The sequence below is a fragment of the Nocardioides exalbidus genome (genome assembly GCF_900105585.1).
Classification (GTDB): domain Bacteria; phylum Actinomycetota; class Actinomycetes; order Propionibacteriales; family Nocardioidaceae; genus Nocardioides; species Nocardioides exalbidus.
The window spans coordinates 4,293,164-4,349,272 of the sequence record NZ_FNRT01000002.1 but is presented as its reverse complement, the minus strand read 5'-3'; the positions used below and the strand labels follow the sequence as shown (position 1 = coordinate 4,349,272).

The following is a 56,109-nucleotide window of genomic DNA, read 5'->3' as shown; positions in this document are numbered from 1 at the left end:
TGCTCATGCGGTTCGCGCAGTTCGGCGGGATGGGCCGCTCGCGCAACAACAACGCCCTGCCGGCCGTGCTCGTCGCGCTCCTCGTCAGCCTGGTGGTGTACGCCGTCAGCTTCCTGCTGCTGCGCCTGCTCTCGCGCTACCGCGAGCTGAGCGCCGACCGCGCCGGGGCGTACCTCACGATGAAGCCGGCCGCGCTCGCCTCCGCCCTGCAGAAGATCAGCGGCGAGGCGGCCGCCACGCCGACCCGCGACCTCCGCTCCGCGAGCGCCCTGTGCATCGTCCCCGCCCTGCGCGGTGGCGGCCTGAGCGGCCTGATGGCCACCCACCCGCCCCTGCAGCAGCGGCTCGAGCAGCTCGCCCGCATCCAGGCCGAGCTGAGCCGGCCGACAGGCTGAGCCGGGACTGCGACGGGACTCTGATGGGACTCTGGGAGACGGTGCGGGCGCGCGCGAAGCCGAAGCGCAACGACCTCGACGCGCTCTTCCTCGTGCCCAGCGCGGCCGTCACGCTCCAGACCGCGCTCGGCTTCGAGCCCACCGGCACCGGCTCCGTGTGCTACCGCTCGGCCGCGGGGGCCGCCTTCGCCCAGACCCAGCAGGACGTCGTCGCGCTCATCGGGGAGGCCGACGGGGCGCCGCCGGTCACCGTGACCCGCGACGACTTCGGGTTCACCTGGCTCGTCGTCGACGGTGACCCCGCTGACACGTCCGGCCTGTGCACCGACCTCCACGCCGTCAACACGACGCTGGAGCTCAACGGGTTCGACAGCGGGCTGCTCTGCTCGATGGTGCCGTTCGCCAACGCGGCCGGGCAGAGGTTCGGCCTCACCTACCTCTACAAGCAGGGGACGTTCTACCCGTTCGCGCCCACCGGCGATCAGGTCCGTGACACCCTGTTGGAGTTGTCGGTTCGCGACGTTCTCGGACAGGAGCTCCCCATGGAACCCGATCTCCAACGCTGGCTCGCGGTCTGGAAGGCACCGGGCCTGTGAGCAGCGAGGGATCCGCCGGTGGTGGAGCGCGTCGTCGCGACCGCGCCATCGCGGCGTACGACGTCCTCGACGGCCCGCCGCGCCGCGAGCTCGACTCGCTCGTGCAGCTCGCCGCGCAGGTCGCCGGGGTCCCGTTCGCCGCGGTCAACCTGCTGAGCTCGCACTCCCAGCACCAGGTGGCCACCACGGGCTTCGAGGCCAGCGAGTCGCCGGTCGACCACTCGATGTGCCGCCTGGTCGTCGAGAGCGGACAGCCGATCATGCTCGAGAACGCCGGCGACGACGTGCGCTTCTCCGACAACCCGTGGACGACGGGTGAGATGGCCGACGTGAAGTACTACGGCTCCCACCCGCTGACGACGCCGGAGGGGGTCACGATCGGCACGCTCTGCGTCTTCGACGACGTGTCCCACGAGGTGACGCCGGAGGCGGCGCGCGGGCTCGCGCAGCTGGCGGACCGCGTGGTCGACGTGCTCGAGCTCGAGCTGGCGTCGCGGCGGCTCGGCGAGGTCAACGACCGGCTCAGCACCTCCAACGACCGGCTGGCGCACTTCGCCGGACAGGTGAGCCACGACCTGAAGAACCCGCTCACGTCCGTGTCGCTGTCCCTGGAGTCGCTCGAGCTCGAGGTCACCGACGATTTCCAGGTCGACACCGTCGCCCGGGCCCGCCGTGGCGTGGACCGGATGAACGGGCTGATCAACAACCTGCTCGAGTTCGCCCAGCAGGGCCAGGCGCCCGGCGACGACGTGGTCGACCTGGACGTCGAGCTCGCCGCCGCGCTCGACGACCTGGCCGGCCGGGTCTCGCGCGACCGGGTGACGGTCGGGTCCCTGCCCCTCGCCCAGGGCGACGCCTCGCAGCTGCGCTCGGTGCTGATGAACCTGATCGACAACGCCGCCAAGTTCACCGTCGACGGCGAGGACCCCGAGATCGAGGTCGACGCGCGCGTGGGCGACAACCTCAACCGGATCGAGGTCCGCGACCGCGGCCGCGGCATCCCGCCGGAGAAGCAGGAGCGCGTGTTCGCCCCGCTCGCCCGCCTCGACAAGACCGTGGAGGGCTCGGGGATCGGCCTGGCGACCTGCCGCCGGATCGTCGAGGCGCACGGCGGCTCGATGGGCGTCGAGGCGCGCGACGGCGGCGGGACGACGTTCTGGTTCGTGCTGCCGGCCGTCGACGAGCCCTGAGCCCTCGCCTGCGGTGCAGCAGGACGATCGACCTAGGGCAGCCTCGCCTGCTTCATCTGGCGCGACGCGTAGACGTTGCCGATCACGGTGCCGCCCAGCCAGGCGGTGAGCCGCTCGGCCTCGCGATCGAGCGCCTCGCGCCCGGCCGCGCCGACGTCCTCGAGGAGGGACAGCCGGACGACGCCGGCGTCGTCCTGCACCCAGCAGCCGACGACCCGGCCGTCCCACCAGGCGGTGGTGCCGGCGTTGCCGTTGGTGTCGAAGAGGTACGGCACGTGGGCGGGGTCGAGGTAGAAGTCGCGCTGCTTCCAGCCCATGACCGTCGGGTCGAGGGTCGGCAGGAGCGCAGCCCACGGCTCGAGCGGCCCGACGTCGGTGTCGTCGGGCAGCACCCAGCCGGTGTCCCCGCTGTCCAGCGCGACCTCGACCGCCCCGACGTCGGCCAGCGCGCGGGTCACGGCCGTCTTGGTCGAGCCGAGCCACCACTGCACGTCGACGGCCGTGCCGGGTCCGAAGGTGCCGAGCCAGCGGCGGACGAGCTCGGCGTAGCCGGCGGCCTCGTCGAGGGGCTCCGGGACCTGGGCCAGCCAGTCCTCGGCCCGCGTCCAGGTCGGCTTGTTCAACCTCCAGTGACCGGAGTTGTGGGCGCGCAGGGTGGCGCCCTCGAGCCCGAGGTGGGTGAGCACCCACGGCGCCACGGACACGGGGCGGTCCCACTTCTTGTCGGTGTCGCCCCCGATCATCCCGGCGAGCTCGGGGACCTCGGCGCGCAGCTGGGCGGTGGTCGCCGGGCCGCCCGCCAGCCGGGCGAGCACGGCGGCCCGCGCGGCGTCGAGCCAGGCCTCGCCGTCGTCGGCGATCCCGGCCCCGGCGATGGCCTTCGCGATCCGCTTGCGCTCGGCTGTCGCGACCCGCGCCGACGCGCTGCCCCAGGCGGCGGGGAGCAGGTCGAGGGGGAAGACGAAGAGGGTCCGTCGCATCGCGAGCTGTCGGACGAGGGAGCGTGACTCGTAGAGCTCGGCATCGATGTCGTCGGCCGTGACCCCCTCGGTGCGTGCCGCGACCGCGAGGTGCACCGAGGCGTACTCCGTCGAGTGCAGCACGGTCAGCGCGCGGGTGACCGCCTCGGCCGAGCCCAGCCGGTGACCCGGCGCCAGCGCGTGGCGTACGCCGATGCGGTGCCGGCGCTCGGCGTCACTGATGCTGCGCACGGCGTGACCCTCAGTCGCGATGGGACTTGCCGGGCAGGTCGAGCATCCGCTGGAGCGCCACCAGCGCGTCGGCCTCGGTCTCGGGGTCGACGGTGATCTGGTTGACGACCTCGCCGGCGACGAGGTTCTCCAGCGCCCAGACCAGGTGGGGCAGGTCGATGCGGTTCATCGTCGAGCAGTAGCAGACGTTGCGGTCGAGGAAGACGATCGTCTTGTCGGGGTGGGCGTCCGCGAGGCGCTTGACGAGGTTGAGCTCGGTGCCGACGGCCCAGACGGAGCCCGGCTCGGCAGCCTCAATCGTCTTGATGATGAACTCCGTCGAGCCGACCAGGTCGGCCTTGAGCACGACCTCGTGCTTGCACTCGGGGTGGACGAGCACGTGGATGCCGGGGTGCTTGCTGCGCAGCTCGTCGACGACGTCCTCGGAGAACCGGCCGTGGACCGAGCAGTGGCCCTTCCACAGGATCATCCGTGCCTTCTGGAGCTCCTCGGCGCTGAGGCCGCCGCCGGGCTGCAGCGGGTCCCACACGACGCACTCGTCGAGGGCGATGCCCATCTCGAGGACGGCCGTGTTGCGGCCGAGGTGCTGGTCGGGGAGGAAGAGGATCTTGGCGTCGCCCCCGGGCTTCTGCGAGAAGGCCCAGTCGAGGGCGACGTCGGCGTTGGAAGAGGTGCAGACCACACCGCCGTTGCGGCCGCAGAAGGCCTTGATGTCGGCGGAGGAGTTCATGTAGGTCACCGGGACGACCGAGTCCTGGATGCCGGCGTCGGCCATCGCGTCCCAGGCGTCCTCCACCTGGCGCAGCCGGGCCATGTCGGCCATCGAGCAACCCGCCGCCAGGTCGGGCAGCACGACCTTCTGGTCGGGCGAGGTGAGGATGTCGGCCGACTCGGCCATGAAGTGGACGCCGCAGAAGACGATGAACTCGGCGTCGGGCCGCGCGGCCGCGTCACGCGCGAGCTTGAACGAGTCACCGGTGACGTCGGCGAACTGGATCACCTCGTCGCGCTGGTAGTGGTGGCCGAGCACGAAGACCCGCTCGCCGAGCGCCTCCTTGGCGGCGCGCGCACGCGCCACGAGGTCGGGGTCGGACGCCGCCGGGAGGTCGCCGGGGCACTCGACGCCACGCTCGGCATCGAGGTCGCGGCCCTTGCCGAGGGGGAGGAGCGGCAGGTCGATGGTGCTCACGGTTCCCATCCTAGGAGGCGGCCTCGACGGCGAGCACGCCGTGGGAGGGTGACGGACATGCCCCGACGTGGAGAAGTCCTGGCCCTGGTGCAGGCGGGCGGTCAGGGATCGCGGATGGACGTGCTGACCCGCGAGCGGGCCAAGCCCGCCCTGCCCTACGGCGGTGTGCACCGGCTCGTCGACTTCGCGCTCTCCGCCCTCGTGCACGCCGACCTCGCCGACGTGTGGGTGTCGCTGGAGTACCAGGTGACGTCCCTCGACGACTACCTGTCGGGCGGCAGGCCGTGGAGCCTCGACCGCAACCGGGGTGGCTTCCGGCGGATCGTGCCGCAGACCGGCACCGGTCCGGCGACCGAGAGTGGCTTCGCCTTCGGCAACGGTGACCTGCTGCTGCGGATGTCGGCGGACATCGAGGCGTTCGGCGCCCCGACGCTCGTGGTCTGCAGCGCCGACCACGTCTTCAACACCGACCTCGCGCCGGTCATCGACGAGCACGTCGCCGCGGGCCGGACGGCGACGCTGCTGACGAGCGAGGTCACCAGGAAGGACGCGTCGGACAACGTGGTGGTCCTGGCCGACGGGCGCGGCACGGTCACCGGGGTCGAGCACAAGCCGTCACGCCCGTCGTCCGGCACGGTTGCCACCGAGATCTTCGTCTACGACACCGCGGCGCTGCTCGCCACCCTTCGCGACCTCCGCCGCGAGCTCGCCGGCAGCGACGACGGCGACAGCGGCATCGGCGACTTCGGCGAGCACCTCCTCCCGAGGCTGGTCGAGGGCGGGCAGGTCGCCGCGGTCCCGCTCACCGGCTACTGGCGCGACGTCGGCCAGCCGGGGCTCTACCTGCAGTCGCACCGCGACCTGCTCGCCGGCAGGGTCGACGTGTTCGACCACCCCGGTCGTCCCGTGATCTCGCACTGGCCCGACCGCCCCGCCGCACGCGTGCGCGCGTCCGGCGAGTGCCGCGACGCGGTGCTCTCACCGGGCGCGGACGTCGGGGGTCTCGTCGTCGGGAGCGTCCTCGGCCCCGGCGTCGTGGTGGAGAAGGGTGCCGAGGTCCACGACAGCGTCGTCATGGAGGACTGCGTGATCCGGGCGGGCGCGGTGGTGCGGACCGCGGTGCTCGACGAGGGGTGCGAGGTCGCACCGCGGGCGCGGGTGGGCGCGGAGTCCTCGCGACGGCTCGCGCACGACGACGACGTGACGCTGGTCGGCCGCGGGTCGCGGGTCGCCGGCGACGTGGCTCCCGGCGCGAGGCTGGAGCCCGGCAGCTCCTAGTCGCTGGTCAGAGGAGCGAGCCGTGGTGCAGGTAGGGCGCCGGTGGCTTCATATGCCGCACGCACAGGTAGCCGTTGGAGTAGATCGCCATCCGGGCCGCCAGGGAGACGTCGAGCGCCCACTGGTTGGCCGCGGTGATGTGCGGCACCGAGACCTGCGCACCCGGTGCCGACGAGGCCAGGGCCTCCCACATCAATGCGGCGGCCGTACGCCGGCTGGTGGCCGCGAGGAGTGCCGGCGCCCCATCGGCGTCGACGTAGGCGTAGCCCGAGCCGGTGGAGTGGTCGACCACCGCGAGGCGGAACTGGGCGAGCAGCAGCTCGTGGTCGCTGAGGTGGGCGGCGCCGCGGGTGCGGCGGTCGATCGAGTCGAGCAGGTCGACGTCGGCCGCGCTGCCCTCGCGCACCCGCTCGACGACGGGGAGCGCGGACCGGTCGACGACCCCGGTGACCGTCATCTGCGGGTGGAGGTCGAAGCCGGCCAGGCGGTACCGGCGTACGGCGCCGGGGTCGGCGCTGGCGGCGAACATCCCCCGCAGGCACCCGCGGCCGTGGTGCATCGCGGCCGCCATCAGCTGGGCGCCGATGCCCTGGCCCTGGTGGCCGGGCCGCACCGCGAACGAGGCCAGCACCCACATCAGCTCCCGCACGCGCGACACCGCGCCGCCGACGACCTCGCCGTCGACCTCGGCCACCCAGCAGCCGCCGGGGTCGGTCCGGAGCGCCGCGCGGGCACGGGTGATCCAGGCACCGTTGCGGTCAGCGGGTCGGCGTACGGGATCGGGCCAGGCGCGCTGGTAGGTGCGGGTGTCGACCTCGTAGTAGCTGGTCGCGGTGATCTCGGCGAAGGCCTCGAGGTCGTCCTCGCGCATCGGCCTGATGAGCGGGGGCGCGCTCACGAGACGTGCGCGGCGTAGCGGCGGAGCAGGTCGTCCCAGTGGGTGTACTTCTCGCGGAGCGCCTCGGTCTCCGCGTTCCAGCCGCTGTGCACCAGGCGCACGAGGGTGCTCCCGTCGCCGGTGTCGGTGAAACGCACGTCGAGGACGGTCGCCTCGTCCTCGGGGTGGCCGAGCCAGAACTCCTGCGTGTAGTGGCCGATGGGGTCCCACGACATCACCCGGCCCCAGACGTACTCCTCGTCGCCGTGCACCATCGCGACCGGACCGTTGGGGTCGATCGAGATCCCGGTGAAGGTCGCGGAGTCGGGGGTCAGGATCGGGTCCCACCACTCGCCCATCTGGGCGGTGAACCCGACGAACGCCGCCCTCGGGCTCCCCGGGACGACGATCTCGGCGACGACGGGATCAGTGCTCATGCGACCAGCATGCCGGACGGGGCCACTGCAAGGATGCAGCCATGCGCGTGCTGATCGCCCCGGACAAGTTCGCCGGCACCCTGACCGCGGTGCAGGCCGCCGAGGCGATCGCGACGGGGTGGCGGCGCCAGGCGCCCGACGACGAGCTCGACCTCGCACCGATGGCGGACGGCGGACCCGGCTTCGTCGACGTGCTGCACGCCGCGCTCGGCGGCTCGCTCGACGCGGTGACCGTCCGGGGGCCGCACGGCACGCCGGTGCCGGCGGTCGTGCTGCGGGTGGGGGAGACGGCCTACGTCGAGAGCGCGCAGGCCGCCGGTCTCCACCTGGTGTCCGGGTCGCCGGAGACCGCGTCGTCCTTCGGGGTCGGCGAGCTCGTGTCGGCTGCCGTGGACGGAGGGGCGCACACCGTCGTCGTCGGCCTGGGCGGGTCGGGTACGACGGATGGCGGCGCCGGCCTGCTCGCCGCCCTCGGGGCGACCTCCGACGGCGTGCTCGACGGAGGTGCCGCGGGTCTCGCGTCGGTCACGTCCGTGGACCTCGCCGCCGCTCGCTCGCGCCTGTCCGGCGTGGACCTCGTCGCGGCGAGCGACGTCGACAACCCGCTCACCGGCCTGTTCGGCGCCGCCAAGACCTTCGGCCCGCAGAAGGGCCTCGCCGAGGACCGCATCGCCGAGGTCGACGGCTGGCTCGAGTCCTTCGCGACCGCCACCGACCGGCGTACGTCGCTGGAGAAGGGCGCCGGAGCCGCCGGCGGGATCGGCTACGCGCTGCTCGTCCTCGGCGCCGCCCGGGAGCCGGGGATCGGCCTGGTGACGGACGCCGTGTCCCTCGCCGAGCGGGCGCGCGCCGCCGACCTGGTGGTCACCGGGGAGGGCGCCTTCGACTTCTCCAGCCGGGCCGGGAAGGTCCCCTACGGTGTCGCAGGCGTCGCCTCCGAGGCCCTCCGGCCCTGCATCGCCCTCGCCGGCCAGGTCCTCGTCGGCTCCCGGGAGATGCGCGCGCTCGGCATCGAGTCGGCGTACTCCCTCGTCGAGCTCGTCGGCGAGGAACGCGCCCTCGGCGCTCCCGGCGACGCCCTCGCCGACCTCGCCCAGCGCGTCGCCCGCACCTGGTCGCGGTGAGCACGCCCGCCGTCCTGGGCCGGCCGCGCGGACGACCCGCGGGAATAACCCGGCGTGTGCGACCATTGAAGCCGGCAGTACCCCGAGACTCCTGGAGTGATGAGATGACCGAGCAGGTCGAGACCACTGAGCGCCGCACCGACCAGATCAACCTCTCCGCTGTCGCCGCCGGCAAGGTGAAGAGCCTCCTCGAGCAGGAGGGTCGCGACGATCTGGCCCTGCGCATCTCCGTGCAGCCGGGTGGCTGCTCCGGCCTGCGCTACCAGCTCTTCTTCGACGAGCGCACGCTCGACGGCGACGTCACCACCGACTTCGACGGCGTGACCGTGGTCGTCGACCGGATGAGCGTCCCCTACCTCAACGGTGCCGAGATCGACTTCGTCGACACCATCGAGAAGCAGGGCTTCACGATCGACAACCCCAACGCCACCGGTTCGTGCGCATGCGGTGATTCGTTCCACTGATCTGACCCAGACGTAGACGAAGGGCCCCAGCCATCGGCTGGGGCCCTTCGTCGTGCGTCAGTCGAGGTGCAGGTGCAGGGCGTTGGCGATCCGGGCGGCGGCATCGGAGATCCGGATCTCGCGCTTGCCGACCTCGGCCGGGTAGTCGTCGTACCGCAGGCTCGGGGGAGTGGCGACGGCGGCGCGCGCGGCCCGCTCGAGAGGACCCTCGAGCCCGAGGTTGCGTCCCGTCTCGCGCCCGTCGGCGGCCATCTCGGCAGGGGTGCCCAGCTCGTCGAAGACGAGGTACGAGGGGCGGCTGGAGGTCGTCATGGGCACGACGGTATTGGCTACCGCGGGGTATCCCGAGGCTTACCTGAGGGTAGTGTTTCGCCGCGTGTCCCTCCTCGTAGCCGGGTCCATCGCGACCGACCACCTGATGTCCTTCCCGGGCAAGTTCTCCGACAGCCTCGTCGTCGACCAGCTCGACAAGCTCTCGGTCTCCTTCCTCGTCGAGGACCTGGAGGTGCGCCGCGGTGGCTGCGCCGCCAACATCTGCTTCGGGCTCGGCAACCTGGGCCTGCGCCCGGTGCTCGTCGGCGCCGTCGGTGAGGACTTCGCGGAGTACCGCTCCTGGCTCGAGCGCCACAACGTCGACTGCGAATCGGTGCACGTGTCCGAGACGCGCCACACCGCGCGCTTCGTGTGCACCAACGACTCCGCGCACGCGCAGATCGCGAGCTTCTACGCCGGTGCGATGAGCGAGTCGCGCGAGATCGAGCTCAAGCCGATCGTCGACCGCGCCGGTGACCCGGACTACGTGCTCGTCGGCCCGGACGACCCGCAGGGCATGCTGCGCCACACCGAGGAGTGCCGCCAGCGCGGCTACAAGTTCCTCGCCGACCCCTCGCAGCAGCTCGCCTTCGGCGGCGGCGACCTGATCCGCCCGCTGATCGACGGCGCGGAGATCCTGTTCTCCAACGAGTACGAGGCCAGCCTCATCACGCAGAAGACCGGGTGGAGCCGCGACGAGGTGCTCTCGCGCGTCGGCACCTGGGTCGTCACGCTCGGCCCCGACGGCGTCCGCATCGACCGCGCCGGCGAGGAGTCGATCGTCGTCCGCGCCGTTCCGGAGATCGAGAAGGTCGAGCCCACCGGCGTCGGCGACGCGTTCCGCGCCGGCTTCCTCGCCGCCCTGACCTGGGGCCTGGGCCACGAGCGCGCCGCGCAGCTCGGCTGCCTGCTCGCGGTCTACGTCGTCGAGCAGGTCGGCACGCAGGAGTACGAGATCTCGCGCGCCGCGTTCCTCGCCCGCTGCGAGGCCACCTACGGCGCCGACGCCGTCGCCGACTTCGAGCCGCACCTCAAGACGATCCGTCCCTGACCGAGGGCTCGCCGGCGACGTCAGCCGAGTCGTCGCACCACGTAGCGCGGGGCGCCGTCGTCGGCGCTGTCCGCACCGGCGTACTCCTGCTGCTTCATCCGGCACCACGCAGGTACGTCGACCGCTGCCGCGGGGTCGTGCGCCACGACCGCCAGCAGGTCACCCACCGCGACCTCGGTGAGGTGCCGGGCCAGCTCGATGACGGGCATCGGGCACGGCAGGTCGCGGCAGTCCAGCTCGAGCGCGACCTTCACATCCCCACCCGCGCCCGGATCTCGGCCACGACGCCCGGCAGCGCGTCGCAGAACGCGTCGACGTCCGCGCGGGTCGTGTCGCGCTGGAGCGAGAGCCGGACGTTGCCGTGGGTCAGCACGCCCATCGCCTCGAGCACGGGGCTCGGCGTGAGGGTCGAGGCGGTGCAGGCGGAGCCGCTCGCGATGCCGAGGCCGCGCCGGTCGAGCTCGGTCACCAGCGCCTCGCCGTCGACGTAGAGGCAGGAGAACGTCACGAGGTGGGGGAGCCGGTGCACGGGGTCGCCGACGACCTCCACGTCGGGCACCTCCGCCGCCACCCGCTGTCGTACGACGTCCACGAGCGCGTGCTGGCGCGCGTTGACCTCGTCGCGCTCGGCCACCACCGCCTGGAGCGAGGCGGCCGCCGCGAGGACCGCGGGGACGTTCTCGAACCCGGTCGAGCGCTCGTCGACGCGGTCGTCGCCGGGGAAGGGGTTGCGCCACCGCGCACGCTTGCGCACGAGCAGGACGCCCACACCGGCCGGCCCGCCCCACTTGTGGGCCGATCCGGCCGCCGCGGCCCAGCCCGGGGGAAGGGGGAGACGGCCCATCGAGGCGCAGGCGTCGGTGAAGAGCGGGACGTCGTCGGGCAGCCCGACGTCACCGACGTCCTGGACGGTGCCGACCTCGTGGTTGGCGCTCTGGAGGGCGACGGCGGCGACGTCGGGGGCCGACGCGCCCTCGACCAGGTCGCCGACCCGGACGCGCCCGTCACCCGTGACGGAGACCTCGGCGGCGCGGGCACCCCACGCCACGGCGTGGCGCACGGCGGAGTGCTCGACGGCCGAGTGGACGACGACGTCGCCCCGGCGCGAGCCGCGCACCAGCCCGAGGAGCCCGAGGTGGACCGCGTGGGTGCCGCTCGGGGTGAAGGTGACCTCGTCCGGCCGCACGCCGAGCGCCTCGGCCGTGGCCTCGCGGGCGTTGTCGAGCAACAGCCGCGCCTCGCGTCCGCCGCGGTGCAGCCGGCGCGGGTCGGCGTACCCCCGGTCGAGGGCCGCGAGCAACACGTCACGGGCGGCGGGGTGCAGGGGCGTCGAGGACGCGCTGTCGAGGTCGCCGCGTCGCTCCGCCGGACCTGTCACAGGGGCAACTTATGCCACACACAGCCCGCGCCACGGCGGGCGGGGGAGGCTCGACGGGCCAGAACGGCCGACACCCGACCCTGCCCCGCACGACGCGGCTGGTTGGGGATAGTCTCTGTATGTCGAAAAGGACCTAGAGAGAGGCTCGTCCGTGGGTCTGCAAGTCCCCAACGTTTCAGGTGTGCGCGTCAGGCGCACCCTGAAGGTCGCGCTGCTGGGCGTGACGATGCTGGTGCTGGCCGGCTGCTCCGAGGCCGACCGGCACGAGATCCGCAACTGGGCGATGCCCGACCGCGCGAGCGCCCAGGGTCCCTACACCTACGAGCTGTGGAAGTGGGCCTGGGTCGCGGCCCTCATCACCGGTGTCATCGTCTGGGGCCTGATCTTCTACGCCGTGGTGAAGTTCCGCCGTCGCAGCGACGACGAGGTCCCGCGCCAGACGCGCTACAACCTCCCGCTCGAGGTCTTCTACACGATCGCGCCGGTCCTGATGTGCGTCGTGTTCTTCTTCCACACCGTGCGCGTCCAGGACGAGGTCCTCAAGATCGTCCCCGACCCCGACATGACCGTCGAGGTCATGGGCCAGCAGTGGTCGTGGACCTTCAACTACGGCGTCGGCGAGCAGGACACGTCGGCCACCGGCGAGCCGCCCCGCAACGGCGAGCCGGGCGACTTCGCCTACGACGGCTACGTCTACACGGGCGGCACCGGGCGCAACATCCCGACGCTGGTCCTCCCGGTCGACCAGACCATCCAGTTCAACCTCCACTCGCCCGACGTGATCCACGACTTCGGCGTCCCGGCCTTCCTCGTGAAGATGGACGTCATCCCCGGACGGGTCAACAAGCTCCAGGTGACCCCGACCGTCGAGGGTCTCTACAAGGGCAAGTGCTACGAGCTCTGCGGTGTCTCCCACTCGCGGATGCTCTTCAACGTCGAGGTCGTCAGCCAGGCCGAGTACGACGCCTACCTCGCCGACCTCGCCGAGGCGGGCAACACCGCCGAGGCCCCGGTCCTCGGGGGCAGCTACGTCAATGACCAGGCCGGTCTCGACACCGGCTCGGAAGGACAGAACGAGTGACTGCCACCGCCTCCCCCCAGGCTTCGGTGCAGCCGGAGCGCAAGCCGCTGGGCGAGCAGGTCGTCCGGATGCTCACGACGACCGACCACAAGCTCATCGGCAAGATGTACCTCACCGTCTCCTTCGGCTGGTTCCTCGCCGCGGGCCTGATGGCGATGCTGATCCGCGCGGAGCTGGCCTACCCCGGCATGCAGGTCGTCAACGACCAGCTCTACAACCAGCTCTTCACGATGCACGGCACGATCATGCTGCTGCTCTTCGCGACGCCGCTGTTCTTCGGCTTCGCCAACGTGATCATGCCGCTGCAGATCGGTGCCCCCGACGTCGCGTTCCCGCGGCTCAACATGTTCAGCTTCTGGCTGTTCCTCTTCGGCGGCCTGATCGCCGCCTCCGGCTTCCTGACGCCGCAGGGCGCGGCCGACTTCGGCTGGTTCGCCTACACGCCGCTGTCCGACGCGGTCCGCAGCCCCGGTGTCGGTGGCGACCTCTGGATCATGGGCCTCTGGATGGCCGGTCTCGGCTCGATCCTCGGTGGCGTCAACTTCATCACCACCATCATCTGCATGCGCGCGCCCGGCATGACGATGTTCCGGATGCCGATCTTCGTCTGGAACACGCTCATCACCTCGATGCTCGTGATCATGGTGTTCCCGATCCTCGCCGGTGCGCTGCTCTCGCTGGAGGCCGACCGCATCCTCGGGGCGCACGTGTTCGACCCGTCGCACGGCGGCCCGGTGCTGTGGCAGCACCTGTTCTGGTTCTTCGGCCACCCCGAGGTCTACATCATCGCCCTGCCGTTCTTCGGCATCATCTCCGAGATCCTCCCGGTCTTCAGCCGCAAGCCGATCTTCGGCTACGTCGGCCTGGTCGCGGCGACCCTCGGCATCGCGATGCTGTCCGTCGCCGTGTGGGCCCACCACATGTTCGTCACCGGCGCGGTCGACCTGCCGTTCTTCTCCGGCATGACGTTCCTCATCGCCGTGCCGACAGGCGTGAAGTTCTTCAACTGGATCGGCACGATGTGGGGCGGGAGCCTGTCCTTCGACACCCCGATGCTGTGGTCGGTCGGCTTCTTGACGACCTTCCTCTTCGGTGGCCTCACCGGTGTCATCCTGGCCAGCCCGCCGCTCGACTTCCACGTGTCCGACTCCTACTTCGTGGTCGCGCACTTCCACTACGTCGTGTTCGGCACCGTGGTCTTCGCGATGTTCGCCGGCTTCTACTTCTGGTGGCCGAAGATGACGGGCCGGATGCTCGACGAGCGCCTCGGCAAGGTCCACTTCTGGATCCTGTTCGTCGGCTTCCACACCACCTTCCTCGTGCAGCACTGGCTCGGCGTCGAGGGCATGCCCCGCCGCTACGCCGACTACCTGCCCGACGACGGGTTCACCACGCTCAACCAGATCTCGACCGTGGGGTCGTTCCTGCTCGGCGCCTCGATGCTGCCGTTCCTCTACAACGTCTACGTCTCCGCCAAGGGGCCGAAGGTGGAGGTCGACGACCCGTGGGGCTGGGGCCGCTCGCTCGAGTGGGCCACCAGCAGCCCGCCGCCGCGCCACAACTTCCACACCCTGCCTCGCATCCGCTCGGAGTCGCCGGCCTTCGACCTGCACCACCCCGAGATCGCGCTCATGGAGCTCGAGGACCACGACGCGGAGCGCGAGGGTGAGGTCGCCGACGCGCCCGATGTCGAGGGTCGCGAGGAGATGCTGCGCGAGCGGGCCGGGGAGTCCGCCGAGCCGACCACCGAGACCGACTCCGACGAGGGGGACAAGCGATGAAGGCCGAGGCCTGGATCTTCGGGGTGACCGCGCTGTTCGTGGCGGTCGTGACGCCGGCCTACTGGTTCCTCGCCGAGGACTGGACCGGCACGTCGGCCCTGGTCATGACGGCCCTGCTCTTCGGCATGGTCACCATGTACCTCGGCTTCCACGCCTCGAAGATGGACCCCCGTCCCGAGGACCGCAAGGACGGCGAGATCGCCGAGGGTGCCGGCGAGCTGGGCTTCTTCCCGCCCTACTCGTGGTGGCCGCTGTGGTGCGCCCTGGCGCTCGGCGTGATCGTCTACGGCGTCGCGCTGGCCGCCTGGTGGCTCGTCATCATCGGCTTCACGGTCGGTGCGGTCATGTCCTGCGGTTTCGTCTTCGAGTACTACCGCGGAGAGCACGCGCACTGACACACCCACGACGGCGCGCACGCGCCGACTTCGGATGGACCCGCCCGCGACGTACGCTGGGCGGGTTCTTCCGTTCTGCTGCACGTCTCACTGGGGGTCTCGCCGCATGCGCACTCGCGCGCTCCGTCCCACGCGCTCCGCACCGCGCCGTCGTACGGCGTCCGCGCTGGCGCTCGTCGCCCTCGCCGCGAGCCTGGCGGCGTGCACCAGCGGCGGCGGCAGCACCGACGGCCCGGACGGCCCCGGGAGCCGTCCGGGAGCCGAGGCCGCCTCCGACGCGCCCAAGCCGGAGCCCGTACGCCTCACCACCAGCTTCGCCGACCCGACCGCGGTCCCGATCGACGCGCCGGTCACCGTGACGGCGGCCGGCGGCACCCTGGACGGCGTCGAGATGACCTCCGCGTCGGGTGACGTCGCCGGGGAGGTGAGCGGGTCGGAGTGGACCGCGAGCTCGCTCCTCGAGCCCGGCACCGACTACACGATCACCGCGTCCGCGACCCGGTCCGACGGCCGCGCCGTCGAGCGCACGCGCACGTTCCACACCGTCGACCTGACGCTCGCCCAGCAGACCTTCCCCTCGATCGCGCCGCTCGACGGTGAGACGGTCGGCGTCGGCATGCCGGTCATCGTGACCTTCGACGTGCCGGTCACCGACCGGGCGCTGTTCGAGCAGCACATGCACGTCACCAGCACGCCGGCGCAGAAGGGCTCGTGGTACTGGCTCAACGACCGCGAGGCGCACTACCGGCCGGCCAGCTACTGGAAGGCCGGCACCGACGTCGCCGTCGACATCGACGTGAACAGCCTGCCCGCGGGCAACGGCGTGTTCGGCCAGGAGTCGCGCACGATCGACTTCCACGTCGGCGACGCCCACGTCTACAAGGTCAACGCCCAGACCCACCAGATGCAGGTCCTGTCCAACGGGAAGCTCCTGCGGACCATCCCGATCACCACCGGCAAGCCGGGCTTCACCACGCGCTCGGGGACCAAGGTGATCATCGAGAAGTTCGCCGAGAAGCGGATGAACTCCGAGACCGTCGGCATCGCCCGCGACAATCCCGAGGCCTACGACATCGACGACGTGCAGTGGGCCATGCGGGTGACCTACTCCGGGGAGTTCCTCCACGCCGCGCCGTGGTCGGTCTCCTCGCAGGGCTACGCCAACGTCTCCCACGGGTGCACCGGCATGTCCACCGCCGACGCCGGCTGGCTCTACGCCATGAGCCGTCGCGGCGACGTCGTGGAGTACACCGGCACCGATCGGCAGATGACCCTCACCAACGGCTACGGCGACTGGAACCTCTCGCCGAAGGACTGGAGGAAGGGCTCGGCCCTCTCCTGACCCCTGGCGCTCATTCCCGGCCGATGTGTCCGGCCAGCGGGCGCGGTGCCGAGCGAGGGCCGGGTGCCGGCTTCCCACGGAGCGCAGGGCGTTCGACGAGTAGCCACGATGCGAGGGCCAGCATCCATGCGGCGGGCGTGGCAAGAGCGGTGACGAGCAATGGCGACGTGTCGGTGCCCAGGAACTGCACGATCGACTGCTGGACTGGCCAGGCGTAGATGTACAGCCCGTATGATGCGTCACCCCAGCTGACCAGCCGCTGGCCGAACAATGGCAATGCAAAGGCGGCCCAGAATGCCAAATAGACCGCAGCGACCGTCCACACGGCGACGTGCACGGTGAGCAGGCCGGTCAACCCGCTGGCCAGACACGCAAGGACAGCGAGGGCGGCACCTGGGTGAGAGAGGCCGATACGGTCACGCCATGACCAGGCGCACGCACCGACTGCAAACGCTGCCACGGCGTTCCAGCCCCCGAAGAGCGGTGCTTCGGGCGCGACGAGGCACGCCCACACGATGGCCGTTGCGGCCACAGCGGTGACGATGCGTCGGCTCGAGAGTGCCTGTGTCATTCCCATGACCAGTAGGAGGCCGTAAGCGATCACTTCATATCTCAGTGTCCAGAGTGGACCGTTGACGTTGTAGGCGCGGGGGAGGTCGACGAACACGCCAGGCAACACGGCTCCGAAAGGCGTCATGAGCACGGTCCAGCACGGGTAGCTCCAGGTTTGCATCGACGAGAAATACTGCCTGAACGGTAGGTCCGTGACGAGCGGCCCGAGCACCAGCGCACATGTCACGGACACCACCACGAGGGCAGGCAGGATCCTTAGAGAACGCTTCCTCAAGAAGGCGACGGGCCGGGGATCCAGCTCCCAACTGCGTCGGATGAGGAGGCCACTGATCGCGAAGAAGATCAGGACCGCCGCGCTGCCCAAGGTCGTCCCCAGTTGATGGAACGGTTCCGCCACTCCGACGATGGTGAACGAGTGCGACACCAGCACGGCCCACGCCATGAACAGACGGATGACGTCAAAGTTGTTCGCGCCGTCGTCTAGGCGATCGCCCAGATTCACGCCCCTCATGCTGAGCCGATTGGTCCAGGGAGGACACTGTGCGCCACCTTGACCCCGTGCCATGGGTCTCAGGCTAATGCGACGCCGCACCGGGCATGCTGGAATCCAGACAAGTCTTCGGGAACGAACGACGACGGCCCGCCGGGATCATCCCGGCGGGCCCTCGTGCGTGGTGCGTGTGGATCAGTGGTCGCGCAGCGGCACGTCGTCCGCGTCGCGCAACCGGTGGTCGTCGAACTGGTGACCGTCGACCGGGTGGTCGAGGCCCGCCTGGAGCTCGGCCTCGTGCTCGGCGTGGTGGTGCGCCTCCTCGAGCTCGGCCGCGGTGGGCTTCTGCACGTTGTGCTTGAACATCCACGACGACAGGGCGCCCCGGACCCGCTCGGACCGCGAGTTCGGCGAGGCCACGCCGGCCGCGTCGGTCGCGGCGCCGGCCTCGACGATCTGGTCCCGGTCACGCGCGGTGAGCGTGTAGGCGGCCGTCTCGCTGATCGGGAGGTGACGCTCGGAGTACTGGCCCTCGGGCGACCGGGTGATGATGCCCGTCTCGTAGCCGTGGAGCAGCTTCTCGTTGTCGTGGCGCTGCAGGGAGATGCACCAGCGTCGCGTGATCCAGAACGCCACCAGCGGGCCGATGAAGAGGGCTCCGCGCATGAAGTAGGTGATCTGGTTGATGCTGGCGTGCAGCTTGATCGCGATGATGTCGTTGCCGCCCGCGGCCCAGGCGAGGCCGTAGAAGGTCATCAGGGCGACCATCACCGCCGTGCGCGTCGGCGCGTTGCGCGGCCGCTGGAGCAGGTGGTGGTCACGCTTGTCCTTCGTGATCCAGCCCTCGAGGAACGGCAGCAGGATCAGGATCGTCAGCATCATCGGCGGGACGATCAGGATCGGGATGAGCACGTTCCAGGAGATGGTGTATCCGAAGATCACGGTCTCCATGTGGCTGGGCATGATGCGCAGCAGGCCGTCCGGCCAGCCCATGTACCAGTCGGGCTGGGAGCCCGCCGTCACCTTGGTCGGGTCGTAGGGGCCGAACTTCCACACCGGGTTGATCGACATCAGGCCGCCCATGAGGGCGATCACACCGAAGACCATGAAGAAGAAGCCGCCGGCCTTCGCGGCGTACACGGGCAGCATCGGGAAGCCGACGACGTTCTGCTCGGTGCGGCCGGGGCCGGGCCACTGCGTGTGCTTGTGGTAGACGAGCAGCAGCATGTGGGCGGCGATCAGCGCGAGCAGGATGCCCGGGATCAGCAGCACGTGGATGATGTAGAGGCGCGGGATGATCGACTCGCCGGGGAACTCGCCGCCGAACAGCAGGAACGACATGTAGGTGCCGACCACGGGCGTGGCCTTCAGGAACCCGTCGGCGGCGCGGACGCCGGTGCCCGAGAGCAGGTCGTCGGGGAGCGAGTAGCCGGTGAAGCCCTCGAGCGTGCCGAGGAGCAGCAGGATGCAGCCGATGACCCAGTTGATCTCACGCGGCTTGCGGTAGGCACCCGTGAAGGCGACGCGCAGCAGGTGCACCATCATCGAGGCGATGAAGATCATCGCGGCCCAGTGGTGCATCTGACGCATGAGCAGGCCGCCGCGCACGTCGAAGGAGATGTGCAGGGTCGAGGCCATCGACTCCGACATCCCGACGCCGCGCAGCTGGTCGTAGGTGCCCTCGTAGGTGATGTGACCCATCGACGGGTTGAACCACAGGGTGAGGAACACGCCCGTGAGGAGCAGCACGACGAAGCTCCAGAGCGCGATCTCGCCGAGCATGAACGACCAGTGGTCGGGGAAGACCTTGCGCAGGTTCTTCTTCATGGCCGTGGCCAGGCCGAGGCGGTCGTCGGCCCAGGTGGCCAGCGAGCCGGCCGGTCCGGGCTTCGATGCGGTCGCGGCGTTCGTGCGGTTGCTCGTCGCGACCTTGCTGGTGTCGACGCTCACTGCTTCTCACGCTCCCAGTAGCTAGCCCCGATGGGCTCGGTGAAGTCGCTCTGTGCGACCAGGTAACCCTCATCGTCCACCGCCAGGGGCAGCTGCGGAAGGGGGCGGGCAGCCGGACCGAAGACGACCTTGGCGTGGTCGGCGAGGTCGAAGGTCGACTGGTGGCACGGGCAGAGCACGTGGTGCGTGGTGCGCTCGTAGAGGGAGATCGGGCAACCCACGTGGGTGCAGATCTTGGAGTAGCAGATGATCCCGTCGACGGTCCACTTCTCCCGGCCCTTGGCGGGGATGATGTCGTCGGGGTCCATCCGGACGATGATGATCGCGCCCTTCGCCTTGTCGACCTGCTCCTGGGCGCCGTGCAGCTCCTCGTAGCCGTTCTCCTCGGTGGGGAACATGGCCTCGGGGGCGGCGTTGATCAGGTCGCCCATCTCGATCTCGCTGGCGAGGATCGGGGTGCCCACGACGTCGCGCACGAGGCGCATGCCGGGCTCCCAGATGGTGTGGGCGAGCTTGTCGATGTCGAGCTCGTCGCCGGGGGCGAGGTCGCGGAGCAGCACGACGGCCGGCAGGCCGAGCACGCCGACCGCGCCGAGCATGGTGTTGCGCACCAGCGGGCGACGACCGATGCCGGCCTCGTCGAGGCCCGCGTTGAGCGCGGCGACGGTGGCCTCGCGGTCCTCGGCGGGAGAGGCGGCCGGGTGGCGCATCTCCACCATCTCCGCGTCGGCCATGAGCTTGCGCGCGAGGTGGATGATGCCGATGCCGATGAGCAGCAGCGACAGGCCCAGGGTCACGCCGAGCGCCATCGTCGAGGCGCCCATGCCGAGGAAGGTGTCCCAGTTGTCGCCGACGGACAGCGAGAAGTAGGCCACGACGAAGAGCACGGCGAACGCCATCGCGGCGATGAACATGCCGGCGATCTGGCGCTCGGCGCGCCGCTCGGCCCTCGGGTCGACGTCGGTGGGGCGCCAGTGGTGCTCGGGCAGGCCCGGGTCCGCGATCGGCTCGGTGGCCGACGCCGGGAGGCGCTCGCCGTGCGGCTCGAGCGAGTTGTTGTCGTTGCTCACGCGTCCACCTTGCTCTTCTTGGTGCGGGTCGTGTGCGAGGCGATCCAGACCGCGGCGCCGACGAGGCCGCCGATGCCCAGGAGCCACGCGAACATGCCCTCGGAGACCGGGCCGAGGCCACCCAGCGTGAAGCCGGCGTACTCGGGGGTGTCCTGGATGCTGTCGAGGTACGCGATCACGTCGCGCTTCTCGTCGGGGGCGAGGTTGCCGTTGCTGAAGTTCGGCATGTTCTGCGGGCCGGTCAGCAGCGCCTCGAAGATGTACTTGCCCTCGACGCCGTGAAGGGTCGGGGCGTAGCCGCCACGCGGCATGGCGCCACCGGCGCCGTTGAAGTTGTGGCACGCCGTGCAGTTGGTCAGGAAGATCTGGCCACCGCGGGTGATGGCCTCCTCGCGCTCGGTCTCGGACAGGCCCTCGATCGAGTAGTCGGACTCGTTCGGGATGGCCGGGCCGGGGCCGAGGGAGGCGACGTAGGCCGCCAGCGCGGCGACCTCGTCGTCGTTGAAGGAGGCGGGCTTGCGGGGCGCCTGGGCGCCGGGGCTCGCCATCGGCATGCGGCCGGTGCCGACCTGGAAGTCGACCGCTGCGGCGCCGACGCCGACGAGCGAGGGACCGATCTGGTAGCCGTCGCGGACGGTCGGGATGCCCTCACCGTTCTGGCCGTGGCAGAAGGCGCAGCTGGCGAGGAAGAGCTGCTTGCCCTCGGCGATCTGGTCGGTGGCACTGGCCTGGTTCTGGGCCTGGGCCGGCGCGAAGGCGGTGTAGAGGGAGCCGGAGATCAGCAGTCCCAGCAGCAGCACGACGAGTCCCGCAAGCGGTCCCCGACGGTGCCGGGAGAGGCGACCAGCGGTTCGGTTGAGCAAACGCACGATGAGTCCTTGCCGGTGGGGGATCGGTGCTTACTGGATGACGTAGATCGTGAAGAACAGGCCGATCCACACCACGTCGACGAAGTGCCAGTAGTAGGACACGACGATGGCGGTGACGGCCTGCTCGTGGGTGAAGCGACGGGCCAGGTAGGTGCGGCCCAGGACGAACAGGAAGGCGATGAGTCCGCCGGTCACGTGGATGCCGTGGAAGCCGGTGGTCAGGTAGAACATCGAGCCGTAGGCCGAGCTCGGGATGGTGACGCCGTGGTGGATCAGCTCGGCGTACTCCAGGGCCTGGCCACCGATGAAGATCGCACCCATCAGGTAGGTCAGGATGAACCATTCCCGCAGGCCCCACTTGGTGAAGTTGAGCAGGCCCCCGGTGCGACCGACCTGGCCGCGCTCGGCGGCGAAGACGCCCCACTGGCAGGCGAACGACGACGCGACCAGGATCGCGGTGTTGGCCGTCGAGAACGGGACGTTGAGGTGCGCGGTCTCCTGCGCCCACAGCTCCGGGCTCACCGCGCGGATCGTGAAGTAGGCCGCGAACAGCGCGGCGAAGAACATCAGCTCGCTCGAGAGCCAGATGATGGTTCCCACGCTGACCATGCTCGGTCGGTCGTGGTGCCCGTGCAGCCGGGATGCCGGAATCGCAGTAGTCGCTGTCGCCACGGACGCCATTATTGCCCTTCCCGGAGGTGGAGGGCACCCCGACCCCCTGTGTAGCACCGTCATAAAGTTCACAGGGTGCTCATCCCCCTCTCCGGCTCCTCTCAGGTCGGCCTCGAGACCCTTCCGCGATTCACGCTCGGACGGGTGTTCACCGACTGGGGGATCGACCCGATCCCGTTCGTCGTCACGGTGTGGGCAGTGGGGTTGTACGTCCTCGGCGTGGTGGTGCTGCGCCGCCGCGGGGACCGCTGGCCGGTGGGGCGCACCCTCGCCTTCGTCGGGCTCGGGATGGGGTCGTTCTTCCTCGCGACCAGCTCGGGGATCGGCCGCTACGACACGACGCTGCTGAGCGTCCACATGGTCCAGCACATGATCTTGTCGATGATCGTGCCGCTGGCCCTCGCGCTGGGGGCGCCGGTGACGCTGGCGCTGCGCACGCTCCCCGCGACGCCGCGCCGCTGGCTGCTCGCGGTGCTGCACTCCCGCGTGGCCAAGGTGCTGGCCTTCCCGCCCCTCACCTTCGCGCTCTACGTCGCCTCGCCGTGGGCGCTCTACTTCAGCTCCTGGTACGACGCCAGCCTGGCGTCGTCGTTCGTGCACCAGATGATGCACGTGCACCTCGTGCTGGTCGGCACGCTCTTCTTCTGGCCGCTGATGGGCGTCGACCCCGTCCCGGGCCGCGTGTCCCACCCGTTCCGCGTGCTCCTCACCCTGATGACGCTGCCCTTCCACGCCTTCCTCGGGGTGACGATCATGGGGCAGACCACGCTGATCGGCGGCGAGCACTACCTCGCGCTGCGCGAGGGCCCGATGGGTGCGTGGCTGCCTCCGGTGCTGGAGGACCAGCACCTCGCCGGCGGCATCCTGTGGGCCAGCGGCGACCTGATCGGCGTGCTCTTCTTCGGGGTGCTCTTCACCCAGTGGGTGCGCTCGTCGATGAAGGAGGCGGCGCGCGAGGACAGGCGGCTCGACCTCGTCGAGCGGCGTGAGGCCCGCCAGGAGGGATAGGGCCGGCGACCTCGTCGTTCGGGCCTGCAGGCGGTCCTCTGGCACCTACGATCGTCGCGTGGGGGACGTCCGGATGCGCCAGTGGCTGCTGCTGGCGGTGATGTGGAGCCTCGCCCTGCTGAGCGTGGCGGCGACGGTCTTCGAGCTCACGCACTTCGGCATCGGCTACGACGCCCGGGCCTACTGGCTCGCCTGGCGCCGCGACGACCTCTACGGCCTCGAGCCGGGCGACCGGGACGCCTTCCTCTACAGCCCGGCGTTCGCCCAGCTGGCGTGGGTCCCCGCCCGGCTCCCGTTCACCGCCTTCGCGGCCGGGGTCTCGGTGTGCGCCGCCGTCACCTTCGCGTGGCTGCTGCGTCCGCTGCGTCCCGACGTCGCGCTGGCCTGCTGGCTGATGACGCTGCTCGAGGTCGTCGCGGGCAACGTCTACTGGCTGCTCGCCCTCGCCGCCGTGCTGGGGCTCCGGCATCCTGCGGCGTGGACCGTCGCGGCGCTCACGAAGATCACCCCGTGCCTGGGGCCCGTGTGGTTCCTGGTCCGTCGGGAGTGGCGCGCGCTGGGCGTCAGCCTCGCCGCGACCGGCCTCGTCGCGCTGGCGTCGTACGCCGTCGCGCCGGGGGAGTGGGCGGCCTGGGCCTCGTTCCTGCGCGACAGCAGCGGCGCCGGCTCGGAGGCGTTGCGCGGGTCCGTCTTCCCGCCCCTGGTCTACCGGCTCCCGGTCGCGCTCGCGGTCGTGGTCTGGGGCGCCCTCACGGGCCGGGCGTGGACGATCCCGGTGGCGATGGTGCTGGCGACGCCGGTGATCGGCATCGCCTCGTTCACGATGCTGTGCGCGATCCCGCGGTTGCGCCGGGTGCCGTCGGAGAGTCCGTCGCGCCCTCGGCCGACCGCCGACGCGCTGCCGTGAGCCGCGGGACGGCTGCCAGCAGGGTGAGGGAGCCGTTCCAGATGAACGGCGTCGCGACGACCATCGCGACGGGCAGCACCCACACGCGGTCGGTGCGCGCGGCCCACACGACGAGGGCCAGCGCGACGGGGATCCGGTAGAGCGGGCCAGGGATGAACTCGTAGCCGATGGCTCCGTCGGTCAGCCGCGCCTGGTCGAGGAGGAACGTGAACCACTGGTGCCACAGCCCGGGCGCGACGACGTAGGACACCGCGGCGACGGCGAGGGTCGTGACGGTCGCCTTCACGACCGCGGACCACTCGCCGCGGACGGCGAACCAGACCGGGCCCAGCGCGGGCGTGACCTTGGTGAGGGCGACGAAGGCCCACAGGTGGGGGTGCCTCATCCCGAGCACGGCGACGATCGCCATCGGGATGAAGATGTTGCCCGAGACGATCTCCTGCGACGCGGCGAGCCAGAGCGGCACCGCCAGGATCGCGGGCATCGGACGCAGCAACCAGGCCAGCCCGACGGCGTTGATCGCGATGAAGACCGCCAGGAAGACCGGCCACGTCGTCTGGGCCAGCGGCCACACGACCTGGGCGAACGCCGGGCTGTAGAGGAAGTGGCCGGGGTCGCCGACCGAGCCGTCGTACATCGGGCCGCGCCACGCGTCCCAGTAGGCCCAGGCGTCCCAGCCCGGCCCGCCGTTGACGAGGTGGGCCCACGTCTCGATGAGCCCGACGGCCGCGAGGAGCAGGCAGAGCGCGAACGCGGGCAGGCGCCGCCGCAGGTCGACCTCGACCTGCGCACCCCTGCTCGCCGCTGCGCTCGTCCGCACCGTCGGAGCCTAGGCGAACCGGGACGGCCCTGTCCGTGGATACAGTGTGCTCGTGAGCGACACCGTGAAGCCGTTGAAGGTCCTCGTCTACAGCGACGACGTGAACACCCGACAGCAGGTCATCCTCGCGCTGGGACGCCACCCGCACCCCGACCTGCCCGAGGTGGAGTACGTCGAGGTGGCGACCGAGCCCGTCGTCCTGCAGAACATGGACCGCGGCGACATCGCCCTCGCGATCCTCGACGGCGAGGCCGTCCCGGCCGGCGGCATGGGCATCGCCAAGCAGCTCAAGGACGAGATCTACGACTGCCCGCCCGTCGTCGTGCTCACCGGCCGCCCGCAGGACGCCTGGCTCGCGACCTGGTCGCGCGCCGAGGCCGCGGTCCCGCACCCGATCGACCCCATCCAGCTCGCGGAGGCCGTCATCGGCCTGCTGCGCCCCTCGGTGCCGGCCACCCGCTGACACCCGCGTGACCGCGGACCCGTCCGAGGCGGGACACCCGCCCCCGCAGGTGAGCATCCGCGACCGCCTGCCCCGCGACCTCGCCTGGATGCTGGCGCCGGTCGTGGTCTTCGGCACCTGTCTCTTCGTCGTCGAGCACGGCTGGGGCTTCGACTCCGCCGCCTACTGGGGCGCGTGGCGCGACGGGCTGTACGACGTCGCCCCGGCGACGCCGGGTGCGTACCTCTACAGCCCGGCCTTCGCCCAGGCGATCTGGCCGTTCACCCACCTGCCGCGGCCGCTCTTCGTGGGCGGCGTCTCGGTGGTCACCACCCTCACGCTGTTCTGGCTGCTCCGGCCGCTGGGCTGGAAGTGGTGGGTCCCGCTGATGGTGTGCTGCTCCTTCGAGATCGCCACGGGCAACATCAACTGGATCTTCGCCCTCGTGGTCGCCTTCGGGTTGCGCCACCCGTGGCTGTGGGCCGTGCCCGCCCTGACCAAGGTGACGCCGTGCGTCGGCCCGATCTGGTTCCTCGTGCGCGGGGAGTGGCGCGCGCTGGCGATCTCGGTCGGTGCCACCCTCGGCGTGGTGGCGGTCTCGGCGATCGCCGCCCCCGAGCTCTGGCGCCAGTGGGTGGAGTTCCTCCTCGACAACGCCGACAGGGGTGGCACCGTGCTCGGCGGCAGCCTGCTGCCGTCGCCCGCCGTGCGGATCCCCCTGGCCGTCCTGCTGGTGGCTGTCGGGGCCCGCCTCGACAAGCACTGGGTGCTGCCCGTGGGGATGATCCTCGGGTCGCCCGTCTTCGGCATCGGTTCCCTCGCGGTGCTCGCCGGGCTCGTGCGCCTCGGCTCGTCCGAGGACGCGTCCGGCCGGGGCCGGCGTACCGACTCCTGAGCGGCGGTGGGGCGCGGCGCGGCCACGCCACTAACCTGTGGCCCATGTCCCAGACCTGGCCCGACGTCCTCTCCACGCTGGTCGCCGGTCGCGACCTGACCACGGAGCAGGCGCGATGGGCCACGGACGAGGTCTTCGCCGGCGCGGCGACCCCCGTCCAGCTCGCCGGGTTCGTCGTGGCGCTGCGGGCCAAGGGCGAGACCGTGGACGAGGTGACGGGCTTCGCCGACGCCATGCTCGCCGCCGCCAACCCGATCTCGGTGCCCGGCCGCCTGCTCGACGTCGTCGGCACCGGGGGTGACCGGTCGATGTCGGTCAACATCTCGACGATGGCGGCCATCGTCGCCGCCGGCGCCGGCGCCCGGGTGGTCAAGCACGGGAACCGCTCGGCGTCGTCCCAGTCGGGCTCGGCCGACGTGCTCGAGGCCCTCGGCATCCGGCTCGACCTGCCGCCCGCCCGGGTCGCCGAGGTCGCCGAGGAGGCCGGGATCACCTTCTGCTTCTCCGCCGCCTTCCACCCGGCGATGCGACACGCAGCGGTGACCCGCAGGGAGCTGGGGATCGCGACGACGTTCAACATCCTCGGACCGTTGACCAACCCGGCGCGGCCGCAGGCCCAGGCCATCGGCTGCGCCGATGCGCGGATGGCGCCGGTGGTGGCCGGGGTCCTCTCCCACCGGGGCGTGGACGCCTGGGTGTTCCGCGGCGACGACGGCCTCGACGAGCTGACCACCACGACCACGTCGACGCTCTGGCGCGTCCACGGCGGCGAGGTCACCACCACGACCGTCGACCCGGCCGTCCTCGGCATCGCCCGCGCGACCACCGAGGACCTGCGGGGCGGCGACGCCGAGCACAACGCCGACGTCGTGCGCCGGATGCTGGCGGGCGAGCCCGGCCCGGTGCGCGACGCGGTCGTCCTCAACGCGGGAGCCGCGCTGGCGGTCTACGCCGACCCGGACGCGGAGGTCGCGGACTCCCTCGCGGCAGGCGTCGAGAAGGCGTCCGCGGCGATCGACTCCGGCGCGGCCGCCGCCGCGCTCCAGCGGTGGGTCGACGCCTCGGCGGCGACTCCTCAGGACCGGGGCGGCGTCAGCAGCTCGTAGTCGTCGTCGGCCTCGACGACGTCCCAGCCGAGCACGTCGGTGAGGGCGTAGCCCAGTCGCGAGTCCGGGTCGACCATCGCGTAGTCGACGTCGAGGTCGTCGATCTGCTCCACGAAGTCCGGCGCGAGGCTGGCGATCCCGATGTTGCGCTCGAGCTCCTCGACGGTGAAGACGTCGACGTAGCCGTGCATGACCAGCTGGAGCTGGGGGTGGCGCCAGAGCGCGTAGTGGCCGAGCTCCCAGTCGTTCAGCACCTTGGTGCCGTCGGGCATCGCGTCGAGCCGCGTGTCCACCCACGACGCGACCGGGCGGTCGTCGGACTTCGCCGACGCGGCGAGACCGAGCGCGACGAGGGCGATCGCGCCCATGCCGAGCACGGCACCGAGCTCGCGCCGGCCGATGCGTTCGACGGGCGGCACGATGCGCTGGAGGGACAGTGCGACGAGGGGGGTCAGCATCACGCCGGCGACGATCGTCGTCCGGACGGAGAACAGGCCCCAGGCGATCGCCAGTCCCATCACCATCACCGTCGGCCAGTCGACCGGGCCGCTGCGCAGCGCCGTCACCACGACGATGACGATCATGAGGAGGAGCACGAGCGCGTTGGGTGAGGTGAAGTCAGGCGGGCCCCACTCGGTCAGCTCGCTGTTGCGGTCGCTGACCCCGACGACGGTCGAGTAGGCGTGCACCCCCAACGGGGTCAGCACCGGCACCAGGGCGGAGAGGACCGGGATCGCGGCCAAGCGGCCGAGGACGCGGAGGTCGTGCTCGCGCGTGAGCGCCATCCCGACGATGGTCGCGAGGGCGATCGAGATGCCGACGAGCCACATCCCGTGGATCGGCACCCACGCCCACGCGACCAGCACCAGCCACCAGCGCGGCTTCGCGTCGCGAGCGGTGGCGAGCCAGGTCACGGTGACCAGCAGGATCAGCAGGTAGCTCACGACCTGGGGCCGGGCGGACAGGCCGGGCGCGGCCGCGCAGGTGCCGATGACCGCCGCGAGCGAGGCGGGCAGCGGGGCCACGTCGCGCCGGCAGGCGACGTACATCGCCAGGGGGAGCGCGATCACGAAGGCTCCGGCCAGCCAGATGACCCCGCCGATGCCGACGTGGTCGTCGGTCCACGACATGACGATCTGGGAGAGCCACTGGCTCGGGTACCACTGGGCGGAGTCGAACACGCTGAGGTGGCCGGGGTGGGCGAGGGACCAGCCGGAGCGGAACTCCTCGCCGAGGCGCAGGTGGAGGTAGGTGTCGCTGCCGACCACCGGGAAGTCCTGGATCCGGACGAGCAGGACCAGGGCGGCGGCGAGGGCCAGCAGGGGGACCACGCGCCGGATGAACACCGTGATCACGGTGCGACCTCCAGCACCCACGAGGAGCCTTCGCGGCGGAAGCCGAGGCGGTCGTAGTAGGCACCGACCATGCCGGGCGGCGTCACCACACGGCGCACGCCACGGGCGGCGAGGAGGCCGCTGCGCCGCCACACGAACTCACCGGGGGAGAAGTCGCGGTAGCGCGGGGTGACGTAGTCGAGCTGGACGTTGGCCGTCTCGCCCTCCTCGCGCAGCAGCACGACGCCGACGGTCTCGTCGCCCTTCTGCACCAGGAACGCGTCCTGCGTCGAGCTCGGGTCGTGCACGAAGCCCGGGTTGAAGCGCAGGATGTCCTCGCCGTGGACGCGCAGCACGTGGCGGAGGTACTCGTCGGTGGGCCCCACCTCTAGCACCTCGAACGCGGTCTCGTCGTGGCGCTCGCGCAGCATCTTGACGATGAACCACGCGTTGATCCCGACGAGGACGAGGTTCATCCCGACCATCGGCCAGACGTCGAGGAGCCAGTTGAAGACGATCAGGACCACGCACGCGATCGCGTTGAGCACCCGCAGCCGCAGGAGGCTCGCCTGGAGGAGGGAGTACACCAGGAGCGCACTCCCTCCCCAGCCGAGGACGTCGAGCCAGTGGTCGGAGAGCCAGGTCACGGGCGAACGCTAGTCGATCGGGTGCCCGTCACAGGCTGGGCACACCAGCCGTCGCGTCACCCAGGGTGTTGCCCGCCTGGTCCTTGATCTTTGAGGTGGTGAAGACGATCTGGTAGCTGCCGCGCTTGAGCCGGCCCTTGGGGTCGATGAGGACCTCGCGGCCCTTCTTGGCGACCTTGACCTTCGCCTTGACCTTGATCTTGAACTTGCCCTTGGCGTTGGCCCGCATCAGCGTCACGGTCTTCTTCGACGCACCCTTGACCGGCTCGCTGAACCGGACCTTCAGGGTGGACTTCGCCGTGAGCTTCTTCGGGGTCACCTTGAGCACCCGCGGCGCGTCGGCGTCGATCCAGAAGGTCCGGGCGGGGCTGACCCCGAGCACCTTGCCGCTGCTGTCGAGCGCCGTCACCTGCCAGGTGTAGGTGCCGGTCTGGATCTCCGACGGAGCGAACGCCGTGCCGACCGTGTTGACGGTCTGGTTGTTCGTGCCGGCGCGGATGGACAGCTGGTAGCCCGACGCGCCCTGGACGTCGGTCCACTCGAAGTACGACCCGTTGAAGGCCTGGTTGGCACCGTTGCCGGGCGTGAGCAGCTCGGGCGCGCTGCCGAGCGAGACGAACGCGCCGGCGGTCCACGGGCCTTGGTTGCCGCGCGAGTCGATCCGGCGCACGCGCCAGACGTACGGCGTGGAGGAGGCCGCCAGCGGCTCGCCCGGCGTGAACGCGGGGTTCGCCACGGAGGCCGAGATCACGCGGTTCGGCGGGGAGAAGGCGGTGTCGCCGTTCTTGTAGACCTCGACCTCGTAACCCCGGGCGTACGCCTGGGGCGCCCAGGTCAGCGGCACGGTGCCAGGCACCGCCACGCCGCCCACAGGCGACTTGAGGCTGATCGCAGGGCTGGACTTGACCAGCTGGGCCACGTCGGACCACGTCAGGGCGTTGTCCTGGAGGTCGATCGCCTGGACACGCCAGTAGAGACGACCCTCCGGGTAGAGCCGGTCGCCCGAGGTGTAGGTCGCCTGGTCGACGGTCGCCTGGTCGATGAGGGGCTCGGCGAAGCTGGGCTCGTTGTCGACCTGGATGCGGTACTGCTTGGCCGACTGCTGGCCCGTCTCTCCGTACGTCGGCGTGGCTGCGTTGGTGTCGATGTAGTCCTGCCAGCTGAACGTGATGTCGGAGCCGGCAGGGTCAGAGGAGGTGAGCCCAGCGACGCCCGGCGATGCCTTGAGGAAGTTGTGTGCGCCCGGCAGCGGGGGGTTGCGCTTGACGGGGCTCGGCCCGCAGGTGCGATCGGCCTTGCACGGGATGACGTACCAGAAGTAGGGCAAGCCGGCCTCGCTCTCGGCGAGCGCGGACCTCTCGTCACCGGACTGGAGGGCGAAGAAGTGGTTTCTGGTCTGGTACTGCTCGACGTTCGGCAGCGGCGAGAACGTGAAGTTCTCGTCCAGGCCGATGACGACCTTGTAGTAGGCGATGCCAGGCTGCCGGTTCCAGGTGAAGACCGGGGTGGCCGAGAGGGCGCCACAGTTCACGCTGCCGCAGCCGAGTGTCGTCGACGCGGCTCCGGTGCCGGTCAGCGCGGCCCGCATCCCGGTCACGACCTGGAACGGCCCTTCGGTCCCGATCGGCGCCGGGTCGTCCCACTTGATTTTCTGCGGGGTCGACCAGATGCCTGGGACGCCTCCGTTCGGATAGGGATCGTCGATGCCGCTCACGCGCCAGTAGTGGACCAGCCCGGGGGCAGGGCTGCAGGCGTCGAAACCGGTTCCGCGCGGCGCGTATGTAGTGCCCGCGGTGTAACAGCTGGAGGTGAAGTTCGGCGAGAAGTTGGGGTCGGTCGACACCTGGAGCACGTACCTGCTGGCGTGCTGAATCGGCGTCCATTCGTAGAACTTCCGTTCGCCGTCCAACGGGTCGACCGACGAGTCCGGGGTCGCCTCATCACCCTGTGGCCACACTGCGACCGGGGTGTCGAGCCAGTTGCGCTTGAAGCTGAAACGAGCGGTCGACCATGCGGTCGACTGCCCGGCCAGGTCGACCGCGCGCACACGCCACCAGAACTGGTCGTTGAACAGCGTGGTGGCCGGCGAGTACCGCGAGCCGTAGATGTTTTGGCCCGTGAAGGCGAAGTTGTTGAAGCCTGGATCAGTGGCGACCTGGAGGTCGTAGGTGATCGCACCGGGGACGGGCTCCCAGTCGAAGACGACGTCCTCGATCGCGGTGTTGATGTCGTCGACCGGATAGGTGAGCTTGGGCGAGGGGAGCGAGCCGAGGATGAAGCTCATCGGGGGCGAGGGCTGGCTGTTGTAGCCGCCCTCGAGGCTCGCGGTCACCCGCCAGAAGTAGTCGCCGGCGGGCAGGGCATCGGGGAGCGCGAGCGAGGTCGTGCGTGAGGTGTAGGTCTTGGCGCCGATGAAGTCGGAGTCGCCGTCGACCTCGATGGTGTACGACACCGCGCCCCGGCTGGTCTGCCAGCGCAGCAGCGGCGGCTCGTCCGGCTGCGGCAGCACGGCCCCGTCGGTGGGGTAGGTGCCGACCGGGATCCCGACGGGCGTCACCGCGAAGCTGGAGCTGCTCCACCCGGAGAACTGGCCGTCGCGCTCGGCGCGGACCCGCCAGTACTGCGTGCCGCGCGAGAGGTTGCGCGTGGGGACGAGGCGGTTGTTCCGCGTCGAGTCGCTGACCTCGGGCGAGGAGAACGAGGAGTCGTTGTCGATCTGGTATTGGTAGCTCGTCGCGCCGGTGGAGCGCCCCCACGAGAGCACGGGCGTGGCGCTGTTGGGCAGCCTGACCGCGAGCGTGGTCGGCGCCTTGGGCGCCTTCGCGGCCGAGGCCGGTGCCGCCGTGACGGCGAGCCCGCCGGCGGCGACGGCCAGGCCCAGGGCGCCGAGCCCCAGACTGCGAGCGGAGCGATGGACAGCCGAGACGTGTCGACGCACGATGTTCCCCCATGTGACGAACCGAAGACGTTGTAGGACGGATGCAGGCTAGGCGCAGGTCAGGGGTCCTCGTGGGCGAATGGCGAACTTGACGGCGCCGCTCCGTGGTCGCCCGGAGGGCCACGCACTACGGTGTGGCGCATGATCACCGCCATCGTGTTCGTGAAGGCCGACGTCGCGCGCATCCCGGAGGTCGCCGAGGCGATCGCGGCCCTCGACGGGGTCTCCGAGGTCTACTCGGTCACCGGCCAGGTGGACCTGATCGCGCTGGTGCGCGTGCGCGAGCACGAGGACATCGCAGCCGTCGTCGCCGACCGGCTCAACAAGGTCGCGGGAGTGACCGAGACCGAGACCCACATCGCCTTCCGCACCTACTCGCGCCACGACCTCGAGTCGGCGTTCAGCATCGGTCTCGACTGACGGCAGTGCCGCCGGCCACGGCCCGCGGTGCCGGTGGTCGGAGGTGGTCCGGGGTGGTCCCAGGCCGTCCTAGGGCCAGGGCTGCAGCTCGTTGGCGGAGTCGATCGTGAACACCCGCGTGACCCAGTAGTACTGACCGACGATCCCGACGACGACGAGCACGCCGAGCATGGCCCACTGCGCCACCGTGGCGGCCCGGCCCTGCTGCGGCTTCTCGCCGAGGAGCGGGGCCAGGGGCAGGATCGAGAGGAGCACGTAGCGCAGGATGCCTGCGTTGGGCTTGGTGACGGCCAGCATGTAGACGAGGTAGATCGGGCCCCACCACCGGAGCGGGAACGGCAGCGCCGCGACCGCGCGGCGCCGGGCCGCGAAGACCGCGACCACGAGCAGGGGCACGACGAGGAAGCCGATCGTGACCGGCCGGACCACCGAGAGGGTCAGCCAGTTCACGCCCGGCCCGCCGAGCTCGGTGTTGCCGCGCCAGCTGGCGATCGACTGCGTGAACGCGGCCGCCTCCCCGGTGCCGACCGCGGCGATGAGCGGCCACAGTCCGGCGAGGGCGAGCGTCGCCACCGTCGTGGCGGCCAGCGCGAGACGCTCGCGCCGTGGGAAGTCCTCCTCGTGCCGCCGGAACCACCTCACCAGCCACGTGACGCCGCAGAGCGCGGCCACGGGCAGCATGAGGGGGCGGGTCACCGCCAGGACGGCGGCGACGAGCAGGAAGACGGCGTAGCGCCTCCCCGAGAGCGCCCGGAGCGCCAGCACGACCAGCAGCAGGGTCATCGCCTCGGTGTAGGCGACCTGGAACACCGGGCTGGTAGGGAAGAAGGAGATCGCGAGCACCATCCGGGTGGCGGCGTGGTCGTCCATGCGCGAGCGCACGGTGCCGTAGAGCACGACCAGGGCGACCGCGAAGCAGGAGAGGCTGACCACGGACGCCGCCATCGGGAAGTCCAGGCCGAGCCGCATCACGGTCCGGACCACGGTCGGGTAGCCGCCGGAGAAGGCCCACTCGTTGGGGACGATCACGCCGCCGACCCGGGGGATCGAGTCGGGGTAGCCGTGCTCGGCGATGCTCCGGAACCACTGGCCGTCCCAGTTGGAGACGACTCCGAGGTATCCGGGCGAGGCCGGGGTCGCCACGGCCACCTTGTAGAAGTCGGCGTCCACCACGGGCGTCGCCTCGAGGGCGATCTGCCGGCTGGCCCCGATGGCGAGCATGACGCCGGAGACGAGCCGGCTGACGGCGAAGACGGCCAGCGGGACGATGAACCACCAGCGATCCATCAGGCGGGCCGGCATCACGATCGCTCTCTCGGGTCGGGCCCGGGGGTCTCGGGTCGCAGCGATCCTAGGGTGTGGAGCGGTCGGGCGGAGCCGATTCAGCGCACCGGGCGGTGGGCCGGACCGGGCGGCAGCCGCTGCTCGTCGAACGGCACCAGCGACAGCCGCGACTGGTTCACGGCGTCGTAGAGCGCGAGGTGCCGCGCCGCCCCGCCGAGCGGGCAGACCCACTCGCCGTCGACGTCGACCAGCCGGATGCCGGGCGACTCCAGCCACCGGAGGATCTTCTCCGACTCCTCGGCCGTCGCCGCCGGGACCGGACCGGGCGCGTCGCTGACGGTCTCGGCGCTCGCGGTCAGCTCGCGGACGTACTGGTGGGCGTCGGCGCCCGCGGGGATGCGGCCGGCGGCCGCCAGCCGGCCGTGGCGCACCACGTGCACCGACCACCGGCCGTCGTCCTCGCGCCGCGCGGCGACGATCTCCGGGCACCGCGTCAGCGCGGAGAGGCGCTGCGTGCGGGCCGCAGCCCGGACGAAGGTGGCCAGCCGGTCGCGGTGGACGCCGGCCTCCTCGAACCGCTCCCGGTCCGCGAGGGCCGTCATGCGCTGGTTGATTACCTCCACGACCTCCTCGGGGCTGCGCAGCAGCGTGTCGCGCAGCTGGCGTACGACGGCGGCGTAGGCCGGCTCGTCGACCGAGCCGTCGCAGGGCGAGAGGCACTTGCCCATCTCGGCCAGCACGCAGGCCGAGCCCGACGGAGTCCGCGGCAGGCGACCGCTGCACTGGCGGACGGGGAAGGTGTCGTGGAGCGCGGCGAGGCACTTCTCGGCCGTCTTCCTCGACGAGAAGGGACCGAGGTAGTCGGCGTCGTCGTCGAGGACCTTGCGCACGAGCGAGAGCCGCGGCCAGGCCTCGCGGGTCAGCTTGACGAAGTGCACCTTCTCCGGGAAGCGCGAGCGCCGGTTGTAGCGCGGCTTGTGCTCGGCGATGAGGCGCAGCTCGCGGACCTCGGCCTCGAGCGGGGTGGCGCACTCGATGCCGGTGACCGAGGTCGCGATGCCGACCATCTCGCCCATCCGCGTGCGGGTCTCGGAGGCGGTGAAGTAGGTGCGGACGCGGGTGCGGAGGTCGCGGGACGTGCCGACGTAGAGCACCCGCGAGCGGTCGTCGCGGAAGAGGTAGACCCCCGGCGCGTGGGGGAGGCCCTCGGCCAGGTGCCGCTTGCGGCGCTGGGCCGTGCTCACGCGCGACGAGAACGTCTGGAGCTCCTCGAGCGTGTGGACGCCGAGCCCCCCGAGGCGCTCCATCAGGCCGTGGAGCACGTCGACCGTCGCCCGGGCGTCGTCGAGGGCGCGGTGGTTGGGCGTCGTGGAGGCGTTGAACACGCGGGCGAGCGAGGAGAGCTTGCAGTTGGGCGCGTCGTCGCGGGTGATCACCCGGCGGGCGAGCTTGGCCGTGTCGAGGACCTCGTGCCGGGGCCACGGCCGGCCCTGCTGGCGTGCGAAGTGCTGCAGGAAGCCGATGTCGAAGGGCGCGTTGTGGGCGACCAGCACGCAGCCCGCGGCGAACTCCAGGAAGGCCGGCAGCGCCGACTCGATCGAGGGTGCGTCGCGCACCATCGAGTTGGTGATGCCGGTGAGCACCGCGATGAACGCCGGGATCTCGCTGTGCGGGTTGACCAGGGTCTGGAACTCGCCGAGGCGCTCGCCGCCCCGCACCTTGACCGCGCCGATCTCGGTGATCATCGAGCCGCCCTCCGCGGAGCCGCCGGTGGTCTCGAGGTCGACCACGCAGAAGGTGATGTCGCGCAGGGGCCGCCCGAGCTCGTCGAAGCTGCGCTGCGACTCCCAGCGGGGGGTGTCCTGCGTCGCGCGGTGGGCGGTGGTGCTCATGTCGGCGACGCTAGACGTGGGTTCCGACATCGCCGCGGCGACGCGCGGACTACGCTTGCCGCGCCGATCACCGGTCGGCACACGACCACTCCACCCCCCCAGATCTCGCACCCCGAGGGAGCCTCCCGTGACCGACCAGCCCACCGACCTCCGTACGCCCGCCGAGGGTGAGAGGTGGCGCTGCGGGGGATGCGGCAACCTGACCCGGTTCGACGTCACCCGCAGCAGGCGCGCCACGGAGTACTGGCACTTCGACCTCTCCGGCGACCACCGGGTCGAGGAGGAGACCGTCCACGGCGAGTCCGTGGAGGCCGTGTCGTGCCGCTGGTGCGGCCGCTCCGACGCGATCGAGGTCGTCGACCGCGCCGCCGCCGACACGGGCACCGACCCCGCGGCCGACGCGGCAGCCGACTCGGCAGCCGGCTGACGGACCACCCGTGACCGAGCCGGACGGCCTTCCCGAGCGACTCCGCCTGCGGGTGGTCGCGCTCGTGTCGGCGGTGCTGCCGTCGGTCACCCCTGTCCCGCCGGCCCTGCGCAAGGTGGCGGCGTTCGCGCCCGCCCGGCGCGCCCGCCTCGGGGGTGGCGCGATCTGGGAGGCGCTGGCCGACGACGACTTCCGCCACCGCGCCGCCGTGCAGGTCTCGGCCCTGCCCGCGGGCGACGACCCGCTCGAGGGCGCAGCCCGGGCGTGGCTCGCGCGCGAGGACGGCTGGGAGGCCGCGGTCGCCGGGGTCGCGGAGGACCTCGACCGCGACGCGGCGCGCGACGACCAGCACCAGGCAGAGGTCGCCCGGCTGACGGCCCAGGTCGCGAGCCTGCAGGCCGACGTCGCGGCGCTCCGCTCCGGGCACCGCGAGGAGCTCGACCGGGCCCGCGCGGACCACAAGGTGCTGCGCCAGCGACTCGGCGAGGCACGTGGGGTCCTGCGCGCCGCGGAGGAGGCACGCGACGAGGCGTACGCCGTGCGCGACGAGGCGGTGGCCGCCGCGGAGGCGACGACCAGGGCGGCGGAGGCCGACGTGCGACGGCTCCGGGCCCAGCTCGACGAGGCGGAGTCCGGCCTGGCCGCGCAGCGCCGCGACACCCGCTCGGAGCGCGACGCGGCCACCATCCGGGCCCGGCTCCTGCTCGACGCGGTCGTCGAGTCCGCCACCGGGCTGCGCCGAGAGCTCGGCCTGGCCGCGGTCGACGGCAGCCCGGCCGATGCGGTGGAGGCCCAGCTCGCCGGCATCGAGGCCGCGCCGTCCACGAGCGCGCCTGCGAGCCCCGGGCTGCTCGACCAGGTGCTGGCGATGCCCCGGGCCCGGCTGGTCGTCGACGGCTACAACGTGACCAAGTCGGCCTGGCCCAGCGCCACCCTCGAGGCCCAGCGCAGCCGACTCGTCGCGGCGCTCGGGCCGCTCGTGGCCCGGTCGGGGGCGGAGACGACGGTGGTCTTCGACGCCGCCGAGTCCACCACCCGCACCGCCATGCCCGCGCCGCGCGGCGTGCGCGTCGTGTTCAGCCCCGCCGGGGTGATCGCCGACGACGTGATCCGCCAGCTGGTCGCCGCGGAGCCCCGCGGCCGCGTCGTCGTGGTCGTGACCGACGACCAGGCACTGGCCAGGGACCTGGTCCGCGACGGTGCCCGGGTGGTCCCGTCGGCCGCCCTCATCGGCCTCGTCGGATGAGGCTTCCCTCGCGCGTCGCCCTGCTCGAGTGGCGCTGGACCGGCCTCGCCCTCGTCGTGATGCTCGCGCTCCTCGGTCTCGCGGTCCGCGTGGGCGGCGACTGGGACTGGCTGGTCGCGATGGGGGACCACGTGCGGGCCACCGGCTCCGTCCCGGACTTCGTCCCCTTCGCCGCTGCCGACACCTCCGGCTGGCACAACCTCCCGGTGCTCTCGGAGGTCCTGGCCTCCCTGCTGCACGCAGTGGGACCACGCGTGCCGGTCATCGCCCACCTCGCAGCGGTGGCGGTCTCGCTGGTCCTGCTCGCGGCGACCGCCCGGTCGCGCGGCGCCTCGGACGTCGCCGCGGCCGGTGCCCTGGTCGTGGTGGTCGTCGCCGACCTCGCCTCGCTGGTCCTCCTCCGCGCGCAGACGTACTCGCTCGTCCCCTTCGCCCTCCTGCTCGCGCTCGTCGTGCGGCAGCACCGCTCGCCCGACCGCGGCATCTGGTGGGCCGTCCCCCTGGTGGCCGTCTGGGGCAACCTGCACGGGGGAGCGTTGCTCGGCACGTGCGTGCTCGGCGCGTACCTCGTGGCCGGCCGGCTGCGCGTGCGGCCCGTCGAGACCGTGCTGGTGGGCACGGCGAGCCTGCTCGCGCTGTGCGCCAACCCGCAGCTGTGGCGCACGCCGTCCTACTACCTGGCCGTCTTCGACAACGCCGCCGCCGAGCGGTCCGAGGGACTGTGGGCCCGCCCGACCCTCGCCGACCCGCTCGACGTGGTGATGCTGGCGGGCATCGCGGTGCTGCTGGTCGCCTTCCTGCGACGCCGCCGGCCCCTGTGGGAGTACGTCGCCGTGGCCGGGCTGTGCGCGTCGACCGCGAGCGCGAGCCGCCACGGGGTGTGGCTGGCCTTCCTGCTCATGGTGGTCGCGACCGCGCAGCCGGCACCCGGAACCGCTCCGGCGCCCGCGCGAGCTGCCGGGGTGGCGGGGGTGGTGGCCGGACTGGCCCTCGTCGTCGCGGTGCCGATCACGGTGGCCCGCGGCGACGACGTCCTCGGTGCGCGGCCGGGCACAGTGGCCGCCGTCGCCCGCGTCGCCGACTCCACGCCGGGCGGCGTGGTCCTCGCGCCCGCGCCGCTGTCGGAGTCGCTCGCCGTCGGCGGGGTGCGGCTGTGGGCCGGCAACCCGCTGGACGCCTTCTCCCAGGCCGACCAGACCAGCCTCCTCGACTTCTACTACGGCCGCGCGGGCGCGCAGGCGGCCGTCGAGGCGTCGGACGTCGTCGTGGTGATGGAGGGCTCGGCGCAGGAGTCGGTCGTCGCCGACGACACGGCGTTCACCGCGCGCGACTGCGGCGCTCCGTGGCTCTGCTACGTCCGCGGCTGAGGGGCCGCGCACCCCGGGTCCGGGGCCGTTGTCGGTGGGTCCTGTCACCGTTCGGGACATGACGACACGGATCGACTGCGACACCTGCGTGGTGCGCGGCCTGCACTGCCACGACTGCGTGGTGACGGTGCTCCTCGGACCGCCACCGGAGCTCATGATCGACGACGACGAGATGGCGGCGCTCGACGCGCTGGCCTCGGGAGGGCTGGTCCCGCCGCTGAGGCTGGTCGAGCCCGTCGCGGGCCCGGTGATCGAGTCGGCGTGACCGCGGACGGACGTCTTGCCGAGATCTTGCCGATAACAAAGTCCCACGAGTTGTCGCGAAGATTGGCGGGGCTTCGACGGGCCGTCTAGTCTGTGGGCTGGCTTCCGTGGAAGTGGGTCACCCGGCCCGCGCGGAGGTCGCGCCGAGTCGTGGCCCACAACCCCCGCACCACTGTGGTCCACGAGCCGGGGAACCACACTTCCCCCTGGGGTGAATCCCCTGCGAGGCGCATCGCGCGAGCGGTGCGTGGAGCAGGGGTAGGACACGTCGTGCCGAACCCGTCAGCTCACCTGGTAGGCGTACGACACCTGAGGGAGAACCCCCGCTCCGTGGCTCACACCCGCAAGCGAGCTGGTGCGACCGTGCTCGGTCTCACCGCCATCGCTGCCATCGCCTTCGTGCCCGCGACTCCTGCGCAGGCCGACCCCAGCATCAAGGACGTCAAGGTCCGCGTCGACACCCTCTACCACGAGGCCGAGGCCGCGCAGGAGCGGTTGCACGACGCGAAGCTCGACCTCGCCGACCTCCGCAGCGACCTGTCCGGCCTCGAGGCCGACCAGAGCCGTCAGGACGAGCGCCTCGACGCGGTCCGTGACCAGGTCTCCGACGCCGTCGTGCGCCAGCTCGAGGGCGAGGGCATCTCGACCGTCGGCCAGATCGTGGTCTCGGAGGACCCCGGGGCCTTCCTCGACTCGCTGTCGACGATGTCGTCCTTCAACGACCTCCAGTCCTCCCTCCTCACCAGCTACGACACCGAGCTCGACGCGCTCGAGATCCGTCGCGAGGCCACCGACGCCCGCGAGAAGGAGATCGCCGAGCTCACCGACGAGCTGAGCACCGAGAAGCAGACGGTCGACGACAAGCTCGCCGAGGCCAAGGACCTGCTCGCCGACCTCGAGGCCGAGGAGCGCGAGCGCGTCCTGGCCTCCCGCGGCAGCAACGTCCGCATGCCCAGCGACGTCCCGGCCTCCGGCCGCGCGGCGGCTGCGATCGCCTACGCCATGGCGCAGGTTGGCGACGCCTACGTCTACGGCGCTGCCGGCGAGAACGCCTTCGACTGCAGCGGCCTGACCATGCGCGCCTGGGCCCAGGCCGGCGTGTCCCTGCCGCACTCCTCGAGCGCCCAGTACGGCTCCGGCCCGCACGTGGCCGCGAGCGACCTGCAGCCGGGCGACCTGGTGTTCTACTACAGCCCGATCAGCCACGTCGGCATGTACATCGGCAACGGCATGATCGTCCACGCCGCCAACCCCGGCACCGGCGTCACCGTCTCGGGCCTCTACTCGATGCCCTACGTCGGCGCGGTCCGTCCTGGCTGATGACCAGCAGTCCTCGAAGGCCGGCCGTCCACTCCTGTGGGCGGCCGGCCTTTCGCTGTGCCTGGTCGTGGCGCTCGGCGTCGCCCTCTTGGGACGGGGAGGACGCCACGAGGCCGACACCGGCCCCGTGGACGCACCCCGGGCGAGTCCCGCGGCAGCCGCCACCGCGCTCGCGTCGTTCGTCACCGCCGTCGAGGAGCGCGACGGCGCCGCGCTGACCGCGCTGGCACCCCCGGACGACGCGTCGGCCACGGCCGACCTCGCCGGGATCGCGTCGAACGCCGAGGCGCTCGACCTCGAGGCCGTCACGGCCCGCTACGTCGACCAGGTCGGCACCGTGGCCGCAGACGGACGCTGGTCGGGGGTCGTGGAGCTCACCTGGCAGCTCGGCGGCCTCGACGAGGCACCGTCGTCGGCGGACGTGGTGGCGACCTTCGCGCCCGTGGGCGACGGGCTGGGCATCGCATCCTTCGGCACGGTTGCCGCAGCAGGCACCCGGATGCCGCTGTGGTTGCGGGGCCGCCTCTCGGTGGCCCGGGCGCCGGACGTGCTGGTCATGGTCGACGGCGGGGGAGCGGAGGCGCGGGCCGTCCTGTCCCGCACCCGGCGCGGGGTCGACGTCGTACGACGGGTCCTGCCCGAGTGGCGGGGACCGGTCGTGGTCGAGGTGCCGGCCGGCGGAGCCGACCTCGACGAGGCGCTCGGCGCGAGCCCGGGGACGTACGCCGCCATCGCCGGTGTCACCGCGACCGCCGGGCAGGGGACGGGCCCCGACGCGCCGGTCCACGTCTTCGTGAACCCCGATGTCACCGACGGCCTGCGGCGCGCGGGCGCGCAGGTGGTGATGAGCCACGAGCTCACCCACCTCGCGACCGACGCGGCCCGCACGCCGCTCGAGCCGTGGCTGCTCGAGGGCTTCGCCGACTACGTCGCGCTGCGCGACACCGGCCTGCCCGACCGGACGACGCTGGGGCGGGCGATCGCTGCCGTGCGCCGCGACGGGGTGCCGCGAGGCCTGCCGCGCTCCGCGGACTTCGACACGCGGGCGGCAGGGCTGCAGGCGAGCTACGAGGAGGCCTGGCTCGCGTGCCGGGTCGTGGCCGACCGGCTCGGGGAGCAGGGCCTCGTCAGCGTCTACGGCGAGGCTGCCGAGGGCCAGCCGCTGGAGCGGGTGCTCGCACGAGCCGGGCTGCCCACCGGCGAGCTGACCGCGCTGTGGCGGGACCGGCTCCGGGGCCTGGCGGGCTGAGGCGCCTGCTCCGGGGAGCGGCGGGCCCGGTGGGCGGAGCCCGGGCGACCCGCACCTGGTGCGGTCGCCCGGGGTCTCACACCTTGGTGGAGGCCGAGCTGAAGAGGCTCTTCAGGTTGCCACCGAGGAGGGTGACCGCGCCGATGATGACGATGGCGATGAGCGCGACCATCAGGCCGTACTCGACGGCGGTGGCGCCGCGCTCGTCGCGTCTGGCCCTCATGTCGTTGACCAGCATGATGGTCATGAGCTGAAGCTTCCCGAGCATGGGGTTCCCCTCGTTCGTGCTGGTCGTGGCACTCGTGTCGAGTGCGGCGGTGCCGAGCCGGTCAGGGCTTGAAGACGCCCGACGGGATCGAGTACAGGTTGACGATGGACTTGCCGAAGAACGAGACGCCCCCGACGATCACGATGGCGATCATCGCGACCATCAGGCCGTACTCGACGGCGGTCGCACCGCGCTCGTCGCGGTCCTCGCGGGGAGCGAGGAGCTTGTAGAGGAGCAGCATCAGTGGGTCCTTCCCCAGGAGATGTCCGTGAATGCGAAGAGCCGGCGTCGTGGAGACCACGACGCCGGCCCCTGGGATCGCGGCGGTCTGGATCAGACCTTGGTGGAGATCGAGCTGAAGAGCGAGCCGAGGTTGCCACCGAGGAGGGTGACGGCGCCGATGATGACGATGGCGATGAGGGCGACCATGAGGCCGTACTCGACGGCGGTGGCGCCGCGCTCGTCGCGCTTGGCCTTCATCTCGTTGACGAGCATGATGGTCATGAACTGGAGCTTCTCGATCATTGTGTTCCCCTTGTGTGTGTAAGTCGCGGTGCAGGTCCCGAGCCCACGAGGACCCGTCGAGGAATACTCTGCTCGTTCCGCGCTCCGGGCGGATCAGGTGTTCGGCTCTGAGTGGGTAGTCCGATGTGACTATCTTCCGACCACCCGCCCAGCGACCCGCATGATCCGCCTTCGCCGACCGGTCCGACGAGGGGGCCACAGGCGCCCCGAACGGGGTCGCGACAGGCCCTCCGATCAGCCGTCGAGCAGGCCCATCCGCATGGCCGTGACCAGCGCCTGCGCACGGTTCGCGGCGCCCAGCTTCTGGTAGATGTGCGTGATGTGCGTCTTGGCGGTCGACTCGCTGAGGTAGAGCCGGCCGGCGATGTCGCTGGTGCCCAGGCCCTCGGCGAGCAGCACGAGCACCTCCTCCTCGCGCGCCGACAGCCGTGGTGCCGCGGGTGCCGTGGCGCGGCGCATCATCGCGGCGCTGAGCCCCGCGCACAGGAAGGTGCGAGGTGCCACGGCGGCGTGCTTGGCGGCGCTCACGACCTCGGACGACTTGCTGTCCTTGCCCACGAACGCCGACGCGCCGGCCTCCATGGCGGCGAAGATCTGCTCGTCGCCGGCGTGCATGGTGAGCACGACCAGGCCGACGGAGTCGTTGCTCTCGCGGATGGCCCGCACGATCTCGAGGCCGTGCCCGTCGGGCAGCTGCAGGTCGGTGACGACCACTTCCGGCTTGAGGTCCTGGAAGACCCGCAGGCCCTCGTTGACGCTCCCGGCCTGGCCGACGACGTGCATGTCGTCGTCCCGCTCGAAGGCGCGGGCCAGACCCTGCCGGATCAGCTCGTGGTCGTCGACCAGCATGACGGTGGTGCTCATGGGTGAACGCTCCCCTCTCGGGCGCGGGTGGGGTGGTCGGAGTGCAGGTGGACGCGGGTGCCGCCGCCGGGCCGGTCGCCGACCTGGAGGGTGGCGCCGATCCCGGTCGCCCGCTCGGCCATGGTGGTCAGGCCCCAGTGGCGGTCCTTCGGTCCGGCGTGGCCGATCCCGTCGTCCTCGATCCGGAGGTCGATGGTGTGTCCGTCGGTGAGGAAACCGACCCACAGGTTCTTCGCCCGCGAGTGGCGCCGCACGTTGCTGATCGCCTCCTGGGCGACGCGCAGCAGCTCGGCCTCGGTCCGCCCCGACAGCGCGGGGCCGGACTCCTCGAACGTCAGGTGGACGCGCAGGTCGGTGCCGTTGCTCAGGTCGCGGACGTACTCGGCCAGCGCCCCGGAGAGCCGGTGGTCGCTCACCTGGTGCCGCAGGTCGTAGATCGAGTAGCGCAGCTCGCCGACCACGCGCGTGATCTCGTCGCGCAACGACGCCGCGAGCTCGCGGGCGCGCGGGTCGTCGGACACCGACTCGATCTCGTCGACGACGTAGCCGAGGGCCACGATCTCCTGGGCGACGCCGTCGTGCATCTCGCGCGCCAGCCGGTTGCGCTCCTCCGAGGTGGCCATCTGGCGCAGCTCGTCGAAGAGCACCGCGGTGTCCATCCGGAGCGCGAAGTCGTCGGTGACCGCGGCGGCGGTCTCGGCGATCTCGTCGTTCCAGCGCAGGACCCCGCCGAGGACGAGGTGGCCGAGGACCCCGCCGGTGCCCTGGATGGGCAGCACGCGGGTGTCGGGAGCGCGGCCGGCGGCGGGCAGGAGGATCTGCTCCTCCAGCGCCGCCACGTCGCCGTAGCCGGACAGCAGCACCGCGTCGTCGACGGTGGGGCCGGAGTAGACGGCCGAGGCGAGGGCGCCGGTCTTGCGACGGAGGTCGGCACCGAGGTCCTCGGCGACCTGGGCGGTGTCGAGGCCGACCTCGCGCCGGCGGGCGAGCCCGTGCAGCTGCGCCATGAGCTGGTGGGCAGCCTCGTACGGCGCGCGCCGCGCGTCCTGGTCACGCAGGGAGCGGGACTGCCAGCTGGTCAGCAGGCCGGCTCCGAGGCCGCTGAGCAGCCACGGCCCGGCCGCGGCCAGGGCCGGCCGCGGGTCGTCGCCGGCGGCACCGGCGACGGCGGCCAGCACGCCCAGCGCCCCGACGGCGGTCACGTTGATCGTGGTGACCACCCCGTGCCGTACGCCGGTCAGCACCGGCGGCGCGGCCAGGTAGGCGTACAGGCCGGGTGAGGCGTCGGCGCTGCCGAGCACGAGGGCGGCCAGCAGCATCTCGGCCGCGGCCGTCCACGACGTCCGGTGGGGCTCGGGGGTCCAGTCGAGGACGGCTCCCGCGCCGGCGATCACCGCGAGCGCCGCCAGGAGCGGCCACGTGACGCCGGCGTGCCCCTCGGAGAAGACGATGCCGACGGCGAGCGCGAGCGCGAACACGCGGATGGCGGTGGTGACCCGCCACGTGTAGAGCACGCCTCCCGACGGCCTCGCCCTGTCCCCCCGGTCGGTCAGCAGCATCGGTTCACTGGTTCGAGAACGTGTCGGCGATCTGGATGGCCGCCGGGCCCATGATGACGAGGAACAGGCACGGGAGGATGAAGAGGATCAGCGGGATCATCATCCGGACCGGCACCTGCTGGGCCTTCTCCTCGGCGCGCTGGCGACGCTTGGTGCGCATCTCGGAGCTCTGGATGCGCAGCACGCGGCCGATCGGGATGCCGAGGCTGTCGGCCTGCACCATGGCGAGGCAGAACGACTTGAGGTCGTCGAGCGAGGTGCGCTCGGCCATCGCACGCATCGCGTCGGTGCGACCGACGCCGATGTTCATCTCCTGGAGCAGGCGGGAGAACTCCGCGGCCAGGGGGCCGTCGGTGTTGCGCGCCACCCGGTCGACGGCGGCGTCGAAGCCGAGACCGGCCTCGACGGACACCGTGAGCAGGTCGAGCGCGTCCGGCAGCGCGTTGCGCATCAGCTTCTCGCGCTTCTGACCGGCGTTGTAGAGCAGGATGTTGGGCATCAGGTAGCCGAACGCCGCTGCGAGACCAGTGACGATCACGACCCGGACGAAGGGCCACTCGCTGCCGGCGAGGTAGAGGAAGGCGATGCCGCCGAAGCCTGCGAGGCCGAGCACCTTGAGGCCGATGAGGCGGTTGGCGTCCCAGCCGGGCGGGTTGCCGGCGACGTTGAGCCGGAACTCGAGCTTGTGGGCGGTGTCGGCGCGCACCAGCTTGCGGCCGGTGCCGACGAGCTGGTCACCGAGCGGACCGAGGACCCGCTCGGCGAAGGGCCGCTCGAGCTCGCTCTTGAGCATGTCGGGGGACGACTGGCCCATCGCCTGGATGGCCGCGACCGAGCGGGCCACGCCGCGTCGCTCCTTGCTGACCACGCCGAAGACGGACAGCACCGTGACGATCGCCAGGAAGATCAGCCCGGCTCCGATCCAGAGCACCATGTCAGACCTCCACCGTGGCGAGCTTGGCCATCGCGAACGACCCGAGTCCCAGGAGGAAGAGGGCCAGCGCGAGGATGATGTATCCGGGCACGGTCGTGTAGAGCAGGGCGACGTACTCCGGGTTCGCGAAGGTCATGTAGAAGAAGATCAGCGGCGGCAGTCCGGTCAGAATGTAACCCGAGAGCCGACCTTCCGCACTCAGCGCCTTCACCTGGCGGCGCAGGTACTCGCGCTCGCGCAGGGTGTCGGCGACGGTGTGGAGGATCTCGGCGAGGTTGCCGCCGACCTCGCGCTGGATGCGGACCGCCATGACGACCCACGAGAAGTCGTCGCTCTCCATCCGCTCGGCCACTCCGTCGAGGGCCTCGGTGATGTCGACGCCGAGGCGCTGCTCGACCAGGGCGCGGCGCAGCTCGCCGGCCATCGGCTCGTGGCCCTCCCGGACGACGGTGTCGACCGCCTGGGGGAGCGAGAGCCCGGCCTGGAGACCGCCGGCCATCAGGCCGAGGGTCTGGGCCAGCTGGCCGTTGAACTTGCTGAGCCGTCGACCGTGGCGGAACTTGAGATAGAACCACGGCACGATCGCGCCGAGGATCACGAAGAAGAAGCTGAGGGCGATGCCTCCCATGAGGATGCCGACCACACCGCTCGCGAAGACGACGCCCACGTGCACCAGTACCCACTCGGAGGCGGTCAGGGGCGACCCGGCGCCGGAGAGGCGCTGGGAGATCCGGGTCTCGAGGTCGGCGCTGACGAACTTGTTCGCGACCGACACCGCGGAGCCCTTGAGGTCCGCCGTGTTGGTCGCCTTGCGCTTCTTCTTGCCGTCCTGCGCGCCGCCGGCACCGTTGAAGTACGCCTCGAGCTGGCGCACGGACTGCGAGCGGTTGTCACCGGCACTGATGAACGCGGTGGCGAGGAGGCCGAAGAGGCCGATCGCCAGCGCTCCTGCGCCGATGAGCATGCCGGTGTTGCCGATGAGCGACTTGCCGCTCTTCACCACGTCGGGGACGTCGAAGCCCGGGCCGAGGGTGGCGAACGCGGTGTCGTGGTAGTCGGTGCCGTCGGCCTTGATGACGACGTCGAGGTTGGCGTCCGCGCCGCTGCCGGCCGGCGCCTCGAAGCTCACCAGGAGCTGCTGGGCGAGCGCGTCGGCACGCTCGTTGAAGACCGAGGTCAGCGCCGTGGGGTCGGCGGGGATGATCGAGCCGTTGGTCTCCGTGGCGACCGTGGACAGCTCGTCGCTCTTCGCGCCCTGGACGAGCGAGACCACGTCGACGACGACGTCGGCCTCCTGGGCGGCGATCGTGGCGACGTCGAGGGTCATGTCGCTGCCGGTGTCCGCGCCGTCCGAGAGGACGAGCAGGTTGCGGGCACCCGGCTGGTCGAGCAGCTTCACGCCCTCGACGATGGCGTCGTAGACGTTGGTGCCCTTGCCGAGCGTGACGTCGGCCAGGGCGTCGCGCACGGCGGCGTGGTCGATCGTGGGGGAGAGGGTGGTGGTGACCTCTCCGGCGAAGGCGACCAGGCCGATCGCGACGTCGTCGGGAGCGGAGTCGAGGAAGGCGGTGATGGCGGTGGTGGCCGCGGCGAACTTGCCCTGGCCCTTCATGCTGTTGCTCGCGTCGAGGACGATGACCGTCGACCGCTCGATGTCGCCGTCGTCGACGAGCTTCGCGGTCGCCTCGACCGTGCTGCCGTTGAGCTCGACGTAGACCTGCGAGGGGTCGACGACGGTGCCCTCGGGCAGCCCGTCGGTCGACACGAGCAGGTTGACCGAGCCGCCGTCGGTCTCGACGTGGTCGATGGTGATCTCGTCCGCTGCCCAGGCGGGTGCGGCCGACATCGCGAGCAGCACGGCACCCGCGGCGGCGCCGGCGAGGCGTCGGGCGAGTGCGTTCATCGGGTCGCGCCGACGGTGAAGACAGCCGGGTTGAGGTGCACGCCGTGGTCCGCGAGGCGCTCCAGGAACCGCGGCCGCAGGCCGGTCGAGACGAGGTCGCCCTTGAACTTGCCCTGCTCGTCGACGCCGGCGGCGTAGTCGAAGAGGAACACGTCCTGGGTGGTGATGATCTCGCCCTCCATGCCGACGATCTCGGTGATCGCGGTGATGCGGCGCGTGCCGTCCTTGAGGCGCGTCTGCTGGATGATCAGGTCGACCGCGCTGGCGACCTGCTCGCGGATGGCCCGCACCGGCAGGTCCATGCCGGCCATCAGGACCATCGTCTCGAGGCGGGAGAGCGCGTCACGCGGCGTGTTCGCGTGCAGGGTGGAGATCGAGCCGTCGTGACCGGTGTTCATCGCCTGCAGCATGTCGAGGGCCGCGGCGTCACGGATCTCACCGACGACGACGCGGTCGGGCCGCATGCGGAGGGAGTTCTTCACCAGGTCGCGGATGGTCACCGCGCCCTTGCCCTCGATGTTCGGCGGGCGCGACTCCAGGCGCAGCACGTGGTCCTGCACGAGCCGGAGCTCGGCGGCGTCCTCGATCGTCACGATGCGCTCGTCGGTCGGGATGAAGGACGACAGCACGTTGAGGGTGGTCGTCTTGCCGGCACCGGTACCACCGGAGACCAGGACGTTGAGGCGGCCGCGGACGCAGGCCTCGAGCAGGTCGGCCGAGGCACGGCTGAGCGTGCCGAAGGCGATCAGGTCCTCGACGGTGTAGGGGTCCTCGGAGAACTTGCGGATGGTGAGCTTGGACCCGTCGAGCGCCAGCGGCGGGATGATCGCGTTGACACGGCTGCCGTCGGGGAGGCGGGCGTCCACCATCGGGCTGGTCTCGTCGACACGACGGCCGATCTTGCTGACGATCTTGTCGATCGTGCGGCGCAGGTGCGCCTCGTCGGCGAAGGCGGCGTCGACCTTGACCAGCTTGCCGCTGCGCTCGACGTAGATGTCCTCGAAGGTGTTGACCATGACCTCGGAGAGGTCGGAGTCGCGGAGCAGCGGCTCGAGCGGCCCGTAGCCGAGGATGTCGTCGGCGATCTCCTGCGAAATGCGCGACTTGTCCGCCGACGACATCGGCATGTCCACCTCGGCCAGCGTCGTCTGCAGCGCCAGCCGCACCTGCTGCTCGAGGTCCGACTGCGTCATGTGGGCGTCGTACAGCGTCGGGCCGAGGGTGCTGACCAGGCGTGCGTGGACGACCCGCTTCAGGTCCTTGTAGGGGTCCGACGCCGTCCGGGCCGCGGCGCGGCGCTTGTTGGCCTCGGTCGGCTCCGTGGTCTTCGCGGGCGTGTTGCCGGGAGCGGGGGCGCTCGCGGTGTCGCTGGGCGCGCTCGAGGGCGCGTCGGAGCGGGTGCGGGAGGCGGCGGCGAGGCGGTCGGTGAGACTCATGTCAGCTCTTCCTCAAGCGGAGACGACTGGGCTTGCGCCCGGGCTTGGTGCCGGTCGGCGACACGGCGTGCGTCGCGGCCAGGCTGGTGGCGAAGGCCACGAGGGCCTTGCTGTTGGCGTTGCCGGGGTAGGCGTTGACGAGGGGCTCGCCGCGGTTGACGGCGGCCAGCACCTCGCGGCTCGAGACCAGGGTGGCGTCGGCCTTGAGCCCGAGGGTGGACTCGAACTCGGCCGGCGTCAGCCCGACCTTGGCGTCGGCGCGGTTGAGGACGAAGGTCCACAGGTCGCGGCTGAAGTTCAGGAGGTCGAGCGTGCTCGTGGCGAGCTTGACGCCCTTGAGCGCCGGGATGTCGAGGGTGCCGACCAGGATGATGCTGTCGGAGCGGTCGAGCGCCGCCAGCGCCTGGTCGTCGAAGACGCCCGAGGTGTCGACGACGACGAACTCGAACATGGCGCGGAGCCCGTCGAGCAGCTGGCCGATCTCCTCGCCGGAGGCCTGGTCGGGCGAGTCGAGGTGCACCGGCGCCGCCACGACCGAGAGTCGCTCGGAGTGCGGCGTGAGCAGGGACTCGATCGCACCCTCGTCGATGCCGCCGCGGAAGCCCACGAGGTCGTTGACGTTGCGGTTGGGGGTCAGCTGCAGCATCAGCGCGACGTCGCCGCTGTTGACGTCGAGGTCGACCAGGCACACGCGGTGGCCCTGGTCAGCCAGCGCCACGGCGGTGTTGACCGCGACGAGGCTCTTGCCGACCCCGCCCTTGGTGGAGAAGACGGTGAAGACCTTGCCCTGCGGCGCCTCGGCAGCGGCGCGCTCGGCCTCGGCCTGGGCGATCATGGTCGCCTTGGCCTGCTCGGCGGCCGCCTGGGCCTCGCCCATCATGGTCTGGCCGATGGCGCTCGCGACCGAGCGGGCGCGCTGGACGGCGGTGGTGATGCCGGCCAGGTCCTTGCTCTGCACGACCTCCCGCATCCCGCTGCGCAGGGCGAGCGAGAGCGCGCCGGCGTCGACGGTGTCGCGGAGCAGGATCACGCCGAGGTCCGGACGGTTGACCCGGGCCCACTGCGCGAACCCGGTCGCGTCCTCGGTCGTGATGCCGGGGCCGACGACGACGGCGAACTCGTCCGGTGCGTCCTGGATGTGCGAGTACAGGTCGTCCAGGGTGCCGACGGCGGTCGAGCCGTGGAGCATCGCCTGGAGGATCGAACGCTGGGCAGCGTCCGTCTCGAGGATGGAGGTCATGGCGCTCAGCCTGCCGCAGGAGCCGGGGCGCCGGGGACTGCCATCGTGACGTCGGTGCCCTTCTCGTCGACGACCCTGGTCTTGTCGCTGAGCAGCGCGAAGTTGAGGTCGCCGAACCGGTCGCCCCAGATCAGCTTCTCCGACTCCTTCTGGGTCAGGGCCAGGGTGAGGACCGTCTTCGGGATCTCCTCGGTCGTCGCCGAGCCCGACTCGTCGGTGATCGTCCGCGAGGTCGTGGTGGTGGTGCCGACGCCGATGACCGTGACGCGGGTCAGCAGGACCCGGGTGTACTGGGAGGGCGAGGAGACCGTCACGAAGATCGCGACCTCGGAGCCCGGGTTGACGAAGCCGGCGACGCGCTCGGTGTCGGTGAGCTCGACCGAGATGGCGAGCTTGTTGTCGGGGATCACCAGGCTCTCGGTGTCGCCCGCGGTGCCGAAGCTGTCGGCGATGAGCTGCTCGCCCGGGTAGATGTTGCCGGTCGCGACCAGGCCGGTGACGCTCGTGGAGGAGGACAGCGCTCCGGGGACCATGTCCTCGCGTCGCACCTGCTTCTTCTCGAACTTGCCGGCCGCCTCGGCGTCGGCCACCGGCTCGCCGGCGTTGACGATGTCCTTGGCCACCAGCACCTCGACGAGCTCCTGGCCCTGCGTGGCCCGGCTGTCGATGCCCTGGACGTACATGACGATCAGCAGGGTGCCGATCAGGGCCGTGACGATGGCCACGGCCAGGAGTACGGAACGACGTGCCATGAGGCATTCCTTCGGTGTCAGGTCCACGGGGGTGTGGATCGAAGAGCAACGTGCCGGGAAGGACATCCGATTCGCTGAAGGCGCCTGTGCCACCGTCGCAAGTCCACGAGCGGCCCCGACGTCCCCTCGTGCCACACGACGATAGGTGCGCCCCACCCCTGACGGAGGCTAAGCCTGACAAACCACCCGAAGGCAGCATCGGGATAGCCCGAAGTGACTAGTTCGCGCCTAGTCATCGCCTAGCCCGCGACGCTCGACCGCGTGCCGCGGCCGCTGTCCTCACCCCAGGTAGAGGGCCTCGATCTCGGTCCGTGCCTCACGCACCACGACGTTGCGCTTGAGCTTCATGCTCGGCGTGAGCTGCCCACCCTCCTCGGTCCACTCGTCCGGGAGGATCGTGAACTTGCGGATCGACTCGGCCTTCGACACGGCCTTGTTGGCCTCGTCCACCGCGGCCTGGACGGCCGCGACGAGGTCGGGGTCGTCGACCAGGTCGGCGACCCCGCCGGTCTTGCCGTGCTGCTCGGCCCAGCCGGGGAAGGTCTCGCGGTCGATCGTGACCAGGGCGCCGATGAACGGCTGCCCGTCGCCGACGACGAGGCACTGGTCGACCAGTGCGTGGGCGCGCAGCCGGTCCTCGAGCACGGCCGGGGCGACGTTCTTGCCGCCCGCCGTCACCAGGATCTCCTTCTTGCGCCCGGTGATCCGCACGAAGCCCTCGTCGTCGACCTCGCCGACGTCGCCGGTGTGGAACCAGCCGTCGGCGTCGAGCGCCTCGCGGGTGGCCTCCTCGTTGCCCCAGTAGCCGGCGAACACCTGCCCGCCCCGGAAGAGCAGCTCCCCGTCGTCGCCGACGCGGACGCCCGTCCCGGGCAGGGGGCGGCCGACGGTGCCGATCTTCGTGGCGTCGGGCAGGTTGGCGCTCAGCGCCGCCGTGGTCTCGGTGAGGCCGTAGCCCTCGAGCACCGTGAGGCCGATGCCGCGGTAGAAGTGGCCGAGGCGGTCGCCGAGGGGGGCGCCGCCGGAGACGGCGTACGTGCAGTGGCCGCCCAGCGCCTGCCGGAGCTTGCCGTAGACGAGCTTGTCGAAGACCGCGTGCTGGGCACGCAGGCGGACGGGCACCTTCTTCGCGTCGCGGGCGCGCGACCAGGCGATGGCGGTGTCGGCGGCACGGTCGAAGATCGCGCCACGGCCGTCGGCGGTCGCGCGCTGCGAGGCGGTGTTGAAGACCTTCTCGAACACGCGCGGCACCGCGAGGATGAAGGTCGGCTTGAACTCGCCGAGGTCGGCGACCAGGTTCTTGATGTCGGCGCTGTGGCCCATCTTCGCGCGGCTCTTCACGCAGCCGACCTGGATGATCCGGGCGAAGACGTGCGCCAGCGGCAGGAAGAGGAGCGTGGAGGCGTCGTCGGTCTCGAAGAGGTCGCCGAGCTCGTCGACGGCCACGCCGAGCTCGAACATGAAGTTGCCGTGGGTGAGCATGCAGCCCTTGGGCTTGCCGGTCGTGCCGCTGGTGTAGATCAGGGTGGCGAGGTCGAGCGGCGTCGCGGCCGTGCGCCGCTGCTCGAGCACCTCGTCGGAGATGTCGGAGCCGAGTCGCTGCAGGACGTCGACGGCGTTGTCGGTGATCGACCAGACGTGCTGGAGCTCGGTCAGGTCGCCGGACTCGCGGGCCTCGCGGACCCGGGCCAGGTGGTCGGGACCCTCGGCGACGATGGCGCGGGCGCCCGAGTCCTGGAGGATCCAGCCGACCTGCTCGGCGGAGGAGGTCTCGTAGATCGGCACGGTGACGGCGCCGGCGAACCAGATGGCGTAGTCGAACAGGGTCCACTCGTAGCGGGTCTTGGAGAGCAGCGCGACGCGGTCGCCGACCTCGACGCCGGCCGCGACGAGTCCCTTGGCGACGGCCCGCACCTCGTCGTGGAACTCGGTCGCGGTCACGTCGACCCAGCCGGCCCCGGTGTTGCGGCTGAAGACCGCGGTGTCCCCGGCGTCACGGGCGTTGGCGACGACGTCGTCGGTGAGGTTGCCGGTGGTGGGGATCGAGATGGAGAGCGGAGTCGTGAACTCGCGCACGGTGGGACCTCCCGGGTCGAACGGATCGCCTGCGAGCGCAGGCTATCGCCTGAGGGACGCCGACCGGTCTGCCGGGCGAGGGGGTCACCCCGGCGATGTCGTAGGCTCCGGCCATGGCCGACCAGACCTCCGCCTCGATCACGATCGATGCCCCGCCGGCCGACGTCATGGCCGTCATCGCCGACTTCGAGGCCTACCCCACCTGGGCCAAGGGGATGAAGCAGGTCGAGGTCACGGCCCCGGGCGCCGGTGGTCGTGCCGAGCAGGTCTACTTCGCGCTCGACGTCTCGCCGATCAAGGACGAGTACACCCTCGCGTACGACTGGGACGGCGACCGCGAGGTCACCTGGACGCTGGTCGAGGGCAACATGCTCAAGGCCCTCGACGGCGCCTACACCCTCGTCGACCGGGGTGACGGCAGCACCGAGGTGACCTACCGCCTCGCGCTCGACGTCAGCATCCCGCTCATCGGCATGCTCAAGCGCAAGGGCGAGAAGATCCTCATCGACACCGCGCTGAAGGGCCTCAAGAAGCGCGTCGAGCAGCTCTGACGCGCGGGTCCCGCATGCGGATCCTCCTCTTCACCGGCAAGGGTGGCGTCGGCAAGTCGACGCTCGCCGCGGCCACGGCGTGCGCGAGCGCGGAGGCGGGGCACCGCACCCTCGTCCTGTCGACCGACGCCGCCCACTCGCTGGCCGACGCGCTCGACGTGACCGCGACGGGCGAGCCGACCGAGGCGGCGCCGAACCTGTGGGTGCAGCACGTCGACGCCCAGGAGCGGTTCGAGCGGTCGTGGCGCGACGTCCAGGGCTACCTGCTCAGCGTCCTCGACGCCGCCGGCGTCGACCCCGTCGCGGCCGAGGAGCTCACCGTCGTCCCGGGGGCCGAGGAGGTGCTCGCGCTGCTCGAGGTGCGGGCACGGGCGCGGTCGGGGGACTGGGACGTGCTCGTGGTCGACTGCGCGCCCACCGCGGAGACCCTCCGCCTGCTGGCCCTCCCCGAGGCGCTCGGCTGGTACATGGACCGGGTGCTCCCGGTCGAGCGGCGGGTGGTGAAGGCGCTCAAGCCGGTGCTGAGCCGGGCCGCGGGCGTGCCGATGCCCGGCGACTCGGTGTTCGACGCGATCGAGCGGCTGCACGCCGAGCTCGACGACGTCCGCACGCTGCTGACCGGTCCCGGGGCCTCGGTCCGGCTCGTGCTGACGCCCGAGTCGGTGGTGCTCGCGGAGGCGCGGCGGGCGTACACGTTCCTCACGATGTTCGGCTACCCGGTCGACGCGGCCGTGGTGAACCGGGTGTTCCCGGAGGCAGGCGCCGACGACTGGCGCGCGACGTGGGTCGAGGCACAGCACCGGGTGCTCGTCGACGCGTCCGACTCCTTCGCCGGGCTCGACGTGCGCACGTCGGTCTATCGCGCCGTCGAGCCGGTCGGTCGCGAGGCGCTGCTCGCGCTCGCCCACGACGTCTACGGCGACGACGACCCCCTCGCCGGTGGCGCGACGCGGCCCGCGATGGACGTACGCCGTTCCGGCGGGGGCATGGTGCTCGCGCTCCCGCTGCCGCTGGTGACCCGCGACGACGTCTCCCTGGCCCGGAAGGGCGACGAGCTCGTCGTGTCCGTCGCGTCGTATCGTCGCCTCCTGACCCTGCCCTCCGGGCTGGCGCGGCACCGCGTGGCGGGCGCCCGCGTGCGCGACGGGGAGCTCCAGGTGCGGTTCACCGAGGCCGCCGACACCACCGCGACGGAGGAGGCCACGTGAGCGACGACGCCCGTGACCCCGGACCGGACCCGGAGGTCGGCTCGCTCGGCGAGGAGGCCGCCCGGCTGTTCGGGGTGTTGTCGGGGTGGGCCCGCGACCAGGCCGGTGAGGCCGGCGACGGACTGTCCGGGTTCGCCGCCCATGCCGGCGCGGCCGTGCGCGACCTCGACGAGCACCTCGCGACGGGCTCGGCCGAGTGCACCGTGTGCCCGGTCTGCCGCACGGTGCACGCGGTGCGACAGCTCAGCCCCGAGGTGAAGGCGCACCTGACGAGCGCGGTGACGTCGCTGGCCCAGGCGGTCGCGGCGCTCATGGCGACTCCGGACCCGCGCGGCGACAGGACGTCCGACGTCGAGCACATCGACCTCGACGACGGGGACGCCGGCGCCGCCGACGAGGAATGGCCCGAGGACCGATGACGGCAGGTGCGGGGGCCGACGCCGGCGTCGTGGTCGGCGTGGACATCGGCGGCACCAAGGTGCTCGCAGGAGTGGTCGACGCGGGAGGTCGCGTCACGTCCACCGCGCGTCGTACGACACCGGGGCGACGGGTCGTCGCGAGCCAGGTCGAGGACGCGCTCGTCGAGGCGATCCTCGAGTCCGCGGGCGGCCGTCACCTGGCCGGCGTGGGCGTCGCGGCCGCAGGCTTCGTCGACTCGGCGGGGGAGCGGGTGATGTTCGCGCCGCACCTGCCGTGGCAGGGCGAGCCGCTGCGCGACCTGCTCGAGGACCGGCTGGGCTGCCCCGTGCTGCTCGACAACGACGCCAACTGCGCCGCGCGCGCCGAGGCGCACCACGGCGCCGCGCGCGGAGCGGCATCGGCGCTGATGATCACCATGGGCACGGGGATCGGCGGCGCGGTCCTCCTCGACGGCCACGTCCTGCGCGGCGCGAACGGGATGGCCGGCGAGTTCGGGCACATGCAGGTGGTGCCGGGCGGCCGCTCGTGCGAGTGCGGCCGCAGCGGGTGCTGGGAGCAGTACTCCTCCGGCAACGCACTGGTGCGCGACGCCCGCGCCCTCATGGCCGACCAGCCCTCGGTGCTGACGGACATGAGCGACGGACACCCGGACCGGGTGACCGGACCGATGGTGACCACCGCCGCCGAGGCCGGCGACCTCGTCGCCCGTGCGGCGTTCGCGTCGGTGGGCGACTGGCTCGGCGTCGGCACGGCCAACCTCGTCGCGGCCCTCGACCCGGAGGTCGTCGTGATCGGCGGCGTCTCGGCGGCCGGCGACCGGCTCCTCGACCCGGCGCGGACCTCGCTGCAGCGGACCCTGGTCGGGGTCGGCCACCGGGCGGTGCCCCGCCTCGTCGCCGCCGAGCTCGGCCCGGAGGCCGGCATGGTCGGTGCGGCGCTGCTCGTGGGTGGCGACGGGACTCGAACGGCTGCGCCGTGACGCTTCCCCGGCCGTCGTCGGGCGACGCACGAGCGCTCACCGCCGTCCTGGGTGTCCTCTGCCTGTCGGCGACGCCCGCCTCGCCCCAGTGGGTCGTCCCGGT

At 71.5% G+C, this 56,109-nt stretch carries 57 protein-coding genes and 1 riboswitch (2 of these 58 only partly in view); of the genes, 28 read left to right on the top strand and 29 right to left on the bottom strand.

All coding sequences use genetic code 11. The features are described from left to right. The 3 genes in view from htpX to BLV76_RS21125 are tightly spaced (at most 23 nt apart) and all read left to right on the top strand, a layout consistent with a single transcriptional unit that may run on beyond the window. Positions 1–395, top strand: partial view of a zinc metalloprotease HtpX gene (gene htpX / locus BLV76_RS21135; protein WP_090971872.1) — the 3' portion only. It extends 505 nt beyond the left edge of the window; only the last 395 of its 900 coding nucleotides appear in the window; the start codon falls outside the window, past its left edge; the stop codon is at positions 393–395. Positions 396–418: 23 nt separating this feature from the next. Next, positions 419–991 (top strand): PspA-associated protein PspAB, encoded by a 573-nt coding sequence (gene pspAB / locus BLV76_RS21130; protein ID WP_090971870.1) that lies wholly within the window; start codon positions 419–421, stop codon positions 989–991. Next, positions 988–2,181: a GAF domain-containing sensor histidine kinase gene (locus BLV76_RS21125; protein ID WP_090971868.1), complete on the top strand. Its 1,194-nt coding sequence runs from the start codon at positions 988–990 to the stop codon at positions 2,179–2,181. Before pspAB ends, BLV76_RS21125 begins: the two co-directional genes overlap by 4 nt. A 32-nt stretch (positions 2,182–2,213) precedes the next feature. Here BLV76_RS21125 and BLV76_RS21120 read toward each other — a convergent pair whose 3' ends face one another. Together BLV76_RS21120 and nadA are read right to left on the bottom strand one after the other, a co-directional pair. After that, a complete protein-coding gene (locus BLV76_RS21120) occupies positions 2,214–3,392 on the bottom strand; it encodes a winged helix DNA-binding domain-containing protein (RefSeq protein WP_090971866.1) in 1,179 nt (392 codons plus the stop codon). Positions 3,393–3,402: 10 nt separating this feature from the next. After that, positions 3,403–4,590: a quinolinate synthase NadA gene (gene nadA, locus BLV76_RS21115; protein WP_090971864.1), complete on the bottom strand. Its 1,188-nt coding sequence runs from the start codon at positions 4,588–4,590 to the stop codon at positions 3,403–3,405. 48 nt (positions 4,591–4,638) lie between these two features. Between nadA and BLV76_RS21110 the strand changes: the two genes are divergently transcribed. Further along, positions 4,639–5,859: a glucose-1-phosphate adenylyltransferase family protein gene (locus BLV76_RS21110; RefSeq protein ID WP_139306657.1), complete on the top strand. Its 1,221-nt coding sequence runs from the start codon at positions 4,639–4,641 to the stop codon at positions 5,857–5,859. Positions 5,860–5,866: 7 nt separating this feature from the next. Here the strand turns inward: BLV76_RS21110 and BLV76_RS21105 are convergent, their stop codons facing one another. Together BLV76_RS21105 and BLV76_RS21100 are read right to left on the bottom strand one after the other, a co-directional pair. Then, positions 5,867–6,757: a GNAT family N-acetyltransferase gene (locus BLV76_RS21105; protein ID WP_217630416.1), complete on the bottom strand. Its 891-nt coding sequence runs from the start codon at positions 6,755–6,757 to the stop codon at positions 5,867–5,869. Continuing rightward, positions 6,754–7,173, bottom strand: a complete 420-nt coding sequence (locus BLV76_RS21100; protein ID WP_090971860.1) for an SRPBCC family protein — start codon at positions 7,171–7,173, stop codon at positions 6,754–6,756. Before BLV76_RS21100 ends, BLV76_RS21105 begins: the two co-directional genes overlap by 4 nt. Before the next feature lie 41 nt (positions 7,174–7,214). Here BLV76_RS21100 and BLV76_RS21095 point away from each other — a divergent pair, with 41 nt between their 5' ends. Beyond that, entirely contained in the window at positions 7,215–8,297 is a 1,083-nt protein-coding gene (locus BLV76_RS21095) for a glycerate kinase family protein (protein ID WP_090971858.1), read from the top strand. Positions 8,298–8,401: 104 nt separating this feature from the next. Continuing rightward, the gene (gene erpA, locus BLV76_RS21090) at positions 8,402–8,761 is read left to right on the top strand and encodes an iron-sulfur cluster insertion protein ErpA (RefSeq protein ID WP_090971856.1); all 360 of its coding nucleotides are present in this window, start codon (positions 8,402–8,404) and stop codon (positions 8,759–8,761) included. A gap of 57 nt (positions 8,762–8,818) precedes the next feature. Here erpA and BLV76_RS21085 read toward each other — a convergent pair whose 3' ends face one another. Continuing rightward, a complete protein-coding gene (locus BLV76_RS21085; RefSeq protein ID WP_090971854.1) occupies positions 8,819–9,073 on the bottom strand; it encodes a hypothetical protein in 255 nt (84 codons plus the stop codon). A 64-nt stretch (positions 9,074–9,137) separates the two neighbouring features. Between BLV76_RS21085 and BLV76_RS21080 the strand changes: the two genes are divergently transcribed. Next, positions 9,138–10,124, top strand: coding sequence for a carbohydrate kinase family protein (locus tag BLV76_RS21080; RefSeq protein WP_090971852.1), 987 nt, complete (start codon positions 9,138–9,140; stop codon positions 10,122–10,124). A 20-nt stretch (positions 10,125–10,144) separates the two neighbouring features. On the opposite strand, the gene BLV76_RS21075 is transcribed toward BLV76_RS21080, so the two are convergent. Continuing rightward, a complete protein-coding gene (locus tag BLV76_RS21075; RefSeq protein ID WP_245734825.1) occupies positions 10,145–10,378 on the bottom strand; it encodes a sulfurtransferase TusA family protein in 234 nt (77 codons plus the stop codon). After that, positions 10,375–11,502 (bottom strand): cysteine desulfurase family protein, encoded by a 1,128-nt coding sequence (locus tag BLV76_RS21070; protein ID WP_090971850.1) that lies wholly within the window; start codon positions 11,500–11,502, stop codon positions 10,375–10,377. Before BLV76_RS21070 ends, BLV76_RS21075 begins: the two co-directional genes overlap by 4 nt. 181 nt (positions 11,503–11,683) lie before the next feature. Here BLV76_RS21070 and ctaC point away from each other — a divergent pair, with 181 nt between their 5' ends. The 4 genes from ctaC (at position 11,684) to BLV76_RS21050 (ending at position 16,101) form a co-directional block, all read left to right on the top strand. Continuing rightward, positions 11,684–12,583, top strand: coding sequence for an aa3-type cytochrome oxidase subunit II (gene ctaC, locus BLV76_RS21065; protein WP_245734823.1), 900 nt, complete (start codon positions 11,684–11,686; stop codon positions 12,581–12,583). Then, a complete protein-coding gene (gene ctaD, locus BLV76_RS21060; RefSeq protein ID WP_090971849.1) occupies positions 12,580–14,364 on the top strand; it encodes an aa3-type cytochrome oxidase subunit I in 1,785 nt (594 codons plus the stop codon). Before ctaC ends, ctaD begins: the two co-directional genes overlap by 4 nt. Further along, on the top strand, positions 14,361–14,759 hold the full coding sequence (locus BLV76_RS21055) for a cytochrome c oxidase subunit 4 (protein ID WP_090971847.1): 399 nt from the start codon (positions 14,361–14,363) through the stop codon (positions 14,757–14,759). Before ctaD ends, BLV76_RS21055 begins: the two co-directional genes overlap by 4 nt. Before the next feature lie 106 nt (positions 14,760–14,865). Then, positions 14,866–16,101 (top strand): L,D-transpeptidase, encoded by a 1,236-nt coding sequence (locus tag BLV76_RS21050; RefSeq protein WP_090971845.1) that lies wholly within the window; start codon positions 14,866–14,868, stop codon positions 16,099–16,101. 10 nt (positions 16,102–16,111) lie between these two features. Here BLV76_RS21050 and BLV76_RS21045 read toward each other — a convergent pair whose 3' ends face one another. The 5 genes from BLV76_RS21045 to ctaE all read right to left on the bottom strand — a co-directional run bounded on the left by BLV76_RS21045 (position 16,112) and on the right by ctaE (position 21,734). Continuing rightward, positions 16,112–17,176: an acyltransferase family protein gene (locus BLV76_RS21045; RefSeq protein ID WP_175539775.1), complete on the bottom strand. Its 1,065-nt coding sequence runs from the start codon at positions 17,174–17,176 to the stop codon at positions 16,112–16,114. A 183-nt stretch (positions 17,177–17,359) separates the two neighbouring features. Beyond that, the gene (qcrB, locus tag BLV76_RS21040; RefSeq protein WP_245734821.1) at positions 17,360–19,114 is read right to left on the bottom strand and encodes a cytochrome bc1 complex cytochrome b subunit; all 1,755 of its coding nucleotides are present in this window, start codon (positions 19,112–19,114) and stop codon (positions 17,360–17,362) included. Next, positions 19,111–20,184, bottom strand: coding sequence for a cytochrome bc1 complex Rieske iron-sulfur subunit (gene qcrA, locus BLV76_RS21035; RefSeq protein ID WP_245734820.1), 1,074 nt, complete (start codon positions 20,182–20,184; stop codon positions 19,111–19,113). Before qcrA ends, qcrB begins: the two co-directional genes overlap by 4 nt. Beyond that, positions 20,181–21,053 carry a cytochrome bc1 complex diheme cytochrome c subunit gene (gene qcrC, locus BLV76_RS21030; RefSeq protein WP_090971841.1) on the bottom strand — a complete coding sequence of 291 codons (873 nt, stop codon included), beginning with the start codon at positions 21,051–21,053 and terminating at the stop codon, positions 20,181–20,183. Before qcrC ends, qcrA begins: the two co-directional genes overlap by 4 nt. 30 nt (positions 21,054–21,083) lie before the next feature. Continuing rightward, positions 21,084–21,734, bottom strand: a complete 651-nt coding sequence (ctaE, locus tag BLV76_RS21025) for an aa3-type cytochrome oxidase subunit III (RefSeq protein WP_090971839.1) — start codon at positions 21,732–21,734, stop codon at positions 21,084–21,086. Positions 21,735–21,800: 66 nt separating this feature from the next. On the opposite strand from ctaE, the gene BLV76_RS21020 reads away from it, so the two are divergent. Both BLV76_RS21020 and BLV76_RS21015 read left to right on the top strand, forming a co-directional pair. Further along, positions 21,801–22,733, top strand: a complete 933-nt coding sequence (locus tag BLV76_RS21020; protein ID WP_090971837.1) for a cytochrome c oxidase assembly protein — start codon at positions 21,801–21,803, stop codon at positions 22,731–22,733. Positions 22,734–22,791: 58 nt separating this feature from the next. Beyond that, positions 22,792–23,640, top strand: a complete 849-nt coding sequence (locus BLV76_RS21015; protein WP_090971835.1) for a glycosyltransferase family 87 protein — start codon at positions 22,792–22,794, stop codon at positions 23,638–23,640. On the opposite strand, the gene BLV76_RS21010 is transcribed toward BLV76_RS21015, so the two are convergent. Further along, complete coding sequence (locus tag BLV76_RS21010) at positions 23,552–24,460, bottom strand: glycosyltransferase family 87 protein (protein ID WP_090971833.1); 909 nt, start codon at positions 24,458–24,460, stop codon at positions 23,552–23,554. The two genes, BLV76_RS21015 and BLV76_RS21010, sit on opposite strands and share 89 nt — an antisense overlap. Positions 24,461–24,512: 52 nt before the next feature. On the opposite strand from BLV76_RS21010, the gene BLV76_RS21005 reads away from it, so the two are divergent. The 3 genes from BLV76_RS21005 to trpD are packed head-to-tail and all read left to right on the top strand — an operon-like array spanning position 24,513 to position 26,903. Beyond that, positions 24,513–24,923, top strand: a complete 411-nt coding sequence (locus tag BLV76_RS21005; protein WP_090973074.1) for an Rv3143 family two-component system response regulator — start codon at positions 24,513–24,515, stop codon at positions 24,921–24,923. A gap of 49 nt (positions 24,924–24,972) precedes the next feature. After that, a complete protein-coding gene (locus BLV76_RS21000) occupies positions 24,973–25,797 on the top strand; it encodes a glycosyltransferase family 87 protein (RefSeq protein ID WP_139306656.1) in 825 nt (274 codons plus the stop codon). Between the two features lie 44 nt (positions 25,798–25,841). Next, positions 25,842–26,903, top strand: a complete 1,062-nt coding sequence (gene trpD / locus BLV76_RS20995) for an anthranilate phosphoribosyltransferase (RefSeq protein ID WP_090971829.1) — start codon at positions 25,842–25,844, stop codon at positions 26,901–26,903. Here trpD and BLV76_RS20990 read toward each other — a convergent pair. From BLV76_RS20990 to BLV76_RS20980, 3 genes are read right to left on the bottom strand one after another with little or no spacing between them, the layout of a single operon-like run. Then, positions 26,873–28,258, bottom strand: coding sequence for a hypothetical protein (locus tag BLV76_RS20990; protein WP_090971827.1), 1,386 nt, complete (start codon positions 28,256–28,258; stop codon positions 26,873–26,875). The genes trpD and BLV76_RS20990 overlap by 31 nt on opposite strands. Beyond that, positions 28,255–28,884, bottom strand: a complete 630-nt coding sequence (locus BLV76_RS20985; RefSeq protein ID WP_090971825.1) for a hypothetical protein — start codon at positions 28,882–28,884, stop codon at positions 28,255–28,257. Before BLV76_RS20985 ends, BLV76_RS20990 begins: the two co-directional genes overlap by 4 nt. Positions 28,885–28,912: 28 nt before the next feature. After that, on the bottom strand, positions 28,913–31,822 hold the full coding sequence (locus BLV76_RS20980; protein ID WP_090971823.1) for an Ig-like domain-containing protein: 2,910 nt from the start codon (positions 31,820–31,822) through the stop codon (positions 28,913–28,915). 141 nt (positions 31,823–31,963) lie between these two features. Here BLV76_RS20980 and BLV76_RS20975 point away from each other — a divergent pair, with 141 nt between their 5' ends. Continuing rightward, entirely contained in the window at positions 31,964–32,242 is a 279-nt protein-coding gene (locus tag BLV76_RS20975) for an Lrp/AsnC family transcriptional regulator (RefSeq protein ID WP_090971820.1), read from the top strand. Between the two features lie 69 nt (positions 32,243–32,311). Here BLV76_RS20975 and BLV76_RS20970 read toward each other — a convergent pair whose 3' ends face one another. Together BLV76_RS20970 and BLV76_RS20965 are read right to left on the bottom strand one after the other, a co-directional pair. Continuing rightward, entirely contained in the window at positions 32,312–33,544 is a 1,233-nt protein-coding gene (locus BLV76_RS20970; RefSeq protein ID WP_090971818.1) for a hypothetical protein, read from the bottom strand. A gap of 80 nt (positions 33,545–33,624) precedes the next feature. Then, on the bottom strand, positions 33,625–35,418 hold the full coding sequence (locus BLV76_RS20965; RefSeq protein ID WP_090971816.1) for a DEDD exonuclease domain-containing protein: 1,794 nt from the start codon (positions 35,416–35,418) through the stop codon (positions 33,625–33,627). A gap of 127 nt (positions 35,419–35,545) precedes the next feature. On the opposite strand from BLV76_RS20965, the gene BLV76_RS20960 reads away from it, so the two are divergent. From BLV76_RS20960 to BLV76_RS20935, 6 genes are all read left to right on the top strand, one after another. Further along, entirely contained in the window at positions 35,546–35,845 is a 300-nt protein-coding gene (locus BLV76_RS20960; protein ID WP_090971814.1) for a hypothetical protein, read from the top strand. Positions 35,846–35,855: 10 nt separating this feature from the next. Beyond that, positions 35,856–37,091 carry an NYN domain-containing protein gene (locus BLV76_RS20955; protein ID WP_090971812.1) on the top strand — a complete coding sequence of 412 codons (1,236 nt, stop codon included), beginning with the start codon at positions 35,856–35,858 and terminating at the stop codon, positions 37,089–37,091. Beyond that, positions 37,088–38,458, top strand: a complete 1,371-nt coding sequence (locus BLV76_RS20950; protein WP_090971811.1) for a hypothetical protein — start codon at positions 37,088–37,090, stop codon at positions 38,456–38,458. The genes BLV76_RS20955 and BLV76_RS20950 overlap by 4 nt, the downstream gene beginning before the upstream one ends. Before the next feature lie 58 nt (positions 38,459–38,516). Then, positions 38,517–38,723 carry a hypothetical protein gene (locus BLV76_RS20945; RefSeq protein WP_090971809.1) on the top strand — a complete coding sequence of 69 codons (207 nt, stop codon included), beginning with the start codon at positions 38,517–38,519 and terminating at the stop codon, positions 38,721–38,723. Between the two features lie 156 nt (positions 38,724–38,879). Next, a riboswitch (cyclic di-AMP (ydaO/yuaA leader) is annotated at positions 38,880–39,038 on the top strand. A gap of 14 nt (positions 39,039–39,052) precedes the next feature. Then, on the top strand, positions 39,053–40,042 hold the full coding sequence (locus BLV76_RS20940) for a C40 family peptidase (protein WP_090971807.1): 990 nt from the start codon (positions 39,053–39,055) through the stop codon (positions 40,040–40,042). A 127-nt stretch (positions 40,043–40,169) separates the two neighbouring features. Continuing rightward, positions 40,170–41,291: a hypothetical protein gene (locus tag BLV76_RS20935; protein ID WP_139306655.1), complete on the top strand. Its 1,122-nt coding sequence runs from the start codon at positions 40,170–40,172 to the stop codon at positions 41,289–41,291. A 76-nt stretch (positions 41,292–41,367) separates the two neighbouring features. Here BLV76_RS20935 and BLV76_RS20930 read toward each other — a convergent pair whose 3' ends face one another. The 11 genes from BLV76_RS20930 to BLV76_RS20880 form a co-directional block, all read right to left on the bottom strand. Next, the gene (locus BLV76_RS20930; protein ID WP_217630415.1) at positions 41,368–41,559 is read right to left on the bottom strand and encodes a Flp family type IVb pilin; all 192 of its coding nucleotides are present in this window, start codon (positions 41,557–41,559) and stop codon (positions 41,368–41,370) included. Between the two features lie 61 nt (positions 41,560–41,620). After that, positions 41,621–41,800, bottom strand: a complete 180-nt coding sequence (locus tag BLV76_RS20925; RefSeq protein WP_090971803.1) for a Flp family type IVb pilin — start codon at positions 41,798–41,800, stop codon at positions 41,621–41,623. Positions 41,801–41,892: 92 nt separating this feature from the next. Beyond that, the gene (locus BLV76_RS20920) at positions 41,893–42,084 is read right to left on the bottom strand and encodes a Flp family type IVb pilin (protein ID WP_217630414.1); all 192 of its coding nucleotides are present in this window, start codon (positions 42,082–42,084) and stop codon (positions 41,893–41,895) included. 234 nt (positions 42,085–42,318) lie between these two features. Further along, entirely contained in the window at positions 42,319–42,948 is a 630-nt protein-coding gene (locus tag BLV76_RS20915; protein ID WP_090971801.1) for a response regulator transcription factor, read from the bottom strand. After that, entirely contained in the window at positions 42,945–44,507 is a 1,563-nt protein-coding gene (locus tag BLV76_RS20910) for a sensor histidine kinase (RefSeq protein ID WP_090971799.1), read from the bottom strand. The genes BLV76_RS20915 and BLV76_RS20910 overlap by 4 nt, the downstream gene beginning before the upstream one ends. Positions 44,508–44,511: 4 nt before the next feature. After that, positions 44,512–45,441 carry a type II secretion system F family protein gene (locus BLV76_RS20905; RefSeq protein WP_090971797.1) on the bottom strand — a complete coding sequence of 310 codons (930 nt, stop codon included), beginning with the start codon at positions 45,439–45,441 and terminating at the stop codon, positions 44,512–44,514. A gap of 1 nt (position 45,442) precedes the next feature. After that, positions 45,443–47,344 carry a type II secretion system F family protein gene (locus tag BLV76_RS20900; RefSeq protein WP_090971795.1) on the bottom strand — a complete coding sequence of 634 codons (1,902 nt, stop codon included), beginning with the start codon at positions 47,342–47,344 and terminating at the stop codon, positions 45,443–45,445. After that, positions 47,341–48,780, bottom strand: coding sequence for a TadA family conjugal transfer-associated ATPase (locus tag BLV76_RS20895; protein ID WP_090971793.1), 1,440 nt, complete (start codon positions 48,778–48,780; stop codon positions 47,341–47,343). The genes BLV76_RS20900 and BLV76_RS20895 overlap by 4 nt, the downstream gene beginning before the upstream one ends. A 1-nt stretch (position 48,781) precedes the next feature. After that, the gene (locus BLV76_RS20890) at positions 48,782–50,020 is read right to left on the bottom strand and encodes a CpaE/TadZ family protein (RefSeq protein WP_139306654.1); all 1,239 of its coding nucleotides are present in this window, start codon (positions 50,018–50,020) and stop codon (positions 48,782–48,784) included. A gap of 5 nt (positions 50,021–50,025) precedes the next feature. Continuing rightward, positions 50,026–50,772, bottom strand: a complete 747-nt coding sequence (cpaB, locus tag BLV76_RS20885; RefSeq protein ID WP_175539774.1) for a Flp pilus assembly protein CpaB — start codon at positions 50,770–50,772, stop codon at positions 50,026–50,028. 279 nt (positions 50,773–51,051) lie between these two features. Further along, entirely contained in the window at positions 51,052–52,848 is a 1,797-nt protein-coding gene (locus BLV76_RS20880; RefSeq protein ID WP_090971789.1) for an AMP-dependent synthetase/ligase, read from the bottom strand. A gap of 113 nt (positions 52,849–52,961) precedes the next feature. Between BLV76_RS20880 and BLV76_RS20875 the strand changes: the two genes are divergently transcribed. The 5 genes in view from BLV76_RS20875 to BLV76_RS20855 are tightly spaced (at most 14 nt apart) and all read left to right on the top strand, a layout consistent with a single transcriptional unit that may run on beyond the window. After that, entirely contained in the window at positions 52,962–53,399 is a 438-nt protein-coding gene (locus BLV76_RS20875; protein WP_090971787.1) for an SRPBCC family protein, read from the top strand. 14 nt (positions 53,400–53,413) lie between these two features. After that, a complete protein-coding gene (locus tag BLV76_RS20870; protein WP_090971785.1) occupies positions 53,414–54,607 on the top strand; it encodes an ArsA family ATPase in 1,194 nt (397 codons plus the stop codon). Then, entirely contained in the window at positions 54,604–55,026 is a 423-nt protein-coding gene (locus BLV76_RS20865) for a hypothetical protein (RefSeq protein ID WP_090971783.1), read from the top strand. The genes BLV76_RS20870 and BLV76_RS20865 overlap by 4 nt, the downstream gene beginning before the upstream one ends. Beyond that, the gene (locus BLV76_RS20860; RefSeq protein ID WP_090971781.1) at positions 55,023–56,006 is read left to right on the top strand and encodes an ROK family protein; all 984 of its coding nucleotides are present in this window, start codon (positions 55,023–55,025) and stop codon (positions 56,004–56,006) included. The genes BLV76_RS20865 and BLV76_RS20860 overlap by 4 nt, the downstream gene beginning before the upstream one ends. Beyond that, positions 56,003–56,109, top strand: partial view of a hypothetical protein gene (locus BLV76_RS20855; RefSeq protein ID WP_090971779.1) — the start only. 1,270 nt of this gene lie beyond the right edge of the window; only the first 107 of its 1,377 coding nucleotides appear in the window; it begins with the start codon at positions 56,003–56,005; its stop codon lies beyond the right edge, outside the window. The genes BLV76_RS20860 and BLV76_RS20855 overlap by 4 nt, the downstream gene beginning before the upstream one ends.

What these genes read in the sequence shown, in the direction of transcription:
- pspAB (WP_090971870.1), top strand. Translation starts at nt 419, where the DNA reads ATGGGACTCTGGGAGACGGTGCGGGCGCGCGCGAAGCCGAAGCGCAAC.
- nadA (WP_090971864.1), bottom strand. Translation starts at nt 4,590, where the DNA reads ATGGGAACCGTGAGCACCATCGACCTGCCGCTCCTCCCCCTCGGCAAG.
- BLV76_RS21110 (WP_139306657.1), top strand. Translation starts at nt 4,639, where the DNA reads ATGCCCCGACGTGGAGAAGTCCTGGCCCTGGTGCAGGCGGGCGGTCAG.
- BLV76_RS21100 (WP_090971860.1), bottom strand. Translation starts at nt 7,173, where the DNA reads ATGAGCACTGATCCCGTCGTCGCCGAGATCGTCGTCCCGGGGAGCCCG.
- BLV76_RS21095 (WP_090971858.1), top strand. Translation starts at nt 7,215, where the DNA reads ATGCGCGTGCTGATCGCCCCGGACAAGTTCGCCGGCACCCTGACCGCG.
- erpA (WP_090971856.1), top strand. Translation starts at nt 8,402, where the DNA reads ATGACCGAGCAGGTCGAGACCACTGAGCGCCGCACCGACCAGATCAAC.
- BLV76_RS21085 (WP_090971854.1), bottom strand. Translation starts at nt 9,073, where the DNA reads ATGACGACCTCCAGCCGCCCCTCGTACCTCGTCTTCGACGAGCTGGGC.
- BLV76_RS21055 (WP_090971847.1), top strand. Translation starts at nt 14,361, where the DNA reads ATGAAGGCCGAGGCCTGGATCTTCGGGGTGACCGCGCTGTTCGTGGCG.
- BLV76_RS21050 (WP_090971845.1), top strand. Translation starts at nt 14,866, where the DNA reads ATGCGCACTCGCGCGCTCCGTCCCACGCGCTCCGCACCGCGCCGTCGT.
- ctaE (WP_090971839.1), bottom strand. Translation starts at nt 21,734, where the DNA reads ATGGCGTCCGTGGCGACAGCGACTACTGCGATTCCGGCATCCCGGCTG.
- trpD (WP_090971829.1), top strand. Translation starts at nt 25,842, where the DNA reads ATGTCCCAGACCTGGCCCGACGTCCTCTCCACGCTGGTCGCCGGTCGC.
- BLV76_RS20975 (WP_090971820.1), top strand. Translation starts at nt 31,964, where the DNA reads ATGATCACCGCCATCGTGTTCGTGAAGGCCGACGTCGCGCGCATCCCG.
- BLV76_RS20970 (WP_090971818.1), bottom strand. Translation starts at nt 33,544, where the DNA reads ATGCCGGCCCGCCTGATGGATCGCTGGTGGTTCATCGTCCCGCTGGCC.
- BLV76_RS20965 (WP_090971816.1), bottom strand. Translation starts at nt 35,418, where the DNA reads ATGAGCACCACCGCCCACCGCGCGACGCAGGACACCCCCCGCTGGGAG.
- BLV76_RS20950 (WP_090971811.1), top strand. Translation starts at nt 37,088, where the DNA reads ATGAGGCTTCCCTCGCGCGTCGCCCTGCTCGAGTGGCGCTGGACCGGC.
- BLV76_RS20945 (WP_090971809.1), top strand. Translation starts at nt 38,517, where the DNA reads ATGACGACACGGATCGACTGCGACACCTGCGTGGTGCGCGGCCTGCAC.
- BLV76_RS20930 (WP_217630415.1), bottom strand. Translation starts at nt 41,559, where the DNA reads ATGCTCGGGAAGCTTCAGCTCATGACCATCATGCTGGTCAACGACATG.
- BLV76_RS20925 (WP_090971803.1), bottom strand. Translation starts at nt 41,800, where the DNA reads ATGCTGCTCCTCTACAAGCTCCTCGCTCCCCGCGAGGACCGCGACGAG.
- BLV76_RS20920 (WP_217630414.1), bottom strand. Translation starts at nt 42,084, where the DNA reads ATGATCGAGAAGCTCCAGTTCATGACCATCATGCTCGTCAACGAGATG.
- BLV76_RS20915 (WP_090971801.1), bottom strand. Translation starts at nt 42,948, where the DNA reads ATGAGCACCACCGTCATGCTGGTCGACGACCACGAGCTGATCCGGCAG.
- BLV76_RS20910 (WP_090971799.1), bottom strand. Translation starts at nt 44,507, where the DNA reads ATGCTGCTGACCGACCGGGGGGACAGGGCGAGGCCGTCGGGAGGCGTG.
- BLV76_RS20905 (WP_090971797.1), bottom strand. Translation starts at nt 45,441, where the DNA reads ATGGTGCTCTGGATCGGAGCCGGGCTGATCTTCCTGGCGATCGTCACG.
- BLV76_RS20900 (WP_090971795.1), bottom strand. Translation starts at nt 47,344, where the DNA reads ATGAACGCACTCGCCCGACGCCTCGCCGGCGCCGCCGCGGGTGCCGTG.
- BLV76_RS20895 (WP_090971793.1), bottom strand. Translation starts at nt 48,780, where the DNA reads ATGAGTCTCACCGACCGCCTCGCCGCCGCCTCCCGCACCCGCTCCGAC.
- BLV76_RS20890 (WP_139306654.1), bottom strand. Translation starts at nt 50,020, where the DNA reads ATGACCTCCATCCTCGAGACGGACGCTGCCCAGCGTTCGATCCTCCAG.
- cpaB (WP_175539774.1), bottom strand. Translation starts at nt 50,772, where the DNA reads ATGGCACGTCGTTCCGTACTCCTGGCCGTGGCCATCGTCACGGCCCTG.
- BLV76_RS20875 (WP_090971787.1), top strand. Translation starts at nt 52,962, where the DNA reads ATGGCCGACCAGACCTCCGCCTCGATCACGATCGATGCCCCGCCGGCC.
- BLV76_RS20870 (WP_090971785.1), top strand. Translation starts at nt 53,414, where the DNA reads ATGCGGATCCTCCTCTTCACCGGCAAGGGTGGCGTCGGCAAGTCGACG.
- BLV76_RS20860 (WP_090971781.1), top strand. Translation starts at nt 55,023, where the DNA reads ATGACGGCAGGTGCGGGGGCCGACGCCGGCGTCGTGGTCGGCGTGGAC.